Genomic DNA, 57671 nt, shown 5'->3' on the forward strand with positions numbered 1-57671 from the left:
AACATCGCGGCCCACCCGGGCCTCGCCACGCTCAAGCGCCACCCTCTCGGCGGCATCGCGCAACTGTCGTGCGGCGGAAATTCGTGTCAGCACCGGATGCTCGGCGACGATCCGGTCAAGCTCGGCCTGCGCCTCCGGCTCCCAGGGCAGATCGCGGCGCAACTGGCTCGGCGTTGCAGCGGCAGCATCCATCTCATGGGCGGCGGGCAGGATGTGGAACAGCGCGTCAAACAGCCCGTTGCAGATCTCCTGCAACAGATACGTCGCGCCCGCGTATCCCATAAAGGGCGTCCCCGTGGCCCGCCGGATCGCAGCGCCGGGGAAGCCCGCCGGAATGAAAGACGGTCGCGGCCCATGCCCCCCCGCCATCTCGGCGAGATACATTTTTTCGTTGATCGACCCCATGAGGATCAACGGACGACTCTGGTGGATCTGTGCCCTGACAGCCTCATTATCGGTCTTCTTCCCCGCGACCCGCGCCACCGCAAAGGCACAGGGAAAGCCCAGCTCATCCTCCAGATAATGCCGGATCCCACGCGCATAGGTCTCAGTGGACACGATCCCAAAGCTCGCGGTGGCGAAGAAATCCTGAGTGACCGAGCGCCACAGATCCCAGACGGGCTTCAGCGTCGAATGCTTCTCCCGCTCGATGAACGGTTCGGGGTCGAGACCCAGCAACTCGCCCAGCGCCCGCAGGAACTTCGTCGTCGATTCCACACCGATGGGCGCCTGCAAATAGGGCTTGCCCAGCACCTCGCACAGCCCGCGTCCGAATTCGCGATACATGCAGATGTTCACATCCGCATTCACGAGCCCTCGCATCTCGGCCAGATGCGCGCCCAGCGGCATCACCATGTTCACCTCGGCGCCAATCCCCTCGACCAGCCGCCGGATCTCGGCCAGATCGCTGGCCATATTGAACACCCCATACATGGGCCCGAGGATATTCACCCGCGGAGCCGCCCCCTCGGGTCGCTTTGCCTCGGGCGGCATCCGCCCCTTCGTCTGACCCCATTCGGTGAACAGCCAGGTCATCGCCCGGTCCGCCGCCTGCCACTGGTCCTCATCGATGGTGCGCGGCAAAAACCGCTGGATCGAGGTCCCCTGCGGGGTCACCCCGCCGCCGATCATCTCGGCAATCGACCCTGTCACCACCACCGCCGGCAGCGCCGGATCCAAAACCTCCCAGGCGCGCTTCATCGCCTCTTCGGTGCCCGCGCCCATCTCCTCTTCGCCCAGCCCCGTCACTACAATCGGCAACTCATGGGGCGGCAAGCCGTCCGTGTAATGAAGCACAGAGGTCACCGGCAGATTCTCGCAGCCCACAGGCCCGTCGATCACCACCTGCAAGCCTTTCACCGCCGTAAAGGCATAGACAGCGCCCCAATAGCCACCGGCCCGGTCATGATCGAGGATCAGCATGACACCCTCCCCGACCCGGCCTTCATCTTTCCGGAAATACCCCGGGGGGAGGCGCCGCAGGCGACGGGGGGCAGCGCCCCCACAGCATATGTCCGCAACAGGCTCACGACAGATCCCCCATCGCCGCCCGACGCTTCGCCAGCTTCTTCGCGTTTTGCGCCCGGAACTCGGGCCGCTCATTGGGCAGGCCGGACCAAATTCCGGCCCGATCCCCGCTCCCGACCCCTTCATAAAAGGCCCGCATCCTCGCCATGCGGTCCCGGTTCGCCATCGCCCCGTTAATTACCTGCGCGAGCGAACCTGCTCCCGCCGGTCCCATCAGAGGCCGCGCCGAAATCAGGTTGGTGAAATAGAGCGCTGGCACACCCATCTCCTTGGCCTTCTGCACCACCGGCGTGGTGCCAATGGCCAGATCGGGCCGGATCGCTTCGACCGCCGCCAGATCGTCCTCAAGCGAGGCGCGCCATTTCAACGTCACCCCCCGCGCCTCCAGCCACGCCGCATCCACCGCCGCCGCCTCTGTCCGGGGGCAAGCCGTGCCCACATAAGGCACCTCCGCCCCGCTCTCGATCAACAGCCGCGCGACCAACAACTCCGAGCCCTCATAGCCCGACAGCGTGATCACCCCGTCAATCGGGGCCGCCGCCAACGCGCCCCGGATCGCAGGCAGAAACGCATTCTTCGCAGCACCCACCGCTGCCTCGGCCACGCCAAAGGCTTCGCCGACAGTGCTCAGCCAGGCATCTGTTCCCTCGACTCCCACCGGCGCAGAACCAAACGAAGGCCGTCCCGCCCGCGCGAATTCCCTCAGGCTCGCCGTGTAGAACGGATGGATCGCCGCCACCGCCCCACAATCCAGCGCGGCATAGAGCTCGCGCCATTCCCGCGCAGGCACCACCGGTCCCGCCGCGATCCCCATGGGCGCCAGCATCGCACCGATTTGCACAGGATCCGCCGGGAACATCTCCCCCAGCAGCGTCAGGCTGGGCCGGTCCTCGACACCAGCCACGGGCCGCGCCACGGGACCCGCCTCGGCCTCTTCCCTTGCATAGGCCAGCATTGCACCCGCCAGGACGTCCTTCGCCTCCGCATGGGTCGGCACGCCAAAGCCCGGCACATCAATGCCGATGATCCGTACCCCGTTGATCTCTTTCGGAAGCAGCTTCAGCGGCACGCCGGACGCCGTCGGCACGCAAAGGTTCGTCACCACAATGGCGTCATAGCGCTCCGGATCGGCCATGGCGTGGACGCTCTCGCGGATGTCCTCGAACAGCTTTCCGGTGACAAGCGTCTCGGAGTCGAACGGTACATACCCCACCGACCGCCGCGCACCGTAGAAATGGCTGACGAAACTCAGCCCGTAGACGCAGCAGGCCGACCCCGAGAGTACCGTCCCCACCCGGCGCATCCTCAGACCCGTCCGCAGGGAGCCAAAGGCCGGACACATGCTCTGGGGCTTGTCATGCGGCCCCTTGGGATAGTCCTTCGCATAGCGCGCGAGGATCTCCGCTGACCCGGCCAACTCCGCCGCGCGCGCGAGTTCCGCGGCCCCGCCATGGCATCCCGAGCCCTCCGCCGACACCGGAGAGGGCACCTGCCCTTCCAGCACCTCGACCGAGGCGGTGTCGTCATATGAGATCTCTTTGGCCATCCTGCCGCTTCACCTTTCTCAAAATATCCCGGGGGCCGCGCAGCGGCGGGGCAGAGCCCCTCCCCGGTTCATGTCACACGTCGTCGTAAATCACCTCGAGAGACGGCTTCGGTGCCGATTTCGTCCCCCGCATATCCGCGTCCGTCGCAGGCTCCAGCACCACGCCCGCACCCGTCTCACCGGGCGCGAACAGCCCCAGGAGCCCATCCTGATCCAGCGCCACGGGATGAGTGGGCGGGGAGTCGGCTACCGCCTCGGCCAGCCCGGCAAAGAGCGGACCCCAGGGACCGGCTCCGGTGCCGACAATCTGGTAATTCGCGGATTTGCGTCGCAAATCCTCATCCGCCGGAATCGCGGCCAACACTGGAATATTCACCGCCTCCGCAAAGGCTTGCGCCTCACCGGTGCCGTCATCCTTGTTGATGACCAGCCCGGCCACGCCCACATTGCCGCCGAGCTTGCGGAAATATTCCACTGCCGAGCAGACATTGTTGGCCACGTAGAGCGATTGCAGGTCGTTCGAGCCGACAAGGATCACCTTCTGCGCCATGTCGCGGGCGATGGGCAGGCCGAACCCGCCGCAAACCACGTCGCCCAGAAAGTCGAGCAGCACATAGTCGAAATCCCACTCGTGGAAGCCGAGCTTTTCCAGCAGCTCAAACCCGTGGATGATGCCGCGCCCACCACAGCCGCGCCCGACCTCCGGACCGCCAAGTTCCATGGCAAAGACGCCGCCGCGCTTGAAGCACACATCCCCGATCCGCACCTCCTCGCCCGCCTGTTTTTTGGCGGCTGAGGTCTCAATGATCGTCGGACAGGCTTTGCCGCCGAACAGCAGTGAGGTCGTGTCGGATTTCGGGTCGCAGCCGATCAGCAGCACTCGCTTGCCCATCTCCGCCATCATGTGGCTGAGATTGGCGAGGGTGAAGGACTTGCCGATGCCGCCTTTGCCGTAGATCGCGATGATCTGGCATTTTGAGGTCGGCTCCGCCTGCGGCACTTCCAGCGTCGGCTCGGCGGCTTCGGCGCGCAGGGTTCGGTCGTAATCTTTCAGATTGGGCGCCTGTGGCGTGTCGAGGCTCATGCCACGTCCCTCCAGTCCAGTACGAGTTTCAGGCAGGTCGGATCGTCAAAGGCCGTCGCATAGGCCGAGGCTGCATCGGCGGCGGGCCGGGTCACGCTGATCAGCCCTGTCAGGGACAAGGCGCCGGATTCGACGAGCGCCCGCGTCACCTGCATGTCCGCCGGTGCCCATTCGGCCGAAACCCGCAGCCGGGCTTCCTTCATGAAAGCGGGCGGGAAGGCAAAAGAGATCGGGTCCTCATAGAACCCTGCCAGAACGATCTCGCCGCCCTTGGTGATGCGCGAGATCAGTTCGGGCAGCAAATCCGCCCGTCCGCTGGCATCAAAGATCGTCTCATAGGCCCGATGGCTGTCCTTTTCCGGGTGGATCACCTCGTAGCCCTCGGCACCGCCCATGCGGTCGGGCGAGACTTCCCAGACCACCGGAGTGCCCCCAGCCGCCACGGTGAGGCGCGCCAGCAAGCGACCGAGAACCCCATGCCCGACAATCAGCTCGGGCAGTTCCGTCCGAAGACCGGCAATCGCGTGGCGCGCCGTTGCCGCCAGTGCCAGCAGCGCGCCCTCATCACCCAGACCGCGATCCACACGCGTCACACGGGATCCCGGCGTCACGACGCGCCGCGCAGAGCCGCCAAAAAGACCCCGGACATTGCCGTAGCAATCAGCACCGGGAACAAAGACATGATCGCCGACCTTCAGGCCGGACTGAGGCCCCGCCTCGACCACGTCACCGACGCTCTCATAGCCGGGCACCAGTGGATAGCCCATCCCGGGAAAGGGCGGCATCCGCCCGGTCCAGAACAGTTTTTCAGTTCCGGTGGAGATCCCCGACGCCGTGATCTCGACGACCACATCTTCGACACCGGGCTCCTGCAAAACCAGCTCGGACAGAGCAACCTGTCCCGGTTCTTCCAGAACGATGGCGGTGGTTGTCAGCACGGCACCCCCCCTTGGGTTGCCACCCCGAGTCACGCGATTATGCAAGGGGCGGTTGCACTGTCAGTCTACGTGTACATTTTGTTGTGTCAATTAATTTAGACATCTTCTGTTAACGTATTCCGACAACGACGGAGGTCACGAAGGCCCGGCGCGGCTTCAGGCATTCGGTTTTGACAAAGCCTGCTTGCCTCATCAGGGCTGCGATCTGCTCCGGTGACCGCGCCCGGCCGGTGCCCATGGCGGCGCAATAAAGCGCGAAATAGACATCACCGGGACGGGTCGGACGGTCTCCGCCGGTCATCGGCTCGGATACGATGAGCCGCCCGCCCTCAGGCAAAGCGGCCCGGATTCGTTGCATCAGATCGAGCACCGTCTCATCCGCGTGGTCGTAACACACCCGAATCAGCGTGATCGCATCATGCCCCTCCGGCAGAGGTCCGTTGCGAAAGCTGCGCCCAACCAGATCGAGGGCCTCTCTCAGCGGGTCAGTCACGCCGGCGAGAACTTCCGGCAGATCCATCAATGTGAGCTGCAGGTTCGGGTATCGCGTATGGACATGCGACAGAAACCGGCCTGTGCCGCCCCCCACATCCAGCAGCCGCTCTACCCCTGACAGGTCGAGCTGATCCAGCGTCTCGGCGGCGACCATATCCTGGCTCTCTGCCATCAGGCGGGAATAGCGCGCGGCCTCCTCGGCCCCAGCCCCACCCCCAAATACATAGGGCCAGAACCGCGCGAGCTCCGGATCGGTCTCGTCCCGCAGAAATGCCACCGGATCGCTCAGATCCCGGTACAGCACCTCGTGATGGCGGATCATGTCCGGCAGCCCGGGCACGCCGGCCAGAGCCGCTCCGCGCAGGGTTGTGCGGTAGCCCCGGCGACCCAGCGACAACAGCCCCATGGCCACCCCAGCCCTAAAGACGAGTTCCGCGCGATCGGGCGTCAGTGACACATCCGGGGCAAGCTCCGTCGCAGTGCGGGGTGCATCTATAAGATAGTTGAGGACATCCAGCTCGATCAGAGCGCGGAGCATCTGAGTCTGCACGAAGCCCGAAACAAGGTCGAACATCGCCTCGCCTTCCCGGCGCACCCGGCCCCGGGTCAGGGGGAAGCGCGCCGCCCATGTCTGGAACGCGGGCGACGCCGCGCGCCGCAAAAGCCGCGCGCGCAGGCGAGGCATCATGAATTGGGTCGGTCGGTCTTGACCCTCGGGGCAAGCTTCGCCGCCGTGCGGTTTACCATCTCGGCCAACATCGCTTCGCCGGGGCAGGACGGGATTGAGGCAATCGCTCCCGCCAGAATCGCGTCGAGACGCGCCGACGCGCCCTCTACCCCCAGCTCGCTCACCGCACTGGGGCGCCCGAGCCGATCATCCTGACCAGTTGGCTTACCCAATTCCTCTTCATCGAGCAGTACGTCCCGCAGGTCATCAGCGACCTGAAACGCCTCGCCAATCCGGGCGCCGAGCTCTTCCCAGGGCTCAGGGTCCTGCCCCGCCGCCGCCGCCCCCATCTGGGTCGCGGCGATGAACAGAGCGCCAGTCTTGGCCCGGTGATAGGCAGAGAGGTCGATCTTTTCCTCGCTCTCCCAGCCCTGCCCGGCGCAGATGCCGTTGGGCATGCCACTCCGCTCCGACAGAATGGCCATGAGCTGGATCGCCCGGACGGGATCAATCTCAGCGGCGCGGATCAGCCCCTCAAAAGCCGCGATGATGAGCGAATCGCCTGCCAAGACAGCAAGCGGTTCGGAAAAGGCGCGGTGGACGCTGGCTTTGCCCCGTCGCAGATCGGCGTCATCAAAGGCGGGCAGATCATCATGGACGAGACTGGCGCAATGCATGATTTCCAGCGACGCAGCCGCCGCGTCGGTCAGACGGGGCTGATCGTCGCCACAGGCCAGCGCCACGCTGGTCAGAATAGTCGGGCGAATCCGGGCGCCGCCGGGGGTGCAGGCGTAGTAGAGCGCAGCGCCCAACCGGGGCGGGGCGGATTTCCCCTGATGACGGCGCAGGGCCGCGGTAATCGCCGTTTCGATCCGCTCAGAAATGGACATGGGCGCCTCCGCCTTCAATCAGTCTAGACAGCAAAGTGTCAATTTATGTGGACACACCTCGCGACACCTGTCAACGTCTAACCATGTCACAGGTCCTCGTCATCGGTGCAGGTCTGGGCGGATTGTCCGCCGCGATGCGCCTGGCCCATGCAGGGCTGAAAGTCGAGGTCTTCGAGGCGGCGCCCTATCCCGGCGGCAAGCTGCGCGCCCTGCCCTCCCCGGCCGGCCCGGTGGATGCGGGGCCTACGGTGCTGACCATGGGCTGGGTCTTTGAGACGTTGTTCCACGATTGTGGCCTGAGCCTGGCTGACTATGTGACGCTGACGCCTGAGCCCCTCCTCGCCCGTCATTTCTGGCCCGACGGCACCCGGCTGGACCTCTACAGCGACCACGGCGCCTCCATCGAGGCCGTGCACGCAAGCCTCGGGGCGACAGCAGCGCGGGAGTTCCAGCAGTTCGATGCGGACACGGCGGCACTCTTTGACGCGTTCCTCGACCCGGTCATGCTGGCACCGCACCCGAGCCTGTCAATGCTCACCGGCATCGTGCTCCGGAACCCCGGCCTCTGGCGCAAGATGGCGTCGGGCGCGACACTGACCCGTCATCTGAACCGGCGATTTTCCGAGCCAAAGTTGGCGCAGCTTTTCGGGCGCTATGCCACCTATGTGGGCGGACTGCCCCATCAGGTGCCCGCGCTCTTGTCGCTGGTCTGGCAAGCCGAAGCGGGCGGAATCTCCCGAGTCGAAGGGGGGATGCATCAAATGGCTCTCGGCATGGCCCAAGCCCTTCGCGATCTCGGCGGCGAAATCCACTGCGACAGCCCGGTTCGGCGGATCCTGCACGGCCCCGAAGTCGAGTTAGCCGACGGATCCCGCCGCACCTCCGATCACGTGGTCTTCAACGGAGATCCCAAAGCCCTCTGGCGCGGCGATCTGGGGGCAGATCCGAAACACGCGATCCGGCGGAGCGCGGTGTTGCCCCGGTCTCTCTCGGCGGAGGTCTGGACCTTTGCCGCCAGCCCGCGGGGCGCCGATCTTCACCACCACAATGTCTTTTTCGGCACTGATCCGACGACGGAATTCGAGCCTATTGGCCGCAGCAAAGCGCCCGAGGACCCCGCCATCTATGTCTGCGCACAGGATCGTGGAACCGGGCGCACGCCGCCTGCCGTCGAACGGTTTCAGACCATCGTTAACGCCGCTCCCCTGTCGAACCGCGAGGAGGTCCGCCCATGTTACGAGACGACATTACACGCGCTGGCCCAGCGGGGGCTGAGCTTTGCGAGCCAAACGGACAAGGCACACCGGACGACGCCCAAGGACTTTGCAGCGCTGTTTCCCGGCAGTCTCGGGTCGCTCTACGGGCGATCCCCCAAGGGGATGCTGGCGACCTTCCAGCGCCCTTGCGCGCAGTCCCGGATGAAGGGGCTCTACCTCGCGGGCGGCGGAACCCATCCTGGAGCGGGGATGCCGATGGCGACGCTTTCCGGGAAGCACGCGGCAGAGGCGATTTTGAGCGACCGAACTTCGACCTCGACGTCCCGCCAGACGGCTACGCGTGGTGGTATCTAGACGCCCTCTCCGAAGACGGACGACGGGGTGTCTCCGTCATCGGCTTCATAGGGTCTGTTTTTTCACCGTGGTATCGCTGGTCCGGACGTCGCAATCCGGCAAACCATGTGTGCCTGAACGTGGCGACCTACGGGCCCGGCGGGCGGTTCACCATGACGGACAGGGGCGAGACGACCCTGCACCAGAGCCGGTCAGAGTTAAGCATCGGCCCCTCCGCCATGCGGTGGGAGGGCGACCGGCTGATCGTCGAAGTCAACGAAGTCTCGTCCCCGCCGCTGATTTCGCGGGTGCGGGGGCATATCACCGTGACGCCCTCCGCCGTGACGGACCGGGAGCTGTGCCTGACACCCGATGGCGCCCATATCTGGCGTCCCTTCGCGCCTACGGCCCATGTGGAGGTCGATCTGGGCAAGCGCGCACAATGGCAGGGCGAGGGTTATTTCGACGCCAATTTCGGCACCCGCGCGCTGGAGGCGGATTTCTCCTACTGGACGTGGGGACGGTATCCCCTGGCCGATGGGACCGCGTGCTTCTACGACGCGGTGCGCCGCGACGGGACGCATCTGGCCAGCGGATTCCGCTTTCACGCGGATGGACGGTCAGAGAGGTTGGAGACGCTGCCCCCGCTCCAGCGGCTGCCCCGATCGCTCTGGGCTGTGATGCGGGAGACCCGGGGCGATGCAGGCAGTCGGCCCAAAACCGCGCTATCGATGCTCGACGCACCCTTTTATTGCCGCTCGGCGGTGACGACACGGATCGACGGCTACGAGACCACTGGCGTGCATGAAGCGCTCGACCTCGACCGTTTTCGGGGGCCGTGGCTAATGCCGATGCTGGCCGTCCGGGTCCCACGCCGGGCGCGGTGGAATCAATCGCGGCCCGCTCGCTCGTAACGGATCAGGATCACCATTCCCCCGACTACCATTGCGCAAAGGGCGAACCACGTCAGCGCGTAGGACAGATGGGTGTTGCGAAAGGTGACCACCGTCAGCCCGCCGACCGGCCAGGGATCAGACGGTCCGGCATCGACGAAGATCGGCAGGACCTCCGGCACACCAACGGCGTCGGCCATCGCGGCGACGTCGCGGGAATACCACCACCCGCCCTCCGGATCGTTGTCCCGCAGAAACGCCCCGCCCGGCTCGGTCAGCCTTGCGAGACCCGTGACGGTCACCTCACCGGTAGGGCTGGGATCATCGCGTGTGGCCGGGTCACGCTGGTCCGGGGGCACAAAGCCCCGGTTGACGAAGACGGCAGGCGCACCGTCTCGGATCAGAGGCGTCAGAACCCAGTATCCGCCCCCCAGCTCAGTCACGGCCTTGACCAGCAATTCCCGGTCGTGGGCAAATCGGCCTGTGACCGTCGCCGGCTGGTATTCGACGAGGGGATCAGGCTGGCCGATGAGGCTGTCCACCGGAACCGGATCGCTGGCAAGGCGCGCCTCAACCCGCGCGATGAGGTCCTTCTTCCAGCCGAGACGCTGGAATTGCCAGACCCCGAGACCGGCCAGCGTCACCGCCAGCACAGTCCCGAGGGTGAGGATCAGACCCAGCAGCCAGACCGGCCGCCGCCGGTCAGCCATCTGAGAGGCGACCGCCGTCCATCCCGGGCATCATGTAGCTGTCCATGTTCAGCATCACCCAGATCGTGCCCACGACAGCGATGACCAGAACGATAATGGTGAACGCCATGGCGGAGAGCACCCAGCCCTGTTGCGCTTTGGGCGACATATGCAGGAAGTAGATGATGTGGACCACCATCTGCACCACGGCACAGGCCAGCACCAGAATGCCGGTCATCTGCGCCGAGGCAAAGCCGCCGGCCATCACGACGCCAAAGGGGATCACCGTGAGAATCACCGACAGGACAAAGCCGGTGACATAGGACTTTTTCGACCCGTGGGGCATCTGCGCGCCCAGCTCATGGCCATGATCGTGGGAAAGGTCAGAAGCGCTCATCAGATCATCCCGAACAGATAGACAAAGGTGAAGACGCCGATCCAGATCACGTCGAGGAAGTGCCAGAACATGGACAGACACTCGACCCGGCGCTCATTGGCGGGGGACAGGCCGTGCTTGCGAAGCTGCACCACCAGCGTGAACAGCCAGATCAGACCAAAGGTCACGTGCAACCCATGGGTGCCGACCAACGCAAAGAAAGACGACAGGAAGGCCGACCGCTGCGGGCCGGCGCCCTCATGGATCAGGTGATAGAACTCGTAAAGTTCGATGCACAGGAACGCAGCGCCGAAACAGGCCGTGATCAGCAGCCAGCGGATCACACCGCTCAGATCCTTGTCCTGCATCGACAGCATCGCAAAGCCGTAGGTGATCGACGACAGCAGCAGCATGGCCGTGTTCACCGCGACCAATGGCAGCTCAAAGATCTCCTTGGGCGTCGGGCCTCCGGCATAATTGCCCCCCAGAACCGCAAAGGTCGCAAACAGGGTCGCAAAGATGAGGCAGTCGCTCATCAGGTAGATCCAGAAGCCCAGCGCGGTCGAGGTGCCCTCGGGATGCTCGGGCTCCTGCTCCAGATGGAAGACGCGCTCGTCAGTCGGGGCGGTCAGAACTTCGGTGCTCATGGTGTCAAACAGCCTCGGTCGTTGCGTGATCCACCGCATGCTCGGTCTCGCGGACCTCGGATGCCGGGATGTTGTAGGAACGGTCGTAGTTAAATGTGTGGTGGATCGCCGCCGCGATCATGCCCACGAAGGTCACCAATGCGAGCCACCAGATGTGCCAGACCAGCGCAAAGGCGAGCACGGTAGAAATCCCCGCGATGATCACACCCGCGCCGCTGTTTTTCGGCATGTGGATGGGCTCGAACCCTTCGCGCGGCGGGACATAGCCGTGCTCCTTCATGTCGTGCCAGGCGTCGAGGTCATAGACCACCGGCGTGCGGGCAAAGTTGTAATGCGGCGGCGGGCAGGTCGTCGCCCATTCCAGCGTCCGGCCATCCTGCCAAGGATCGTTGGAATAGACCCGGTTGTTCTTGCGCTGGAGGATCGAGAAAAACACCTGCAGGGCGAGGGCCCCGATACCTGCGAGGATCAGCACCGCGCCGATGGCAGCCACAATGAAGAACGGCTGGAGCGTCGGGTCCTCAAACACGCGCATCCGCCGTGTCACACCCATCAGGCCCATCACGTAGAGCGGAGTGAAAGCGACCCAGAAGCCGCCGACCCAGCACCAGAAGCTCACATGCCCCCAGAACTGGTTCATCCTGTAGCCAAAGGCTTTGGGCCACCAATAGTTGATACCTGCGAACACCCCGAACACCACGCCTCCAATGATCACGTTGTGGAAGTGGGCGATCAGGAACAGGGAGTTGTGCAGCACGAAATCCGCCGGCGGCACGGCCAGCATGACGCCCGTCATGCCCCCGATGGTGAAGGTCAGAAGGAAGGCGATCGTCCACATCATCGGCAGCTCGAACCGGACCCGGCCTTTGTACATGGTGAACAGCCAGTTGAAGACCTTGGCGCCGGTGGGGATCGAGATGATCATCGTCGCGATGCCGAAGAAGGAGTTCACGGTCGCCCCGGAGCCCATGGTAAAGAAGTGGTGTAGCCAGACGAGGTAGGACAGGATGGTGATACAGACCGTGGCGTAAACCATTGAGTTGTAGCCAAAGAGCCGCTTACCCGAGAAGGTCGCTGCCACTTCGGAGAAGATCCCGAAGATCGGCAGGATGAGGATGTAAACCTCCGGGTGGCCCCAGATCCAGATCAGGTTGACGTAGAGCATCGGGTTCCCACCAAGGTCATTGGTGAAAAAGTTCATGCCCAGATAGCGGTCCAGCGCCAGCAGGGTGATGGTCGCCGTCAGGACCGGGAAGGTCGCCACGATCAGGATGTTGGTGCAGAGCGCCGTCCAGGTGAAGATCGGCATCCGCATCAGGGTCATGCCGGGCGCGCGCATCTTCAGGATGGTCACCAGCAGGTTGATCCCTGACAGCGTTGTCCCGACGCCAGCCACCTGCAAACCCCAGATCCAGTAATCGACACCCACATAGGGCTGAGCCTCGGAGCCGGAGAGCGGCGGGAAGGCCAGCCAGCCGGTCTGGCCAAATTCACCGATGAACAGCGAAACCATCATCATCACCGCGCCGCCAACGGTCATCCAGAAGCTGAAATTGTTCAGGAAAGGGAAGGACACGTCACGGGCACCGATCTGGAGCGGAACCACATAGTTCATGAAGCCGGTCACGAAGGGCATCGCCGCAAAGAAGATCATGATCGTCCCGTGGGCGGTAAAGATCTGATCGTAATGGTGCGCGTTCAGATAGCCTTCGTTGCCGTCGAAGGCCATCGCTTGCTGGGCCCGCATCATGATCGCATCGGCAAAGCCGCGCAGGAACATGATCAGACCAAGGATCATATACATGATCCCGATTTTCTTATGGTCCACGCTGGTGAACCAGTCATGCCAGAGCGTTCCCCAAAGCCGGAAATAGGTAATCGCGGCCATCGCGCAAACGCCGATGATCACGACCCCGACAAAGGTCCCCCAGACGATGGGCTCCTGAGGGATGGCATCCCAATTCAGGCGACCCAGAAGAAAGGTTGTTTCGATTTCACCACTACCAGCAGCCATGAGCGGACCTATCAGTTCTGTTCGTTTGCGGCGACGTCGAGCGTGCCGTGTGAGACGGAAGAGTGGCTCTCGGAGGCGTCGCCATGCGCCCCGTCGCCATCGTGACCTTCGTTGGTCATGGAGCCCCCACCCGTGCCGTGATCCATCTCATCGATGCAGGTCTGGCCCTCTTCGACGCAGCGGTTGAGGATATCGTGGTAAAGATCCGGGTCTGAGACGGTGTAATAGCGGACTTTCTCGCGCGACGTGGGCTCGGCCAGCTTGAGATACGCCTCGCGGGTCAGCTCGGTGCCCTCAGCGCGCACCTTTTCGACCCATGCGTCAAATTCCTCGTTCGACATCCCGTGGAACGTGAACCGCATCCCCGAAAAACCGGCTCCACTGTAATGGGACGAGCGACCCTTGTAGGCGCCGGGCTCGTTCACGACCGCGTTCAGCTCAGTCTCCATGCCGGGCATTGTGTAGATCATCCCCGCAAGCGCCGGGATATAGAACGCGTTCATCACATCCGACGCGGTCAGGCCAAACTCGATCGGCACATCGACGGGCGCAGCAGACTCGTTGACCACCGCAATGCCCTGCTCGGGATAGAAAAACAGCCATTTCCAGTCGAGCGCCACGACCTTGACCACCAACTCTTCTTCACCGTCCTCCACACCCGTGGCGGCGCTGTCGAGAGCACGATAGGGATCAAGCTTATGCGTCGTGACCCAGGTAATCGCGCCCAGCCACATAATGATCACCAGCGGCGCGGCCCAGATCAGCAGCTCCAGCTTGTTGGAGTGCGCGTAGGCCGGATCGTATCCCTGCGGTGCATCCTGACCGGCGCGGTGATGGTACTTCTTTGCAATCACCACGATGGCCACCATGACCGGCGCTACGATGAGCAGGATCAGGATGGTCGTAATCAGGAGAACATCGCGGAGCTGTTCCGCAACCCAACCTGAGGGAGAGAGGACGTCTGACTGGCATCCCGCAAGGAATAGCGTCAGCCCGAGTATGAGGAGGCGTCTGGTCATGAGCTCTTCGGCAATTGATTCACTGAGTGCTGGGGCTGCCAAATAGCGGGACAAACCGGGAGGTCCACCGCTTCACGCGGATTGGGGCATATTTTTTTGGGCGGTAACATTTCTAGGCCGCCGCCCCTTGCCTCCACCGGCAAAAACACCACCATTGTCCAGAACTGCGGCGGCTCTCATGCTGTCCGCTGCGCGACTGTAAGACACATAAACCATGCGTTGGGGCAAATATGAACGCTACCACCCAAGATTCGCAGAACGGCCACGAGCACGAAGTCGGCCTGACAGACATCACCATCGGCGTGATCATAGGGCGGACAACGGAATTCTTCGATTTCTTTGTTTTCGCCATCGCAGCCGTGCTTGTCTTTCCCTACCATGTTTTCCCATTCGTCCCGCTGCCCCTCGGGATGCTCTACTCGTTTGCCATTCTGGCGCTCGGCTTCATCGCCCGGCCCATTGGGACGGTGATCTTTACCGAGATCGACCGCCGCTATGGCCGTGGCACGAAGATGACCGCAGCGCTCTTTTTGCTCGGCACCTGCACGGTGCTGATCTCATTTCTGCCCAGCTATGAAAAAGAGGGCTGGCTGACCGTTGCCAGCCTCATCGTATTTCGCATCGGGCACGGTATCGCCGTCGGCGGGTCATGGGACGGGATGTCGTCCCTACTGGCGAAACGCGCGCCTCAGGACCGCAAGGGCCGCGAGGCGATGGTGCCGCAGCTTGGCGCTCCGATCGGCCTGATCCTCGCCGCCAGCCTGTTCCTGTTCCTGACCACCAGCCTTACCGAGGAAGAATTCCTGCAATTCGGCTGGCGCTACCCGCTCTTCGTGGTGTTCGCTACAAACGTGGTCGCCCTGTTCGCCCGGCTGCGGATGTCCGTCAGCCCTGAGATGACCGAACTCATGTATGGCGAGGACCTGAAGCCTCAGTCGCCGGCGAAAGGCCTGCGCGAAGAATGGCGCCCCATCATCCTGGGCGCGTTCGCGCCGCTCGCCGCTTCGGCGCTGTTCCACATGGTGACAGTGTTCCCGCTGGCGGTGACCTTCATCGACGATCGCTCTCTGGTGGACACGTTCCTGATCATCGAGCTGTTCGGAGCCTTCTTTGGCATCGGGGCGATCATGCTGTCCGGCCTCATCGCCGATGCGATTGGCCGACTGACCCTGCTGCGCTACACGGCCATCGGCATTGGTATCTTCGCCCTCATCTTCCCACTGGTCCTCAACCTGGGGGTCTTGGGTGCAGCGATCTACGTGGTCGTGGGCTTCGTGCTGCTGGGATTGGCGTTTGGACAGTCGTCGGGCGTGGTCGCCTCCGGCTTCCGCCCGGAAAACCGCTACTTTGCCTCGAACATCACGGCGGATCTCGCATGGATGTTCGGTGCGGGATTTGCACCTTTCGTGGCGCTGTTTCTGACCCTTAGCTTCGGCCTCTGGTCCGCGGGTCTTTATCTGCTGTCAGGCGCGGTCTGCACCTATGTCGTGCTGACCTATTTCCGGAAGGCTCAGATCCACCAGAACCGGTCCACTCAGAACGCCTGAGTGACACCACATCTGTCATCTTCTCAAAAGCCGGGCCCGCAAGGCGCCCGGCTTCTTTGTGTGCAATCGACACCCCATTAGCTCCGGCGTCACCCGCATCCGCACCTCATTCAGCCCTGAAGCAAGCCCCTCGGAGTTCTCATGGGAAAGGTTCAACTTGCGAGTTGACATCTGACTTCCTGTTATCAACGCTGGAGTGAAACCATTTTTCAGTGTGCGCGGGCGTCATGGAACTTATGACAATCTGACTTCTCGGTGTTGGCTTGTTGGCCGCGATCATCAGCGGATTTGATGACGATGATCATGACTCCAATGACAATCGGGATGATGAGCAATCCGACGATGACCAACCTCAAACGGACGACACTGACGGTGACTCGGAGTCAATTCTCGAAGACAGCGAGCCGTTTCAGGGCACTGAAGGCGACGATACTATAGTTGTCGAGGCGGGTGATACTGTACCGGCCACGATCGATTTGCGGGGTGGCGACTATGTGGCCGAGATTGATTACGATGGCGACTTGAAGATCATCGGAGGTGACGGCAATGACTCGATCACAGTCAAAGGCACCTCGAACGTTGCAGATGGTTGGCTCGGGAATGACACCCTGATCGGTGGGAACAGCAATATTCTGGCAGGACATGACGGCGACGATGTGATCGACTTCGAGATCAACTTTGACGAGTTTGCAGTTGACTCGAACATGAGGGGTGCAGCCCATGGCGAGGCCGGTGATGACGTCATTACCGCTCGTGCGCCGGTGTTCGTCACCGAGAGCGATTACGCTGCTTTGGGTCAGGTGTTCCTCTCCGGCGACGATGGCTCTGACGAGTACAACGTGATCTATGAACTGGATGAAAACCCGGGGATACCCGTCGACGCTCCTCTCGAGTCTGAGCCGGAGCTTTTCAGAATTTTGAATTTCGATCCGAATGAAGATCAGCTGCGTGTAGTGCTGGATCGGTCCGAAGTAACCGCAGGCCAGTTGGTTTCGGTTGAGCTGAGAACGGTCACCGTTGGCATGTCAAAACTAATCCTGAGCATCGACGCTACTGAGGAGTTGCCTGGCGCTACCACTGTCCTGCTCATTCAGCACGACACCGAAATTTCGCTCGATGATATTCAGATCGTCGGTGCTTAAGGCACAAACATGACGGACGCACGACGTACGACAACATTAGGCCGGACTCAGTGGGGCCCGGCCTAATTTATGCAAAAACAATATCTTACTCGTAGGTGGCGGCGATCGCCTGGGCAAGTTTCGGGACCGTCTCCTCGTTCAGGCCCGCCACGTTGATCCGGCTGTCGCCCACGATGTAGACGGCAAAGTCCTTGCGGATGGCCTCGACCTGCTCGGGGCTCAGACCCAGACGCGAGAACATACCACGGTGACGCGCGATGAAGTCGAAGCGATCCGAGTTCGTCAGGCGGCGCAGCTCGGCGGCCAGTTGTTCGCGCAGGGCCAGCATGCCGGTCCGCATCTCCTCCAACTCGGCCTTCCAGTCGGCGGTCAACTCGGCGTCGTTGAGGATCGTGGTCACGATCCGCGCCCCGTGATCCGGCGGGAACGAGAAGTTCTGCCGGTTCAGGTGGTTCATGTTACCCTGCACGGTCTTCACATGGGCCGGATCACAGAGCCCCATCAGGAGGCCCGTTCGCTCGCGGTAGATCCCAAAATTCTTCGAGCAGGAGGCGCCGATCAGCATCTCAGGCAGCTTGCGCGCCAGAATGCGGGTGCCGGTGGCGTCTTCTTCGAGCCCGTCGCCAAAGCCCTGATAGGCAAGGTCGACAAACGCAATCGCTCCGCGCTCGCCGATCAGGTCGGCCACGGCCTCCCACTGGGCCTCGGTCAGGTTGGCGCCGGTGGGATTATGGCAGCAGCCATGGACCAGCACCACGTCGCCCGACGCGACCTTGCCCAGATCCTCCATCATGCCGTCGAAATCGACCTCGCCGGTGGCGTTGTCGAAATAGCGGTACTCGACGAAGGGCTGGCCCACTGTCTTCAGGATCGACAAGTGGTTCGGCCAGGTCGGCGCGGAGACGTGGAAGGTGGCGTCGGGGTTCGCCATGCGCACCAGATCCACGCCCTGACGGAAGGCACCGGTGCCGCCCGGCGTTGCTACGGCAGCCATGCGATCCGCCGCAAGCGCGTCGCCGAGGATCAGTTCGCTCAGCGCCTTGGCATAGGCCGGATCTCCCGCGAGCGCCACGTAGCTCTTGGTCGTCTCGCTCTTCAGGAGGCGCGCCTCGGCTTCCTTCACCGCGCGCATGATTGGGGTGTTGCCCTGCGCGTCCTTGTAGACGCCGACGCCGAGGTCGATTTTCTCCGCGCGCGGATCCTCGCGGTAGCTCGCCATGAGAGCGAGGATCTTGTCCGCCGGTTGGTCCTTCAGATTACCAAGCATGTTATGCGTCTCCGTTTGCAACTGGCAGGTCGCCATAGGCGCCCCATTCCGTCCATGATCCATCGTAGAGAGACCAGCTCTCATGGCCGATCCGCGCAAGGCCCAGCGCGAGAATCGCCGCTGTCACGCCGGAGCCGCAGCTGGTGATCACAGGCTGGCTGAGATCAACACCCACTGCCTCAAACGCGGCCCGCAGGTCGTCGGGGGATTTCATCGTCTGATCGGGGTTCAGGAGCTGGCCAAAGGGCAGGTTCTTCGATCCCGGAATATGTCCCGCCCGCAGGCCGGGACGCGGCTCGGGCAGGTCACCGCGGTAGCGTTCAGCAGCCCGGGCGTCGAGGATCTGAGCGCTGCCCAGCTTCGAGGCCTCGGCCACCTGCGTGACATCGCGCAGCAAGTGGTTCTGGCGCGATACGGTCATGTGGCGGTCGCGGATCACGGGGGGCAGATCCTCCATTTCCCGTCCCTCGGCCTGCCATTTCGGCAAGCCGCCATCCAGCACGGCCACATCGTCCTTGCCCATCAGCTTGAAGAGCCACCAGACGCGAGCGGCGGAAAACAGCCCGGCAGAGTCGTAGACCACCACCTGATGACCATCGCCCACACCCATGGCGCGCATCCGGGAGATGAACTTTTCCGTCGGCGGCGCCATATGAGGCAGCTCTGACCGGGCGTCGGAGATCTCTTCGATATCGAAGAACCGCGCACCCGGAATATGGCCTGCGTCATACTCGGACCGCGCATCGCGACCGGCATCGGGCATGTGCCAGGAGGCGTCGAGAACCCGCAGATCCGGGTCATCCAGATGGCGTGCCAGCCACTCCGTCGAGACAAGTGTTTTCGGATCGTCCTGCATGGGAACTCCCTATCTCCCGTTTTCCCAAAAGGGTTACGCGGGGTCGTTGGGCAGGGCAAGACGAGCGGGATACGAAAGAAACAACCGTTCACAGGAAACCCGCCGTACGCATGAAAACTGCGGAAAACGGGTCTGGGGGTCAGTTGTGTTCCTTCAACAGGCGCTGCTTTTGACGATCCCAGTCGCGCTTGGCAGACGTTTCGCGTTTGTCGGCGACTTTTTTACCCTTGGCGATGCCGATCTTCAGCTTGGCGATTCCCTTGTGGTTGAAATAGAGCACCAGCGGCACAAGCGTCATCCCCTTGCGCTGGGTGTCATTCCAGAGCCGCGCCAGCTCGCGCTGTTTGACCAGCAGTTTGCGGCGGCGGCGCTCTTCATGGCCGAACATGGCACGGTCATAGGGGGCGATATAGCTGTTCACCAGCCACAGCTCCCCCTCTTCGACGGCCGCATAGCTCTCGGCGATGTTGGCCTGAGCCACGCGCAGGGATTTCACCTCCGAGCCATAGAGCTGGACGCCACATTCGATGTCATCCTCGATGGCGTAATCGTAGCGGGCCCGCCGGTTCTCGGCGATCACCTTGTAATTCGGGTTGTCTTTTGCCTTGGCCATAGGCGTCACATAGGCGCGGCAGGGACGGCTGTCTACCGTCCGCCGCGATGCTATATGGGGACAAAAGGGGGCAGTATGGACGACGCAGAACAGATCACGGTCACCAGCCATCACGGTCTCGCCAGCATCGACGCGGCGGACTGGGACGCCTGCGCCTGCCCCGAAGCGGCAGACGGGCGGCCCCTCGACCCGTTCACCACCCATCGGTTTCTGTCCGCGCTGGAGCGCTCGGGGTCGGTCGGTCCGGGCACGGGATGGGAGCCGCATCACCTGACGATCCAACAGCGCGGGGAAACAATCGCTTGCACGCCGCTTTATGCAAAGGGACACAGTCAGGGCGAGTATATCTTCGACCATTCCTGGGCCCATGCCTATGAACGGGCGGGCGGGCAATATTATCCGAAACTACAAATCGCCGTGCCATTCACGCCAGCCACCGGACGACGGTTGCTGGTCCGACCCGGGTATGAGCAGATTGGCCGGGCGGCACTGGTCGAGGGCGCGGTGCATGTCGCCGCTGAAAACGATGTCTCCTCCCTGCACCTGACCTTCTGCACCGGAGACGAGGCCGCAGCGCTGGGGGACATGGGTCTCCTGCACAGGCTGGGGCAGCAATATCACTGGGAAGATGCGGGCTATGGCAATTTCGACGGCTTCCTCGCCGCGCTGTCGTCGCGCAAGCGCAAGACCATCCGCAAGGAACGCCGCAGCGCCGACGAAGCCGATCTGAAGATCGTCAACCTGACCGGCGACGACCTGAAACCCCATCATTGGGACCATTTCTGGGCCTTCTACCAGGACACCGGCGCCCGCAAATGGGGTCAGCCTTATCTGACGCGCGCGTTCTTTGAGGAAGCGCAGGCGACGCTGCGAGACGACATGCTGTTGATGCTGGCGCTGGACGGGGACACACCAGTGGCGGGGGCGCTGAATTTCATCGGGAGGGAGACGCTATACGGCCGCTATTGGGGCTGCTTGCGCGAGGTACCGTTCCTGCATTTTGAGCTCTGCTATTACCGCGCCATCGACTGGGCACTCGCCAACGGACTCCACCGCGTCGAAGCGGGCGCTCAGGGCGAGCACAAGCTGGCGCGCGGATACCTGCCCACCCCCGTGCATTCGGTGCACTGGATCGCCGATCCGGGCTTGCGCCGGGCAGTGGAACAGTACCTGATGGCTGAGAGGGACGCCGTTGGTGAGGAAATTGAAATTCTCACCGATTACGGTCCATTTCGAAAGACCACGAACGAGTGACACATGTTAAAGGAGCACCCGATGGACGATGCGGCAATGAAAGACACCCTCGAAAAGCTGGAAAAGCGCGGCTGGACCGTCTCCAGTGACCCCGAGGCGATCAGCAAAACCTTTGAATTCAAAGACTTCACCCGAGCGTTTGGCTGGATGACCATGGTTGCCACACGTGCTGAAAAGATCGGGCATCACCCCGACTGGTCAAACAGCTACAACAAGGTTGATGTGTCTCTGACCACCCATGATTCCGGCGGACTGACAGATAAAGATCTGCGGCTGGCCAAGATGATGGATCAACTCGCGTGACAAGGGAGCTGATCGGCGGGGCATCGAGCCCCGCCGATCAGCGCTTCTCTTTCAGAGAAGCTTTTTCAGGTAGGCGCCATAGTCGGTCTTTTTGAAGGTCTCCGCATGGCGGGCAAGGGTATCGCGATCGATCCAGCCTTGCTCAAAGGCGATCTCTTCAGGGCAGCCGGATTGAATGCCCTGCCGTTTTTGCAAGGTCCGCACGAAATTGGCAGCGTCCAGAAGCGAGTCATGGGTCCCGGTATCAAGCCACGCATAACCGCGCCCCAGACGACCGACGTTCAGGCTGCCTTCCTCAAGATACATCTGGAGGAGCGACACGATCTCCAACTCGCCCCGCTCGGATTTCTCGACCGCCTTCGCCCGTTCAGACGCACGCCCATCAAGGAAGTAAAGCCCGGTAACGGCGTAATTCGACGGCGGGACCTCGGGTTTTTCGATGATTGCCGTCACTTTTCCGTCGGCGTCCATATCGACAACGCCATAGCGCTCTGGATCGTTCACGCGGCTGCCGAACACGGTCCCGCCTTCCTTGCGGGCGTCGGCTGCGCGCAGCTCGTCGGTCAGGCCGTGACCGAAAAAGATATTGTCTCCCAGAACCATGGCAGACGGCGCGCCGTCGAGGAACTCTTCGGCCAGCAGATAGGCCTGCGCCAGGCCGTCCGGGCTCGGCTGCTCGATGAAGGTCAGGCTGATGCCCCATTGGGAGCCGTCCCCCAGCACCTTTTTGAACCGGGACTGGTCTTCGGGCGTGGTGATCACCGCAATCTCCCGAATACCCGTCAGCATGAGCACCGAGAGCGGGTAGTAGATCATCGGCTTATCATACAGCGGCATGAGCTGCTTTGAGACACCGATTGTCAGCGGATACAGGCGGGTGCCTGAGCCCCCGGCGAGGATAATACCTTTACGGTCGGTCATGACGTCTCCGTAATACTCTTGATCATGTGAGGAAGGGTGGCCTGCCAGTCAGGCCGCGCGATACCGAAGGCTGTCTCGGTCGCCGAGCAATCCATCCGGGAATTCCCGGGGCGCTGCGCAGGCGTCGGATAGGCGGAACTGGGGATATCCTCGACCGTCACCGGACGGCCAGCGGCGGCAAAGATGGCGCGGGCGAAGTCAGCCCAGCCCACATCCGGCGCACCGGAGAAGTGGTAGGTCCCGGAGAGCGACGGGTCCGTGACCAGCGCCTCGGCAATGATCATCACCGCGTCCGCAATGGCCGGGGCCGGAGTTGGTCCGCCGATCTGATCCGCAACAACCGTCAGGTGATCCCGGGTCTCGGAAAGCCGCAGCATGGTCTTGAGGAAATTCGCGCCGTGATCCGAATAGACCCACGAGGTCCGAAGGATAGCGTGCACCCCCCCGGCCGCCCGCACAGCTTCTTCGCCAGCGAGCTTTGTCCGGCCATAGGCTCCGAGCGGACCCGTGCGATCGTTGACCTGATGCGGCGCGGTGCCACTGCCGGGAAAGACATAATCCGTGGAGATATGGACGAAGGGAATACCCAACTCCGCAGCGACCCGGGCCATTGCACCGGGGGCCGCGCCATTGATCGCGGCGGCGAGGTTTTCTTCGCTTTCTGCTTTGTCCACGGCGGTGTAGGCGGCGGCGTTGATCACCGCACGCGGGCGGTGCGCCCTGATCGCGGCGGCACAGGCCTCGGGGTCGGTCAGATCGGCCTCGGCGCGGCCTAGGGACAAGACCCCGTCCCGCCCCGCCAGCGAGGCGCCGACCTGTCCCGAAGAGCCGAAGACAAGGATCATTTCGCCGTGCCCAGACGTTCGCCCACACCCTGACGGTCCTGAAGCGCCCGCCACCACGGCTCGTTGTCGAGGAACCAGGCGATGGTCTTTTCCAGCCCCTGCTCCAGCGTGACCGACGGGCGCCAGCCGAGCTCAGTGCGGATGCGGGTGGGATCGATGGCGTAGCGCAGATCGTGGCCCGGACGGTCGGTCACAAAGGTGATCTGATCCGCATAAGAGCCGCTCTCGCGCGGGCGCAGCGTATCGAGATGGGTGCAGATGGTGCGCACGATGTCGATATTCTTCGCCTCGTTCTCGCCGCCGATATTATAGGTCCGACCGATCTCACCCTTTTGCAGGACGGTGAGCAGCGCGTCGGCGTGATCCTCTACATACAGCCAGTCCCGCACGTTTTCGCCCTTGCCGTAAACCGGGATCGAGTCGCCGGCCAATGCCCGCAGGATCACCACCGGGATGAGCTTTTCGGGGAAGTGGAAGGGGCCGTAATTGTTGGAGCAATTCGTGACCACCACTGGCAGTCCATAGGTCTCGTGCCAGGCGCGGACCAGATGGTCGCTGGCGGCCTTGGACGCGGAATAGGGGGAGTTGGGCGCGTAGGGCGTGTCTTCGGTGAACTGCCCGGTTTCGCCCAGCGTGCCATAAACCTCGTCGGTCGAGATATGGTGGAACCGGAAACCCTCGGGTCGCCCCGACTCGTTCCAATAGGCCAGCGCCGCATCGAGCAGGGTCTGGGTGCCGTTCACATTGGTGCGGATGAACGCGCCCGGCCCGTCGATAGACCGGTCCACATGGCTCTCGGCGGCGAGGTGCATCACAGCATCCGGCTTATGCTCCGCAAAGATCCGCACCATTGCATCACCATCGCAGATATCCGCGTGCTCGAACCGATAGTCCGGATGGTCCGCCACCGACGCCACGTTGTCGAGGCAGGCCGCGTAGGTCAGCGCGTCCACGTTCACCACTTCGAACCCGTCGCGGATCGCTTGCCGGACAACGGCCGAGCCGATGAAGCCCGCGCCACCTGTTACCAAAATCTTCATTACTCAGCCTCGTAGGTGAAAGGGTTTTCGAACTCCGACAGGGTGGGCGCTTCACGATCCTTGTTGGAAAGAAGGCTCAGATCGACCTCATCGCCCCAATCCACGCCAAATGCCGGGTCATCAAAGCGAATCGAGACGTCACACTCCGCCGAATAGGGTGCGGAGCATTTATACAGGAGTTCGGCGTCGGGGGTCAGCGTGATGAACCCGTGCAGAAAGCCTGTCGGGATATAAAGTTGATTGCCGTTCTCAGCCGACAGCTCGTAGCCACGCCATTGACCAAACGTCGGCGACCCATGTCGAATGTCCACGGCGATATCCCATACGGCACCGCCGCCGCAGCGCACCAGCTTGGCCTGCGCGTAGGGCGGGCGCTGACAATGCAGGCCGCGCAAGGTCCCGCGAACCCGGCTCAATGAATGATTGTCCTGCACAAAAACGGTCTCGAGACCGGTCGCGGCTTGCAGCGTTGCCTGATTGTACACCTCGCTGAACCACCCGCGAGAATCGCCAAAGCGCTTCGGCGTCAGAAGCAGCAGCCCGGGAATACCGGTCTCATCGACTTGCATATCACTCGATCCCACGTTTCTCGAGACGTCTGTTATCGCCTCGCGGCCAGGTTCTCCAGTGGGTTGCAGCGGCAGGATGCCGATAAGCAACCCTGCGCCGATATAAAACCGACCTGATTTCTCTTAGAGGACGACCAAATCATCTGCCAGCTGCGCCGTGGTGGCCCCCAGAATGACCAGACTGTCTCCATCGGCAAATGCCAGCAGGACGCCGGAGCTCACATCCTGCGCATAAGCCTCCAGAACCGCCCGTGGCGCCGTCAGCCCGTCGGTGAGGTCCTTGGTCAATAAGATGGTGTCGATATTATCCTCGAAATCGGTGACCCGATCGACGCCCCAGCGGTCCCGGAACACGAATTGATCTGCACCCGCTCCGCCAGTGAGCTGGTCTGTGCCATATCCTCCCTCAATCTTATCGTCGCCCGCGTCGCCCGACAGGGTATCCGCCCCCCAGCCGCCTTCCAGACGATCATCGCCTGCGTCGCCCCACAGCATGTCCCGCCCGGTACCGCCGTCGAGATGATCGTTTCCCTCCCCGCCGCGCACCTTGTCGGACCCCGCCCCGCCGCTGAGACGATCCGCTCCGGCCTCGCCAAAGACCAGATCGTTCCCGTCATCGCCCTGAAGATCGTCGTTGCCGGCACCGCCCTCCAGCCGGTCTTCGTGGACGCCCCCCCTGAGCGTATCATTTCCGTCCCCACCGAGCAGACGGTCGGCCCCTTGCCCTCCGGCCAGATAATCATCGCCCTCATCGCCTGACAGGCTGTCGGGCATATCGCCCCCGAACAGCAGATCATCGTCGTCACCGCCGGAAAGCGTGTTTTCCCCGGTCAGATGGTGCGCGAGCGGCGGCTCAGCCGGGGGTTCGATTCTCTCCGTCAACGGAGACCCCCAATGGGCTGCGTCGAAATCGGTGCCTGCCAGAATATCCCGGCCACTCCCGCCCAACAATTCATCCGCACCGGTTCCCGCGATCAGGACGTCATCGCCGCCCTCACCGGCCAGGCGGTCTCCATCCCGACCGCCGAACAGGTGATCCGAGCCCCCTCCCCCCCACAGACGGTCATACCCCGGCCCGCCGGAAAGACGGTCGTTCTGGTCGGCACCGCGCAGGTGATCATCGCCCGCGCCTCCGGAAAGCCGGTCTGCACCGGCACCACCGTCCAGTTCATCATTGCCCGCGCCACCGTCCAGCACATCTTCTCCAAGCCCGCCATAGATCGAGTCGTTGTCACCTCCGCCGAGCAGATGGTCGTCCCCATCCCGACCCACCAACACATCATGGCCGAGCCCGCCCTCCAGCCGGTTATGCGTGTCGTCGCCATACAGCACATCTTCAAACGGCGTCCCGATGATATCCTCGATCCCCGTGTAGATCTGGAGAAAGGATGCGCCGTCATTGCGCAGATCATTTGTCAAATTCACCGTCGCGCCCTTTATCGCCACCGACAGATCCAGCTGATCCCGCCCCGCGCCGCCATCAATCCGATCCGCACCGTAGGACCACACCACAGTGTCATTCCCCTCCAGCGCCGAAATGTCATCTGCCCGCTCCGTGCCGTGCAGTCTGTCGGCCGACGCCGTGCCAACAATCATCGTGTCAGGTGGAATGACGACGCGAGCCTCCACGTGATCCGCATTGAAGAGCATGGCATCAGAGAAATCCGCGTCCGTTAAGGTGGTCTGGCTGGGTGAGACCACGATCAGCGTTTCGCCATTGATATGGATCAGGACACCCTTGCCAACCGGCTCGTAGCGCCGCTCGGCGCTACGCCCAAAGGCAGACAAGTCCAACCGGTCGGTGGTCGGATCGAAATTCCAGATCCAGTCCTTCTGCCCATCAGGTGAGATCACGAAAAGATCAGACCCGTCACCCCCGATGAGGGTGTCTGCGCCCGCACCGTCAAAGAAAATGTCGGCGCCCCCGCCGCCCTGGATCTCTCCGCCCGAGAGCGCCCCGTAGAGCAGATCGTCCCCCGCGCCTCCCGGTTCTCCCGTGGCGATCACGCCCGGCGTGAATTCGAGATCGAATCGAATGAGAGCGTTATCAGAGCCGGACAGCACCACCAGCCGCAGCGCCCCATCCGCCTCGACAAGCTCAATGTCCACGTCGCTCCAAAGGCCGGTCTCGGCCGTGGCCTCAAAGCTAGTGAGATGGATCAGACGCCCGTCCGGCAAAAGCTCCAGCACCGACAGGCCGCCATCCCTTCCGGCGACCGCTCCGATCTGCCGCCCCTGGTAATCGATCCAGTCCATGGCGCCGAGACCCTGGAACCGTGTGCCCAGCGTATCGACAATCTGATCGACAAACCCGACCTGTCCGTCAGGCGTCGCCCGCAGCACGGTGACCGAACTGGTCACGGCGGAGCCCACGACCATAAACAGCGCGTCCCCGCTCTGGACAAACTCCACATCCACGGGCGTGTCGATGGGAATGCCATCCCGCGCATCGGCGGACCACAGAGACGTAAGTTGCCCGCCAGCCGAGACGCGGAACAGGCCGATGGCATCTTCGGTGCCAGAGACCGTTGCCAGAAGCTGGCCGTGGCTGACCGTGTCAGCCACCGCAATGCCCTGCACATCCCCCAGACCTTCAGTATCCGTGCCCGACAGGGTCGACAGCACCTGCAACGCGCCACTGGCATCCCGCTCAAGAACAGTCAGGCTGTCTCCGGCGCGATGGGCCACCGCCAGCCGATCATCCCAGCCCACAACCTCCAGGCCCCGGGACTGCAACGGCACCCCGCCATCATACAGCGTTTCGCCCGACATCAGCGGAGCGGTGCCAGCCGCCATCGCATCCAGCGCCTTACCGTCCAGAAGAACCGTTTTCCCGATGAGAGGAACGCTGACATTGTCTCCACCGGTGCCGACCGTCACAGCGCTGCCGGGCAAGGCCCCCGTGGTTCCATGAACGCCTTCGATCTCGCTCCAGAATACCAGCTTCCCGGTGGCGTCCTCCATCAGCCGCGCCGTCGCACCGGTCGGGCGCGTCGCCTCCAGCGCCTGTGTCTCTCGCCAAGTCAACCGGATCTGCATCACCACCCCGAACCATCCCCTGCGACCGCCTTCAGGTTTGGGGGCACGAGCCCCAGCAGCGGTCTTTCGTCAGGCAGAATGGCACTGAACCGTGAGAACTTTCTTAAGCGGTCTCCCGGTTAACGGTTCATGGCATCGCGGTGATGGTGCAGCAGCAGGAAACAGCCCACCACCGCCAGCCCGAGCGCGATCCCGAACACATAAACAGGGTCCACCAGCTGCGCCTCATAGGTCCCATACCAGCCCCGCCGCATCTCGGAGGTAATATGCGCAAGCGGGTTGTACATCAGATATCCCCGCAAACCCGACGGAAGGTCTTCGGGGATAAAAAGGACGGCTGAAATGATCAGCAGCGGACGGCTGACCACGGACCAAAGCCGCCCCCAGAGTTCAAACCGGGTCGCCATGTAGCAATTGAACACGCCGACCCCGAAGGCCAGCGATACGGTCATCAGCGCCGCCAGAAGAACCGATTCCCAGCGGATAATGGGGTTCAGATCGTTCAGCTCTATGATCGCAAGAATGACGATAACGCCGACCAATGTCGTCGTCATCACGTTCAGGATGAACCGCGCCAGCACCGCGTCCATAAAGGTCACAGCCGGGTATTCCAGCAATTGTCGCGCAAATTTCAGTGCATTCATCGTGGCCGACGAGATCGTCTGATAGGCCACGAACGGCAAAAAGCCGGTGGCATAAAACATGGCAAAGTCCGAGCCGAGCGATGGCGCGCGCAGGACCAGGGAAAATATGACGGTCATCAACAGGACGCCTGCCACCGGCTCGGCCACCGCCCAGACATAGCCGCCGGGTGAGCGCCCGTAGACCGATTCCATCTCTCGCAGGATCAGGGCGGAAATCGACCGCATGGCGGAGACGGATCTCTGTCGCGGGGGCAGCGCGCCGGGCAGGGCAGCATCGTCGGACATAAATTCTCTGCTCCGATGGCGACACGGGTGCAGTCATCGTATACCCCTATCCACAGCAGCAAACAACCGACGGGGCTTGGCCGGTCATGACACAGGACACACGATCGCAGGAAGCCGGTACACCGCCCCGCCGCCCCGGCCCGGCAGCCCGGTCAACCGGGACGGGAAACCCGCAGGCCGTCAAGACGACCACTCCCGCGCGGTCACGGCGCGAGATCAAAATCGTCGAGGTCGCCCCCATCGCCCCGAAGGCCCGGATGCGGCGGCGACACTGGATCGCGGCGCTGACTTTTGGTCTGGTCTGTGTCCTTCCGACCGTGCTGGTTGGCTGGTATCTCTACACACGGGCCGCAGATCAGTACGCCTCGACGGTCGGCTTTACCGTCAGAGCCGAAGATGGCGCGCAGCAGGTGGACACGCTGATGGGTGTCGCGGGCGGCCGAGCCAACGGCTCCGATGCCGATATGCTCTATGAGTTCATCCAGAGCCAGGGGGCGGTCGAGCTGGTGGACGAGAGGCTCGACCTCAGAACGCTCTTTGGCAAGCCTGAGAATGACCCCTATTTCACTCTGTCCGCTGACACGAATATCGAAGAGCTGCTCGACTACTGGCGGCGGATGGTGCGCGTTCTCTACGATCCGGGGACCGGTCTCATTGAGATCGAAGCCCGTGCCTTCGCGCCCCAGGACGCCCTCAACATCACCCGGACCATTCACGAGATTTCCGCCCAGAGGATCAACGATCTCTCGGCCGTGGCACAGGCCGACGTGCTCGACTACGCGTTGCGGGATCTGGAAGACGCGCGCGAGCGTGTCCGGGAGGCGCGGCTGGCGCTGACCGAGTTCCGCAACACCGAGCAGATCGTCGATCCAACCGCGGATCTCGAAGGCCAAATGGGCCTTCTGAACACGCTTGAGGCGCAACTGGCCGAAGCGATCATCGAATACGACCTGACCTCGGGGCAATCGGGACGCACCAGCTCCCGGGCGTCAGCCATCGAGGCGCGCATTGCGGTGATCGAGAACCGGATCGCCCAGGAACGTCAGAAACTCGGGCTGGGGGCGACTGGCAATATCGGCGGCTATGCCGATCTCGTGGGACAGTTCGAGAGCCTGACCGTGGACCGGGAATTCGCCGAACAAGCCTACGTCTCGGCGCTGGCCGCCTATGATGCCGCAAAGGCGGATGCGCGCCGAAAGAGCCGCTACCTCGCCGCCTATATCGACCCGACCCTGCCCCAGAGCCCGCTCTACCCGGCCCGCGCGACGCTCCTGTTTGTGACGCTTCTCGGAACCTTCGGCCTGTTCTGCCTCGTCACCCTGATCGGCTACAGCCTCAACGACCGCCGCTAAAGCATGATCGAACTGCGAAATCTCTGGAAGAGCTTTGGCACCGGCAAGAGCCGGACAACGGTGGCCCGTGGCATCTCTCTGCGCTTCCCCGAGCGTGAATGCGTGGCCCTCCTCGGTCGCAATGGCGCGGGGAAATCCAGCCTGATGCGCATGATCGCCGGAACGCTCTCCCCGGATGAGGGCGAAATTCGCCTCAGCGGCACAGTCTCCTGGCCCGTCGGGTTTTCCGGCAGCTTTCACCGCGACATGACGGGACTGCAAAATGTGCGCTTCGTCGCCAGACTGTATGGCGTGGACAGCGCAGCGCTGATCGCGTTCACAAAGAGCTTTGCCGAGCTCGGCGGCCACTTCTACAAACCGATCCGCACCTACTCCGCCGGAATGCGGTCACGTCTGGCCTTTGGGGTCTCGATGGGCATCCATTTCGACACCTACCTGATCGACGAGGTCACCTCGGTCGGGGATGCGAACTTTCGCGAAAAAAGCACCGCCGTCCTGCGACACCGTCTGACCCAATCCGGAGCCATTCTCGTCAGCCATTCGACTGGCATCATCCGCGACCTTTGCACCAGCGGCGCCGTGCTGGAAAATGGGCGGCTAACCTATTATCAGGACATCGAAGACGCACTGGCCGCCCACGCCCGCAACATGCAATGACCGGGCAACCGGTTCGCTCCCCTGAACCGGATCCCCAATGACCCAGCCCGCCCCCCTTTCCCGTCGCCCCATGCCAGGCAAGACCGAATTTGTTGCGATGATGGCCCTGCTGATGGCCCTGAACGCGGCTGCCATCGACATTTACATCCCCGCGCTGACAGATATCGGGCAGGCTCTCGCGGCGGGCGGGGAGAATCGCCAGCAATTCATTATCACCGTATATGTTCTGGCCTTCGGGGTGTCTCAGATCGTCTATGGCCCGCTCGCGGACCGCTTCGGACGACGCAAGACGCTCTTTGCCGGACTGTTGATCTTTATCCTCGCCAGTGTCGGAGCCTCCTTTGCAGGGACCTTCCAGCAGCTCCTGCTGTGGCGCATTCTGCAAGGCATCGGCGCGGCCTCCACACGGGTGATCGTGACCGCTGTCGTGCGCGACCGCTTCGCCGGAGCGGATATGGCCTCGGTCATGTCGCTGGTGATGATGGTATTCATGATCATGCCCGTGATCGCGCCGAACCTCGGCTCACTCATTCTGATCTTCGGCAACTGGCGCCTGCTCTCGGTTTTTGTCTGTGTCTCCGGCCTGACCGCCCTGATCTGGACCGCGCTGCGCCTGCCCGAGACCCTGCCCCCCGACCAGCGCCGCCCGATCCGGGGACGGCGGCTGGCGGAATCGTTCCGCATCGTGTTCACCAACCGCCTCGCCTTTGGCTACACGATGGCGCTCGGCACATTCTTCGGCGCGCTCTTCTCTCTGATCGTGCTGGCCGAGCAACTCTACACTGAGACCTACGAAAAAGGCCCCGCCTTTACGCTGTATTTCGCGCTGGTCGCGTCATTGATGGCCTTGGCAAGCTTTGTAAACTCCCGGCTTGTGCAGATGTTTGGCGCCAGACGGCTGGCGCATGGGGCACTGGTCATCTTTATCGTCCTGCACGTCCTCTATCTGATCCTGACGGTCACCTTTCACGGCATCCCGCCGTTCGGAATCTTCATCGGGCTGATGATCCTGACCATGGCCTGTTTCGGCTTTGTCGGCGCCAATCTGAACTCCATCGCCATGGAACCGATGGGGCACGTGGCGGGCGTCGCGTCATCGGTGATCGGGGCGTTCCAGATGGGCGGCGGCATGCTGATCGGCGGGCTGGTCGGTGCGTTCTACGACGGGACGCTCTACTCTTTTGTCATCGGAAACCTGCTCTCGGCCTCCGTCGCGCTGGGACTCGTCGCATTTGCCGAACGCGGGCGGCTGTTCTACCAGCAACCCTCCGGAGTGTCCGACTGATTTAGTCGGGAACCTCTTGCAACGGACCCTGCAATCGGTCAAACAACAATTACCTGACAAAATCATTCGGCTACTCGAGGCCCCCATGACCGATCTCTTCACCCGCTCCGCCATCGCCGCCCTGTCTCTGGTGACGGCTGGCAGCGCCATGGCGCAGGACAACGTCGTCAACATCTACTCCTCCCGCCACTACGACACGGACGAACAGCTCTACACCGAGTTCACCGAAGCCACCGGTATCGAGGTTCAGCGCATCGAAGCGGATGCGGACGAACTGATCGCCCGGCTTCAGGCCGAGGGTCGCAACTCGCCCGCCGATGTGTTCATCACCGTGGACACCTCCCGGCTCAAGCGCGCAAAGGATGCGGGCATCCTCCAGAGCATCGACAGCGACGTTCTCAAAGACCGCCTGCCCGCCAGTGTGCAGGACGCGGACGGGCAGTGGTTCGGATTTGCCCAGCGCAGCCGGATCATCTTCTTCGACAAGGACGACGTGGCAAACCCGCCGCAGACCTATGCCGACCTCGCCGACCCGGCCTATCAGGGCAAGGTCTGCATCCGCTCCTCGTCCAACACCTACAACCAGACCCTGCTGGCCGCGATCATTGAGCATGAGGGTGAAGAGGCCGCCCGCGACTGGGCCAAGGGCGTCGTGGCAAACTTCGCCCGCGATCCCCAGGGCGGCGATACCGACCAGCTGCGCGGGATCGTGTCGGGTGAATGCGAGATCGCGGTGGCGAACACCTATTACTTCGCCCGCGCCCTCGCCAGCGACGTGGAAGGGCTCAGCGCCGAGATCGACCGGATCCGCTGGGTCTGGCCGGATCAGGAGGGCAATGGCGCGCATATGAACCTGTCAGGCGCTGGCGTGACCGCCCATGCACCGCACCGGGACAACGCCGTCGCCTTCCTCGAATATCTGGCCTCCGACAGCGCGCAGAAGTACTTCGCGGGCGGCAACAACGAATTCCCCGCCGTCGAAGGCGTCGAGACCACCGCGGCCGTGGATCAACTTGGCGACTTCAAGGCGGACGAGGTCTCCCTCTCTGCCGTGGCCGAGAACCTGCCTCTGGCGCAGCAGATCTTCAACGAGGCAGGCTGGGAGTAATCCCTCCTGCCTGTGCCGTTCGCCCGTCACCCCCCGGGGTGGCGGGTTTTTTCATGTCAGACGTGTCGCCCGAGGCGTCGGATCAACAGAATCACCGGCAGCACCCCCACCGCCACGATCAGCAGCGACGGCACCGCCGCGCCATCCAGCCGCTCATCCGCCGCCAGCCGGTGCGCCTGTACGGCCAGCGTGTCGAAATTGAACGGGCGCATGATCATCGTGGCGGGCAGTTCCTTCATCACGTCCACAAAGACGATCAGCACGGCACTCAGCAGGCTCGGGGTCATCAGCGGCAAATGGGTCCGGCGCAGCGCGTCCATCTGCCCGCGCCCCAGCAGCCGAGACGCACCGTCGATGCTGTCGGTGACGATGGCTTCGCCCCCTTCATAGGCCCCGACCGCCGCCGCCATAAAGCGGATCAGATAGGCCGCGACCAGCAGCCAGATGGAGCCGGTGAACAGGAGCCCGGTGGAGATGCCGAAACTCTCCCGCATGAAGCTGTCGAGACCGTTATCGATCGCCGCAAACGGCACCAGCAATCCCACCGCGATCACCCCGCCCGGCACCGCATAGCCCAGCCGGGAGATCTGCATGACCGCGCCCGACAGCCGTGTGGCCGCGCGGCGGCGGTAATACCCCAGCGCAATGGCGCCCAGCACCGTCAGCGCCGCCGCGATTCCCGCCAGCGTCACCGAATTGGAGATGAAGCCCAGATAGCGATCAGAGAACACGTCCTGCTCTGAGCCCTGGGCCATGATGAGCAGGCGTATTGCTGGCAGCAACGCCCCCAGCAGCACCGGCAGCACGCAGGCCAGCGTCGCCAGCCCGGCCCGCCAGCCGCGCAGGTGGATATGGGCGCCCGGCGCTGCCACCCGCCCCGTGCCGAACCGTCCGCCACGCCGCGTCCGCCGTTCCAGCAGCGCCAGCAGCAGCGACATGGACAAAAGTCCCAGCGCCAGCTGCGCCGCCGCCGCACGGTCGGCCATGGAGAACCAGCTCTGGTAAATGCCGGTCGCAAAGGTCTGCACTCCGAAATGGGACACGGTGCCGAAATCCGCGAGCGTCTCCATGCAGGTCAGGAGCACGCCCGCCGCGATGGCCGGGCGGGCCATGGGCAGCGACACGGTCAGAAATGCGCTCAGCGGACTGCGCCCCAGCACCCGTGCGGCCTGAAACGGCGTGGCGCTCTGGGTCATGAAGGCCGCCCGCGCCAGCAGGTAAACATAGGGGTAGAGCACGAGGATCAGCATCAGCGCCGCCCCGCCAGTGGATCGGATCTCCGGGAACCAATAGTCCCGCGGTCCCCAGCCGGTCACGGAGCGCAGCGCCGTCTGCACCGGCCCGGGATGGTCCAGCAGATCCGTATAGGCATAGGCCAGCACGTAGGCCGGGAAGGCCAGTGGAAGGACGAGGGCGACCTCCAGCCAGCGACGGCCCGGAAAGACGAAGGACGTGACCAGCCACGCGGTGGACGTGCCGATCAGGAACGTCCCGCAGCTGACCACCACCAGCAATTGCGCCGTGGTCCCGAGATAGCGGGGCAGCACCGTGGTGGCCAGATGGCGCAGGGTATCCAGCTCACCGACCAGAGCGGCGATCAGCACCGCCACCAGCGGCAGCATCACCAGCGTGGCGATCCCCACGGCCAGAACGCCCAGGCCCGAGCCGCTCTGGGCGCGGCGGGGTCGCCGGATACGGGCAGTGCTGTCAGCCATGGCTCACCTTTTGCAACCGCCCCTCAGTGGCTCGTTTCTTCGACGTCATCGACGGTGAAAAAGAAATTGTCCGGCAGGTCCTTTTCCAGAACCCAGTCCGGCACCGCTTGTGGACCGGCAAGAAAGATGTTGCGTCCAAAGTGCTTCAGCAGCCGCGACAGCTTGCGCATCCTTGGGCTACGGATCTGTTCGTAGAACTCGGCATAGTCGGGCCGCGCTTTCAGTTCGGCGATCTTCGCCCGGTGAGCGGCAACGCAGCCCTCATGGGCGGCCTTGATCTCCGGGTCCGAAATGAGGCGCGCCCATTCTTCTTCGAGGGCGGGGATCATCCGCTGGATCGAGCGGTCCTCGGTCGAATTGTGGTTCATCCGGAACCAATAGGCGAGGCCCTGATCCCGGTCGGTGTGATTCACCCGGCCCCGGTCGCGCTTGACCAAAAAGCTCTCCACGGACCGGATCGCGTAATGATTCAGCGTCACGAGATCGTAACCGAATGTGCTCGCGTTGGACCGCCACGCATTGCGATATTCCGATTGCGGCATGGGTTTGCCGGAGCCATTCACCCACCGGATCGCAGGAAGGAGCTCCGCCTTCAGACCCTTGGGGCGGTGAACACCCATTTTCTTGAAGATATCGATGTTCCGATAGAGCGTTTTGAATCCCCAAGCCTGATGGGGCTTGTTGCAGAATTTATGGGCGCACTGGGTAAACTGACGGATGATGAAGTCATCCTCGTACTCTTCGATGTCCGAATTGCCGAACAGCCGCCAGGTCAGGGAGATGAAATTCGCCTCTCCCACAGCAGCGAAAAGCGACTTCAACGTCCCATCGCCCACATGAACGGCGATATACTCGTCCACATCCGACGCCATCAGCCAGTGGGCACCCTTGACCACATCCTCCCGCTGGGCCGCGTCGAGCGCGGCATGCTGGGGCTTGACCCCCGGCTGGCTCTTGAACGGGTTCTCGCGGTGCTGGAGGATGCCTTTGTCCTGCAACAGCTGCAGGAACGTATCCGTCCCGTCGGTACAGTCATTGGTATAAACGATGAAATCCGTCACCCCGATCACCCGATGATAGGCGATCCATTCCAGCAGGAAGGGGCCTTCGTTCTTCATCGCGGTGACCAGCGTCACATTGACCGGACCCTCCACGTCCGGCGCGGTCCGCAAGGCGGCAATGGTCTCGGAATCCACCTGAGGCGCCCGGCCCGGCTCATACCCGAGGACCTCGGTGACAAACGTCACCAGTGAAGGAACCTCGCGGAGGCTGGTTTTCGGCGCGATCTCGCTGGGCTTCAGATGCGGGTGCTTCATCGCCATACAGCGCAGGATCTGATGTGGGGCGGCGACCTCAGCCTCTGCACCGATCACACGGTGTGGGCGCCAGACCATCTCGGGACCGTCCACCGCATGCGGAACGGCGCACCAGCGACTGAACACCGCCTTGATGTCAAACGGCGCGCAGATGTGATCCCCGAGCACCGGCGCGCCGTCCTGCTGGACCTGCCACGGATAGACCCGCCGTCCCTGCACCGGAACATAGTGGTGCGGCGCGGATCGGGCGAAATCGAACACAGAACCGTCCCCGGCCTGCGCGAAGAGGTAATCCGAGAGATCCAGAAACAGGATCCCCGTCGCCTCCGGCAGAAAGCGGCTGCGCGCGTGCTCCAGCAAAACCTCGTCCCGGAGCGGCCCGCGCCAGGGATCAGGGTCAGGGATCTCCATCCGGTCCTTGCCCGGGGCGTCCGGGGCATTCAGAGGGTGGTCTGCGGGCGGCAGGTGAGCGTGGCCGATGGGTGCAGGGACGTCCACCACCACGATGCACAACGCAAGCCCGGCAAGCTCCGCGCGCAACCGGTCAGCCAGATCGGCCCCCTCGCCTGCGGGACCCAGCCGGTTGTAGAGCAGCCCGCCGGTCACGCCGTGATGCTCCGCATGCCAGCGCACCCAGTTGGCAACGATCGCAGTCTCTTCGCCGTTCACAAACGAGATCAGGCAGTCCCGTCCGGCCAGAAGGTCCACCTGTCGGTCGGTCAAGGTCAGGGGTACCGCAGCATCGCCCACCACCAGAGCCGGATTGGCGTCACCACTCAGCGTTGCCTCGACGATGCCCCCGGCATTGCCCCGGACGGCCCGCCTCGTCAGATCGGTCAGCCCCGGCCCGCTATCGGCAATCCCGGCCAATGGACCATCGGCGCTCAGAAAGATGCGGCACCGGTTCTCATGGTGACCGTCCAGAGGCGGCAGGCGCAGCGCCTCCAGGACATATCCCCCTTCGGGACATGCCACGCTTGCGAGGGTTATCTGATGCAAATCGGGCTGCTTTTGGGACATGCCGTCGCTCGCCGTCCTGTTCCACTTGTCAAACCGACCTTGGCGGTCGGGGCCGCTTATCCGTTGTTTCGCACGGGATTGAAACCCCGTCCCTCCGAGGCAAGCGGATCTGGCCCCACCCCGTTGCGCCGCAAAAATGCGGCCATCAGATCGTAATAGGTCTGACCCGGAGCCACTGTCCGCTGCAACAGATATCGCGTGATCTGGATATGGGGCGCGTCCGGCGGCATCTGCACTTCGACCGGGGCGCCTGCCTCGGGCGCTCTGGCGGCGATTCGAGCGCTGTCACCGACCGGCAGAATGCGGTCCCGCTGACCATGGAGAACCCAGACCGGCGGTGCGTCGCGGCGCAGTGCGAAGGGGTGCACCACCGGCGCGGCGAGTGACACCATCGCGTCGGGCTGCTCGAACCGGCCCTGCCACGGCACCGGGGGATGACACAGCGTATTGCCTGCGAGGCCGCCCGCCGAGACCCCGATCATCGCCAGTCGTGGCCCCGTCAATCCGAGCGCACCCCAATTGAGGCGACAATATCGCAACGCGTCCGAGATGTCCTCCGAGGCGAGAAACAACCGGTGTCCCATCAGCTTGCGCGCCAGTCCGACCCCCTCGCTGCGGGCCTGCCGGGCGGCTTGCCGGACCTGCCGCAAGAGCGGCTGGGCCAACGCCTCGGGGGGCGCACCGCGGCGGTAGTCGGGCACGACCACGGCCCACCCATCGTGCAAAAGTCTGGCAATCAGCGCGCTCTGCCGCTCGTTCTCGCGCGCGCCTTTCACAAATCCCCCACCATAGGCATAAAGGACCCCCGGTCGTGCCGGGCCGCCGGTATGATAGATGTCCATCTTCAGGGTCTCAGCGCCCCGCTCGGCAAACCCGATCGTGTCTGGCGTCCCTCGTAACGGCATCCCGGTGGTTTCGGCAAAATTTGGAGTATTCACAGCCGATCTATCCCTGTTGTTCGTTACTGCATTTGTATAGGTTGCAGGATTAAATCATAAGGGTGATGTGAAGGATGGCAGAGTACCGGGGGTTTAATGGCGAAGTCTGAGGCAAAAAAACGCGAACAACGCGAAGCCTGGCGACAGACTCTGGCTGAAAAAGCAGATCAGGACGGGTTTTTCCGCGAGGTAGGCCCCCTGCACAAGGCGATTTTCATCCCGCAGGACGGGGCCATGGGCAAGACGCTCGTGGTCGCATTCGACAACCTGGACGACGTGCGGCAGGATCCCAACCGCCTTCCGTGGGCGGTCGATTTCATCAGCGCGCAGGGCTGGTCCTCGCTGGGCTTCATGGCCCACGGCCCGACCTGGTACCGGGATGAGGCGGTGTTCGACTTCTTCGAAGAGCTGAAGGCCGACGGGTTCTTTGACCAGTTCGACCGGGTCGCGTTTTACGGCACCTCCATGGGCGGCTATGCGGCTTGTGCGTTTTCGGCTGTCTGTCCGGGTGCCACAGTGCTGGCGGTCAATCCCCAGGCCTGCATGGACCGCGACCGCGCGGGATGGGACCACCGCTACCGCCGCTCCTGGCGCCACGATTACTACTCGCGTTACGGCTACGCGCCCGACATGGTGAAAGACGCCGAAAAGGCGTGGATTTTCTATGACAGCCGGATGCCGCAGGATGCGATGCACGCCGCCCTGTTCCAGTCGCCCAATGTGATCCGCGTGGGCTGCCCGTTCATGGGGCACGGTATGCTTAATGTCTGGCGCGACATGGGGATCCTGAAACAGCTCGTCTCGGGCTGCATCAACGGTACGCTGAGTCGCGTGGACGTGTACCGGATGCTCCGCGCCCGCCACGACTCGAAGATCTATCAGAAGAACGTTCTGCGATATCTGATGGACGAAAAGGACAGTCCGCGGCTTTTGATCCGGTTTTGCCGCGCGATCGTCAAGAAACGGCCCGCCCCGCACTTTCGCAACGCGATGAACGAGGCGCTGACGCGCATTGGCGAGCCCACAGAATAATCCGCGCCCCGGCGCCGCTCAGACGACAGGCTGGTGAATTCCATGACACAACTTCCTGAAATCGCGTCTCTCTGGATTGGCGGGCGTCTGTCCTGGCTGGAACAGCTCTGTCTCAAGAGCTTTGCCGATCAGGGGCACCACGTGACGCTCTACAGCTATAGTCCGATCGACAACATCCCCCCCGGCGTCCATGCGGGCGATGCCGAGGAGATCTTCCCTTCGGAGCCGATGCTGCGTCACGCGCGCACGGGCAGCCCGGCCATTCACGCCGACATGTGGCGCCTGCATCTGCTGAAGAAGACGGACAAGATCTGGGTCGATGCGGATATGTACTGCTACCGGCCTTTCAATTTCGACAGCCCGTTCGTTTATGGCTGGGAAAAGCCCGGCCTGATCTGCAACGCTGTTCTGGGCCTGCCGTCGGAATCGCTGACGCTGAATGCGCTGCTGGAGTTTTTTCAGGACGAATATGCTATCGCGCCGTGGCTGAAGGACTGGCAGCAGGAGGAATTGCGCATTGAGAAGGAGGCCGGAAATCCCGTCCACATGACCGCGCAGAACTGGGGATTCACCGGACCGGCATCCGTGACTCACTTCCTCATCGAGACCGGCGAGGTCGATCACGCGCATCCCGAGGATGTCTTTTACCCGATCTCGTTCCCCGACCGGAACCAGATGATCCTGTCGCGCTTCAATGACGCCGTAGACGAGAAGCTGACCGAAAAGACCCGCGGCGTTCATTTCTGGGCCCGACGGATGAAGCCGCGTCTTGAAGAAAAGGAAAACAACACTCCCCGTCGGGGCAGCTTCATGGCCAAGCTCATCAAGCTCCACGACATCGACCCGGACGCCGCTCCGATCCCACCGAAGACGAAAGTCAGCAAGGCGCCGGTCGACGACCCGGAATTCTGCGCACAGATCGGGCTGGAAGCGCTCCGGGGCGAGAAATCCATCGACCAGATCAGCCGCGATCATCTGGTGGAAAAGCAGTTCATCAAGGATTGCCGCAACCGGATCGCCGACAACGCGGCATCGCTGTTCACCGAAGACAAATAGGCCGCTCATGAAAAAGTCCGTCAAGCAAAAGCTGTGGCATGAGACCCTCGAGGAACTGGGCGAAGAGCGGGGGTTCTATCGCCCCCTCGGGGACAAGCATAACGCCCTCTTCGTCGAGGGCGACGGCACGCTCGTGGTCACGTTCGACAACCTCGACGACGCCCGTCAGGATCCCGCCGACCGCATGCCGTGGGGCAGCGAGTTCATATCGTCACGCGGTTGGTCCTCCCTCGGCCTCGGTGCCCATGGCTGGACGTGGTACCGTGATGACGCCGTGCTGGACTTTTTTGACGAGCTCGACCGGACCGGCTTTTTCAACCGGTTCGACAAGGTGGTGTTTTACGGCACCTCCATGGCCGGTTATGCGGCATCGGTGTTTTCTGCGGCATCTCCCGGAGCCCGGGTGATTGCCATGAACCCGCAGGCCACCCTCGACCGCAATATCACCGCAGGGTGGGAGCCGCGCTATTTCCGCTCCTGGGGACAGGACTTCTCGGGGCGGTATAGCTATGGACCGGCTGAGAGCGCTGCGGCGGAAAAGGTCTACCTGTTCTATGACCCGATGGTGGCTGAGGACGCCATGCACGCGGCGCTGTTCCAGAACGACAATGTGGAAAAGATCCGCTGCACCCATTTCGGCCATGGTTTGACCAGTTCTTTCCTGAATATGGGCATCCTCAAGGATCTCGTGCAGATGTGCATCGCCCGGACGCCGTCATCAGCCGAAATCTACGCACTCATGCGCGCGCGGCGGCTGAACCCGAAATATCAGAAGACGGTTCTGAACCACCTGAAAGAGACCAACCGTCCGTGGATGGTCCATACCTATACGCAGGCCGTCCTTGCCCGTTCCGGCGGCAAGGGACGCCCGCATTTCCGTAACGCCATGGAAGAAGCCGCCGCGAATCTGCGGCGCTGACAGGGCAGAGAGTTCACCGTGATGCGCCTTCCATCCTGGTACGATCATGTCCCCGCCGCCCAGCAACACGCGTTGCCGGTGGATGAGCGGTCGGGCCACCAGTTCCTGCTCACCAACCGTGGTCGCAAGCGGCTCATCGTGAGTTTCGGAGTCGCGGCAGAGACCGACCACCCCGAGCTGGACTGGCCTGCGGCAGCCGAAGCGCTGGCGCAGAAAAACGGCTGGAGCCATCTCGCCATCATCACCGACGACAACACGTGGTTCAGCAGCCCGGAGTTGATCGCAGATCTGGAAAAACTGTCCGACGCCGGCGTCTTCGCCTCTTATGAGCGCACGCTGCTGCTCGGCTGTTCACACCGTGGCGGGGGATATGGCGCATTGAGCCTCGCGCCGTTTTTCGACCGCCCGGTGGTCCTCTCCTTCAGCCCGCAATCGACGCTGGATCCGGAGATCGCTGACTGGGATGGCCGGTTTCAGGACGTGCTGGCGTCCGGAACGGTCACCCGCGACGCGGCAACCACGCTCGACAGGGCCGAAGCAATCTATGTCTTCTACGACGGGTTTCTGTCCGAAGACCTCCGCCACGCGAAGCGGCTGCAAGGCCCGAACGTGCATCAATTCGCGGCGTTTGGCCTGATGGACGACGTGGCGGTTGGGATGCGACGGCTTGGGATGCTCGACTCGCTGATCGAGACGGCCATGGAGGGCGGGCTGGATCGGATTGAGGTCTACCGCGGTCTGCGGGCCCGCAAGGATCTCTATATCTATCGCCGTAATATGGAGACCCATCTCGGCGACCGGGGCAAACTCACCCTGTTGAAAGCCTTCGTCCAGAGCTTCAAACGCCGCAAGCGGCGGTTACGGGCCGAGGAGGCCCAGCGCGAGGCGGAGGCAAAGGAGCGCGCCGAGAACGCGGGCAAGCCATTGCCTCCTCCCGACTGGCGTGATCGCGGCCGCCGCTGGCCCCGTACTATGGGCAATGTCTGGTCGCTGCGGCAGGACGGTGATCGGTTCACCTATCTCTCAGATCAGTACGAGGGGCGGGTGATCGGGTACGAAGAACGCAATGGCGTCACCCTCGCCGAGACGCCGCCCGTGGCGCTCGCGGTGCTCGATGTGGGGCACGGGGTCAGCCTGCAACGACCGCTGCCCGAGAGCTTTGGCTGGCATGTGGTGAATGAGGCCCTGTCAGGTCGGATCGCGTCAGACGGTGCCCGGGCCAAGGCCGTGGCCAGCCAGTTGCTTCTCGGCCAACAGCGTCATGCCTGGCCCACGATGATTGCACTCGCCGCAGCACAGTCCGGGATAACCGCCGCAGATGCCAAACCTGATGGCACGCTCTACACCGGGCTGCTGAGCCGTCTTGAAATGGCGCGGGACGCACTGGCCGTCTGGGACAAGGACCTCTTTGTCGATCGCATCAGCCTGTCCTTGCTGGCCGGCGCGCCAAACACGCCGCTGGACCAGGCCCTTCAGCATTACGCGGACCTGACAGCGACGCTGAAACAAGACACCGCCCGCGTGACCGGACAGACCAGCTATCCCCGCATCATCGTGTCGCAGAGCGCGGGCAGCGCAACGGACGGGCGCTCGGAGGTAATTCTCGCCGAAGGTCAGCTCGACGTGGCCCAACCTGCGCTCGACATCATTGTGGCCACGCCGCGCTATCCGTTCCGGCTCATGGAGGGGATGCCCGCCACGCACGACCCGACCGAGCAGATGCTCATCGACGAGATCGAAGCCCTCGCGGCGGCAGAACGGGCGGAAAACCGGCGCTGGTATTGCCCGTCCATGCGTCAGGCCTGGGCCTACGGGCGTACCGAGATCGCTGTGGATTTCGCGGCACTCGGAGACCTGACCCTCGAAGACGGCCCCCATGGCTTTGCCCTCGAAGGCTGCGAGAACGATGTCGGGATCAGCGATGTTCATGTGTCCGGGCACACGGCCTTTCTGCGCCTGACCCAACCGCCCAAAGGCGACGCAATCTATGTGACCTACGCCTGGGGCGCCCGGCGCGACACCAGTGACGGACAGTCCGCCAATCGCGGCAGCCTCCGTGAAATCTGGTCCCGCCCCAGCCTCATGGTCCCGGGTCGCGTGCTGCGCCGCTATGCACTCTCGGGCCGGATCCGGCTGATGCCCAGCGACCTGCCCCCGCCCTCCCATTAGAGGCCTAGACGTGACCCAAGCCAAGAACATCCTGCTGATCAGTCTTGATGATGCGTTTGCGTATTGGAAATACCGCTCTGCCTTCGGCCAGGAGCTGAAGACGCCCAATCTCGACCGCATCTGCGCCGAGTCCACCGCGTTCCATTCCGCCTATTGTCAGGTGCCGGTTTGCGGTCCCTCGCGCTCCAGCTTCATGTCGGGGCTGTCGCCGCATCAACTGGGAATCTTCGACAACTATACCAGCGTGTTTGACGTGGTTCGCCCCGAGCAGATGTGGCCGTATCGCCTGAAACAGCAGGGGTATTATTGCGTCGCCGGCGGCAAGGTCCATCACGGCTACCGCCCCCTGCCCCGCCACTATCACGATGTCCTGTATTCCCGCCCGCCCGAGACGTTCAATATCGGGCCGGGTCGCAACGCGGAGTTCAAGAAATTCGGTGGGCTCATGCGCGGCGAAGGGACGATCGACGAAAAATATGACGACCGTTATTACGACGCGCAATCGTCCAGATCGGCGGCGCGCTTTCTGGAGAGCTACGACCGCCCCGAGCCCTTCTATCGCGAGGTCGGGTTCTACCATCCCCACTCCCCCTACCGCACCCCGGTCCGGTTCAAAGAGATGTATGACCCCGAAGCCTTCCGACAGCCCGAAGACTGGGCCGGGGGCTACGATCACAACGCCTTCGCCGACGGATTCATGCGCGAGAACCTCGACAACTCCAGCGTCGCGCTCTGGCAAAAGAGCGTGCGCAACTATTTCTCGGCTTTCAGCCACGTTGACGAGCATCTGGGCCGGGTCTGGGACGCGCTAAAGGCGTCGCGCCACGCCGACAACACCATCGTCATCCTGCTCGCGGATCACGGCTATCATCCCGGCGACAAGAACAGGTTCCGCAAATACACGCTTTGGGAAGAGGCCGCGGGGGTTCCGGTCATCGTCCACGATCCCAGCCAGACCGGCGGACGCGTGGTCGAGGACCCTGTGGCGCTCCTCGATATCGGGCCGACAGTGCTGGATTACGCCGGATGTCCGTCCCTCGATCATACGGCTGGCCGTTCGATTCGCCCGCTGGTCGAGGGCGATCGCGACACAGACCGCGCCGTGCCCACCTTCTTTTACGGCAGTGCCGGGATTCGCTGGGGCAAGTATCGCTACATCCGCTATCAGGACGGCTCCTGTCAGCTCTACGATCTGGAGACTGATCTGTGGCAGCTCAGGGACCTCTCCGCCGACACGGAGCTGCGCCAGAAGTGCCACGCCAAGCTCATCGAAACATGCCGGGAGTATGGCATGGAGATCTGTGAAGAGGGCACCGGACCAACGGGGCCAAATGCGTTCATCTCCGGCGCAACAGGCGCGGATGTGGGCCATCGCTCCGGCGATATGGGCGCGATCTCCGACGGCGCGCTGCCGGACACGCCTCCGACACCTCGCTTTCGCCGACATTTCGCCACCCAGAGCAACGATGGCTTCATGCCACTCCCGGAGAGTATGCGGGGCGTCCAGCTCGCGGCGGATTTCAAGCTGCCAGTCGAGCGTTTCAGCATCGCCGGGAATGACCGGGGCAATCTCTTCGATTTTGTTGGCGGGCATGATCGCTTTCTGCTCGATATTGATTGCGGCACCGGGAACGACACGATCCACGGTCATCTGGATCGCCTGCACACGCGTCTCCATGATGGGGACAACACGGTCATCACCGGCCACACCGGGGCCGAGATCCACGGCGGGGCGGGGCGGGATCACATCACCACCGCCGACGGGGACAATACGATCCACGGGGGTGCGGGGGACATGGTTGTGCAAACCGGAGCGGGAACGGACATCGTCACCGCCGCAGCTGGCAAAACGCATATTCACTGCGGGACGGGCAACACCACAGTGATCCTGTCCCGGGGTCAAAGCCACGTGGACATCACCGGCGGAAAGGTCGCCCTGACCCTCCGCCGGACCGGCTTGCCCCAGACGATCACCGGCTACCGCTCCGGCACGCTCGATGTGAGCGATCTGGCAGTGGGCGGGGATCTCCGGCTCGACCGGCAGGCAGACGACACGGTGGTGCTGACGACCGCGACAGAGTGCATAACCTTCGTCCGCAGTGACGCCGATGCGATTGAACGTGCAGTGTCGGGAAATCTCGCAGCCTGATTGGTTCCTGTCTCGCAAGGTCGCAGTCATGGCGATATGCTCTTCTCCAGCCGCCCTGGGGAGGAGCAAAACATGAATGTCACCGTGCCAAACAACCTTGATGCCTTCTGGATGCCGTTCACGGCAAACCGCCAGTTCAAGGCCAATCCGCGGCTCTTTGTCGGCGCCCGCGACATGCATTACCGCACCCATGACGGGCGCGATGTGCTGGACGGAACGTCGGGACTGTGGTGCTGCAATGCGGGCCATTGCCGTCCGAAGATTACCGAGGCCGTGCAGCGTCAGGTCGCGACACTCGACTTCGCGCCCACCTTCCAGATGGGTCATCCGTTGGCCTTCGAACTGGCCAGCCGCGTCGCGGATCTGACGCCGGACGGGCTCGACCATATCTTCTTTACCAACTCCGGCTCCGAGAGCGTCGAGACCGCGCTGAAGATCGCGCTCGCCTATCATCAGGCGCGGGGCGAGGGCCGGCGGACACGTCTGATCGGGCGCGAGCGCGGCTATCACGGGGTAAATTTCGGCGGCATCTCGGTGGGAGGCATCGTCAACAACCGTCGGCACTTCGGCGCGCTGCTAACGGGGGTCGATCACTTGCCCCACACCCATCTGCCGGAAAATCGTATGTCCCGCAGCCAACCCGAGCACGGGGCGCATCTGGCCGAGGATCTGGAACGGTTGATCGCGCTCCACGGGGCCGAGACCATTGCCGCCGTCATCGTCGAACCTCTTGCAGGCTCCACCGGCGTTCTTATCCCGCCCAAGGGCTACCTGCAACGGCTGCGCGAGATCACGGCGAAGCACGGCATCCTGCTGATCTTCGACGAAGTCATCACCGGGTTCGGTCGCCTCGGCACCGCCTTTGCCGCCGAGCGCTACGGCGTGACGCCCGACATGATCACCATGGCCAAGGGCCTCACGAACGGCGTGATCCCCATGGGGGCCGTCGCCGCCTCGGGCGCCATCCATGACGCCTTCATGACCGGCCCCGAGCATATGATCGAGCTGTTCCATGGCTACACTTATTCCGGCACGCCCATCGCCGCTGCCGCCGGGATCGCGACGCTCGACACCTATCGCGAAGAGGGTCTGTTTGATCGCGCCGCAGAGCTGGCCCCCTATTGGGAAGACGCGCTGCATTCCCTGAGCGACGCGCGCCACGTCATCGACATTCGCAACGAAGGTCTCGTGGGCGGGATCGAGCTGGAGCCGATCGACGGTCAGCCGACCAAGCGCGCCTTCGACGCCTTCCTCGCTGCCTATGAAAAGGGGGTGTTGATCCGGACCACGGGCGACATCATCGCCATGTCACCGCCGCTGATCGTGTCACGGGAACAGATCGACGAGCTGGTCGGAACCGTCCGCGACGTGCTCGCGACGCTGGACTGATAAACCTGGCTCGACCTGCACAGGAGGCAGGCCGGGCCGCACCGCTTAACACGCAGACGGCGTCGCCGTCAGGTTTTGCTTGAGGTAGCGCCCGCCGAAAATGCCCACCAGCATGGAGCCGAGGAACACATAGGTTCCAGGCGCGCCGAAGGTCACTGCCGTCCAGGCCGGGCCGGGACAGAAGCCGCCAATCCCCCAGCCGATCCCGAACAGGGCCGAGCCGATCAGCAACGGCCGGTCAATGACGCGGGAGTTCGGTACCTGAAAGGCGGTGTCGAGCACGGGGGCTGGCCGCTTCCAGACCAGCCGGTAGCCGATGAACGTCACCACGCTCGCCCCGCCCATCACGAAAATCAGGCTCGGATCCCACGTCCCGAACAGGTCGAGGAAGTTCAACACTTTTGCCGGATTGGCCATGCCGGACAACAGAAGGCCGACGCCGAAGAGCACACCGCTCAGAAATCCCCAGATCAGTCTCATGAAACGGCCCTCTCAGAACACGTGACGCAGAAGGAACACGGTGACAAAGCCCGCGACCATGAAGGTCAGAACGGCGGCCAGTGATCGCGGCGACAGGCGTGCCAGCCCGCAAATGCCGTGCCCCGAGGTGCAGCCCGACCCCATGATCGTCCCAGCCCCGACCAGCAGACCGGCAACGACCATCGCGGGTAGGTTGCCAGACACGGTCTGTTCCGGCCAGCCCACAACGGCGCTGTAGCCCAGAGGCGCCAGCACCATCCCGGCGACAAAGGCCCAGCGCCAATCCTGATCGGAGGCACGGTTCATGGCGCCGCTGGTGATCCCGATGATCCCCGCGATCCGCCCGAACAGCGCCATCACCATGACGGAACTAATGCCCAGCAACACCCCTCCGAAGAGGGAGGCCCAGGGGGTGAAGGCCGTTTCAACTCCGAGATCCATGCGTACCCATCCCTTGCTTCTCTTGGTTTCATCCATATATTAGGCACAGCTAATTTAGCAAGGCCTCATATGCAGCAATTTGAAATCGAACGCATGGTCGGGAAGGCCGAGACCGTCGCCGAACGCCTGACATTGCTCGGGAATTCGCGACGGCTGATGATTCTGTGCCGGCTGGCCACCGAAGAACTGAGCGTCAGCGCGCTTCAGGCCCAGCTCGATCTGTCCCAGTCTGCGCTGAGCCAGCACCTCGGAAAATTGCGCGAGGCCGGGCTTGTGGACACACGACGTGAGGGCCAGACGATCTATTACCGTCTGGCCGAGGGCGATGGGGCCGAACTGATGCGGGCCCTCTACGGGATCTATTGCGCGACCGACGAGACGGACTGACCGCGCTCAGGTGTCCTTGCGCGCCGAGGTGTGAGAGTCCCCGATCGCCTGAAACACCGCGAGCTGGGCCTGACGGAGACGGAGAACCTGTTCTTCGGCGGGGACACCGGCGCTGGCCAGATCACCCTCAAGATCAGAGCAGTCGAACAACTGATCCAGATCCGGACGATAAGTTGCGCGAATATACTCGTTATCCTCGACATAATGATCGACGATTTCCCGCTGTTCAGCCGGGGAGTAGCTGTCACCCGAATAGAACGCCCCCTCGGACTCGTTGCGGATGATCACCCGGATCAGTTCAGCGATATCGATATCCGTATGATTGGCAATCACACCGAGCAGTTCCGACACTTCGCGTGAGAGCGTGATGTTCGAGAATTTCTCCGGCAGGTCGGCCGGGTCGATCTCTCCCAGTTCCAGATAGGGCGCGACGTGGAACAGGACGTTCTTGTTCGGGAAACTCTTCGGCTCGTAGGGCAAGACAACGACATTTTCCCGGCCAAAGCCGTTCGCATAAGCGTCAAAGGTCGCACTGTAGTTCAGCGCGTTCTGGCGCTTGCGCCGGTAATCCGCAGGGGTGCCCCGGAAGCGCCCGGTTTTCGACACCTGCTTGTACATCGCCTCCAGGAATTTGTCCTGACGGCGGATATATCCGACAATCCGGGTCTCTTCCCGCAGGTCCGCAGGCAGAAACTCAGTCAAACTGGACGCCATGCGCGGGCTGAACAGCATCTCAGCGGAGATGATATGGGTCTGATCCGGCGCGCCCTGCACCTCCCGAACAAGTCGCCGCATCAGCCGGGGAAAATTGTCCGTATCCCGCTTATAGGCGAGTTTATTATGCGCGGCGGGGCCACGGGCTGCCGAAACGTAATTGATGCCCTTGGCAGCCAGCTTGTCCTCGACCTGCGTCAGGAAAGTCTGAATCGAGGTCGAGCCGGTCTTTTGCGATCCGATGTGAATAATCAGTCTGGGCATCTGTCTCGTCCCCTGGGTCCACTTCAGGGCGTTGCCTAACGGGTCTGGATCTCTTTCGCTACCCCCGCCTGCACTCTCAACGCAGGAAAGAGGCGGAATTACCAATCAACCGGCGCGATAAGCCGCAGAGCCGCCGACCCAAGTGCCCAGCACACGCCCCTCCATCCGCATCCCGTCAAAAGGCGTGTTCTTCGATTTCGAGGCCAGGGCAAAGCGGTCGAGCACGAACGGGGCATCGGGATCGAACAGCACCAGATCCCCCGGCGCGCCTTCCGACAGCCGCCCCCCCGCGAGACCCAGCCGCCGGGCCGGGTTCAGGGACAGGGCCCGCCAGAGCTGCGACAGGCTCAGATGGCCTGCATGGACGAGGCGCATGGCCGCTGGCAGGAGGGTTTCCAAGCCCACCGCCCCGGAGGCGGCCTCTTCGAACGGCAAGCGCTTCGATTCTTCGTCCTGCGGCGTATGCATGGACGAAATGACGTCGATCAGACCACTACCCACCGCCTCGATCACCGCGATGCGATCTTCCTCGGAGCGGAGCGGCGGCTTCACCTTAAAGAAGGTGCGATAGCCCGCCACGTCGAATTCGTTCAACGTCAGGTGGTGAATGCCCACCCCGGCGGTGATGTCGAGCCCGTTCTTCCGCGCCCGCTCCAGCGAGGGCAGCGCGCGGGCCGTGGTGATCTGGTCCACATGGTAGCGGGCGCCGGTCATCTCCAGCAGCGACACGTCCCGGTCCAGCCCCATCCGCTCGGCCATGGGCGAAACCGACGGCAAGCCAGCCAGCGACGCGAACTTGCCCGACGTCGCACAGGCCCCGCGCGACAGGATCGGCTCCTGCACATGGCCCACCACCAGCGCGCCAAGCCCCGCCGCATAGGTCAGCGCGCGGGACAGGAGCCGGGTGTCAGCCACCACCCGGTCGCAATCGGTGAACGCAGCAGCCCCGGCATCCTGCAAGAAGCCCAGCTCGACCATTTCCTCGCCCCGGCGGCCCTTGGTGAGCGCGGCCATGGGGACGACTCGGACCACCGAATCGGCCTGCGCGCGGCGGGAGACGAATTCGAGGACTTCGGGCGTGTCGATGGCGGGATCGGTGTCAGGCCGGGTGACCATGGTCGTCACCCCGCCCCGCGCCGCCGCCAGCCCCGCCGAGCGAAAGCTCTCCTTATGCCGTTCCCCGGGTTCTGAAACCTTCACCCCCAGATCGACGATCCCCGGCGCGAGACATTTGCCGCCGCAATCTATGGTCTCATCCGGCGCACCAGACAGGGCGGAGACGATCACACCGTCCTCGACCGCGAGTTCGCCAAGACGCTCTTCCCCGGCTTCGGGGTCGATGAGGCGGGCGTTCTGGAACAAGAGTTTCATCGGATCTCCAAACCAAGAGCCGTCACGCGGCCACCAGCCACATGACAAAGGCGACGAACAGCGCCACAGCCAGCGCCGCCATGGCGACAATACCGGACGCGCGCTTGTCCCGCTTTTTCGGGTCAACAGCCGCAGATGCGGCGGCAGAGCCATGGGCGGAGGCCGCACTGACAGGTTCGCCCGCAGGCTTCCCGGTCACCACAGGGTAGGAACCCAGAAGGCGCAGCGGCGGTTGCGGGGCCACCGCCGCCTGCACAGCCCGCGGGCGCAGGATCATCACCGCGCCCCGTTCCGCGTTGAGGCGCTCGGCATCTCCCCGGACCGCATCGCGCACGGCCCCCTCGCCCTCGGTCACGTAAGTGACCAGCCCCAGATCCCCCATGGATTTGGCCTCTATCACATCGACCCGCGACGGATCGACCTGCGCGACAGAGAGCGCCGCAGCCAGCCGCCCCGCATCAGCAGCCAATCCGGTCGCCTCAGCCATGGGCAGGTCCACAGCGATCACATGCAGCATTTCGGATGGGTCGGGTGTCATGGCTCTCTCCGTTGACTGTCAGGCGGCGCGCCGGTCGCGCAGGTTGCGGGCCAGCAAATCCATGGCGGCCATGCGCACGGCCACACCCATCTCCACCTGCTCCTGAATCACCGAACGGTTGATGTCGTCGGCGATGGTGCCATCAATTTCCACCCCGCGATTCATCGGCCCGGGATGCATGACGATGGCGTCAGGCTTGGCACGCGCCAGCTTTGCCGCGTCGAGGCCGTAACGGTAGTAATACTCGCGCTCGGACGGGATGAAGCCGCCGGACATGCGCTCTTTCTGGAGCCGGAGCATCATGACAACATCCGCGTCGGCAAGCCCGGTCTCCATGTCGTGGCACACCTCGACGCCCCAGTCCCGCGCACCCGAGGGGATCAGCGTCGGCGGCCCCACGAGGCGGATGCGGCTCTCCATCTTGCCCAGCAGCCAGATATTGCTGCGTGCGACCCGGCTATGGGCAATGTCCCCGCAGATCGCCACGGTCAGCCGGTGCAGGCGGCCTTTCTTGCGGCGGATGGTCAGCGCATCGAGCAAGCCTTGCGTCGGATGCTCATGCCGTCCGTCCCCCGCATTGATCACGGCGCAATTCACCTTTTCAGCCAGCAGGTTCACCGCGCCCGAATGGGGGTGACGGACGACCAGCAGATCGGGATGCATGGCGTTCAGGGTCAGGGCGGTGTCGATCAGCGATTCGCCCTTTTTGATCGACGAGGCCTGCATGGCCATGTTCATCACATCCGCCCCGAGACGCTGCCCAGCCAGCTCGAAACTGGCCTGCGTGCGGGTGGAGTTCTCGAAGAACATATTGACCTGCGTCAGCCCCTCCAGCACCGCCGCGTGCTTTTCCGGGCCCCGGTTCAGCTCGACATAGGTGTCAGCCAGATCGAGGAGCGTGGTGATTTCCACCGGGTGCAACGGCTCGATCCCCAAGAGATGCGTCTGGCGAAAAGTCATGGGCAGGCCTCCGTCCGCGTCGCGCCCGGTATAGGTTTCACCGCCCGGCTCTACAAGGCTGGTGACTGCCCTTCGCAACGGCTAATCTCGCCCTGTGGAACCGGATCTCTCATATGAAGACGCGCTGGCGGCGCTGGACTGGCAGGTCGAGCTGGGCGTGCTCGATGCGCTCAGCGAAACCCCCATCGACCGGTTCGAACTGGTGGCCGAGGCCCGCGCCAAGGCGCAGGTCGCAACGCCGGAGCCCGGCACAGCAGAAGTCACCGGCCCCGACCCCGCCGCGCTGGCCCGCGAGATCGCTGAGGCCGCTCCGGATCTCGATGCCCTGCGCGCCGCCATGGGGGCCTTCGAGCAGTGCGAGCTAAAGCGCGGCGCCCGCAATCTGGTGTTTTCCGACGGCCAGCCCGGCGCGCCGGTGATGATCGTCGGCGAGGCGCCGGGACGCGACGAGGATTTGCAGGGTAAGCCCTTCGTGGGACGCGCCGGGCAACTCCTCGACCGGATGTTCGCCGCCATCGGCCTGTCCCGGACCGAGGGCGGTCTCTACATCACCAACGTCCTGCCATGGCGCCCGCCCTCGAATCGCGAGCCGACTCCCGAGGAAATCGCCATGATGCGACCCTTCCTGATGCGCCATATCGCGCTGGCGCAGCCGCAGGTACTCGTCATCATGGGCAACGTCTCGGCCTCGGCCCTTCTGGGCAAGCGCGGCATCCTGAAACTGCGCGGCCACTGGACGGGTGCGGCGGGCCTGCCCGCCCTGCCCATGACCCACCCGGCCTATTTGCTGCGCAATCCGGTGGCCAAGCGCGAGGCCTGGGCCGATCTCCTGTCGATCCGCGACCGCCTCGGCTAAGGCCCTTGGATCTCGGGAGGAAACCCCTATCTGGGGGCGAAGATCACCTCTGAAAGGACCCGCAGATGAGCAGCTACACCCCACCCAAAGTCTGGACATGGGACAGCGAATCGGGCGGCACATGGGCCAAGCTGAACCGCCCAATCGCCGGCGCCACCCACGACGCCGAGTTGCCGCGCGGCAAGCATCCCTACCAGCTTCACTCTCTGGCGACCCCCAACGGGCAAAAGGTGACGATCCTCTTTGAAGAGCTGATCGAAGCCGGTCACGACGTCCAATACGATGCGTGGTTCATCGACATTTCCGAAGGCGATCAATTCGGCTCGGGCTTCGTCGGGATCAACCCCAACTCGAAAATCCCCGCCCTTCTGGACCTGACCGGGCCGGAGCCGGTGCGGGTGTTCGAATCCGGCGCGATTCTCATGCATCTGGCCGAACGCTATCAGGCGTTCCTCGGCGACAACCGTACGGAAATGCTGTCCTGGCTGTTCTGGCTGCACGGCTCCGCGCCCTTCCTCGGCGGAGGCTTCGGCCATTTCTACGCCTACGCGCCCGAGCCCATGGAGTACCCGATCAACCGCTACGCCATGGAGGTCAAACGCCAGATGGACGTGCTCGACCGTCATCTGGCCGAGAACCGATATCTGGCGGGCGAGGACTATACGATCGCCGACATGGCGACCTTCCCCTGGTACGGTCGGACCGCGTTCGGCGAAAGCTACGAAGCAGGCGAATTCCTGTCGGTCCACGAATACGAGAACGTCCTGCGCTGGGCCAAAGACATCGACGCCCGCCCCGCCGTGCAGCGCGGCAAGCTGGTGAACAACACCAAAGGGCTGCGCGAGCGTCACGCGCCGGAGGACTTTGCGGCCCTCGACGGCTGATCCCTTGCCAACCGGCGCGCAGTGGCGTCAATCTGAGCGGGCCGTCAAAGGGCGGCCCGTTGACCTGAGAGGACCCCTATGAGCCGTATCGACGACAGCCGCGACTTCCTGCCCTGCCGGATCGCCGTTCTGACGGTCAGCGACAGCCGCAGTCTGGACGAGGACCGTTCCGGCGACACGCTGGTGGATCGGCTCACCGATGCCGGTCACCATCTGGCGGCGCGCGAGATTGTCACCGACGAACGGGCCGAAATCGCGGATCAGCTCCGCCGCTGGTGCGCCGACCCGGAGGTGGACGTGATCCTGACCACGGGAGGCACCGGGCTGACGGGCCGCGATGTCACAGTCGAGGCCCACAGGGATGTCTATGAGAAGGAAATCGAGGCCTTCGGCACGGTCTTCACCCACGTCTCGCTGGCCAAGATCGGCACCTCCGCCGTCCAGAGCCGGACCTGTGGCGGGGTGGCGCAGGGCACCTATCTCTTTGCCCTGCCCGGCTCGCCCTCGGCCTGCCGCGATGCGTGGGACGAGATCCTGCGCTGGCAGCTCGATTACCGTCACCGCCCGTGCAATTTCGTCGAGATCATGCCCCGGCTCGACGAACACCTGCGGCGCAAGTAACCCCGCCCCGCGACCGATGGTCCGCTCACGCAGGCGTGGATTGTTGCGGCGCCGAACCGGGTTATATCTGACGCAGACAAGGAGGCCCCGCCGCCCATGCGTTTCCTGACCCGTGCCCTGATCGGCCTGTTCCTCGCGTCGCTCACGCTGGGGCTGCTGGCCACGGGCGGCATCGTGCTGAAATCGGCACTGGATGAGCGCGCCGCGCGGGAGCCCGGCGGCCGTCCGCCCTCGGAACAGGTCTATGCCGCAGCCGTCCTCACACTCACGCCCGAGACGATCACCCCGGTGCTGGAGACCTTTGGCGAAGTCATCGCCCGCCGTGAACTGGAACTCCGCGCCACCCGGGCCGGACGGCTCATCGGCATCGGCGAAGGGGTCGGCGAAGGGGCGCAGGTCACGGCGGGGCAGCTTCTGTTCGAACTGGACCCGGCGGATGCGGAAACGGATCTGGCGCTGGCGCGGACGGATCTGCGCGACGCGGAAGCCGAGCTGGAGGACGCCGAACGCGCGGTGACGCTGGCCGGCGATGACCTCGCCGCAGCGGAGGCGCAGGCCGAGTTGCGGGGTCGCGCGCTGGAACGGCAGAAGGACCTGCAACAGCGCGGCGTCGGCACCTCGGCAGCGACCGAGGAGGCAGAGCTGCTGGCCGCCTCCGCCCGCCAGCAGGTCCTCTCCCGGCGGCAGTCCGAAGCCCTCGCGCTGGCGCGGTTCAACCAGGCCAAAACCGGGCTGGAGCGCCGCCGGATCGCGCTCCGTGAGGCGGAACGCACCCTCGACGACACCCGCATCACAGCCGCGTTTGACGGTGTGATCTCCGACATGACCGCTACGGAGGGCGGGCTGGTGGCGCAGAACGAGAGGCTGGCCACCCTGCTCGATCCCGACGCGCTGGAACTGGAATTCCGCGTCGCCACCTCCGATTACGTGCGCCTCATCGACGATCTGGGCGCCATCGCCGCCGAAACCGCCCTCGTCAGCCTTGAGGTGGGGGGCTACACGCTCAGCTCCCCCGCCACCATCACCCGCCTCGCCGCCGCCGTGACCGCGGGCGAGAGCGGGCGGCGGCTCTATGCGCGGATCGAGACACCCGAGGGCTTTCTGCCCGGTGATTTCGCCCGGCTCAGCGTCAACGAACCACCCCTCGAAAACGTCGTCCGCGTGCCCGCCACCGCCGTGGACAGCGCCGGAACGGTGCTGGTTCTGGGCGAGGAGGACCGGCTGGAGCGCGCGACCGTCGCGGTGCTGCGGTCGCAGGGCGATGACCTCCTGATCCGCGCACCGGAACTGACCGGGCGCAGCATCGTGGCCGAGCGGGTCCCGCGTCTCGGGCCGGGGATCAAGATCCGTCCCCTGCGCCAGAGCGCGGCAGGCGACCCCGTGGCCGAGGCGCCCGAGATGCTCGACCTCAGCCCCGAGCGCCGCGCCGAACTGATCGCCATCGTTGAGGGCAATGCGCGGATGCCCGAGGCGGCCAAGGAGCGGGTCCTCGCACGCCTGAAAAGCGGCGATCAGGTCCCCGCCGGCATGGTGGCGCGCATCGAAGGCGGACGGGGCGGATGAGACCGCTGTCGCCCATCGGCGGGATCCTGTCCTACTTCACCCGCCACGCGACCGCCGCCAATCTCCTGCTGGCAATCATGCTGACGCTGGGCCTCGTGGCGCTGCCGAAGATGCGGGCGCAGTTTTTCCCCGACATCATCTCCGACGACATCGACATCTCCGTGGGCTGGGACGGCGCCGGGGCCGAAGCGGTGGACGAAGCGATCCTGTCCGTCCTCGGCCCCGCGCTCCTGACCGTCGAGGGTGTCACCGGATCGTCGTCGCGGGCCAGCGAAGGGCGCGCCAGCATCGAGCTGGAATTCGAGCCGGACTGGGACATGGCGCGGGCGTTTTCCGATGTGGAAACCGTGCTGCAAGGCCTCTCCGACCTGCCCGACGCCGCAGAGGACCCGGAGGTCTCGCGCAGCAACTGGCGCGACCGGGTGACCGATGTGGTCATCACAGCTCCGCTCGACGTGGCGCAGCTGGGGCGGGTTGCCGACGAATTCGTGCAGGCCCTGTTTCAGGCCGGGGTGACGCGGACCACCATTCAGGGCATCGCCGCGCCGGAAACGCTGGTCGAAGTGCCCGCGCTGGCGCTCCTGCAATATGGCGTCACCATGGCCGAGATCGCCGCCGCCATCGCCGCCGAAGCGGACGCGGCCCCGTCCGGCGATCTGGGCAGCACCGCCCGCATCCGTTCCGGCACCGAGCGGCGCAGCCCCGACGAGCTGGCCGGGATCGTTCTGCGCGCCGATGGCGGTGGAGCCCCCCTGACCATCGGGGATGTGGCGGACATCCGGGTGCTCGGCCCCGACCGGGTGCGCGCCTATTTCGTCGGCGACAACCCGGCTGTGTCGATCCGCGTGGACCGCTCCGATCAGGGTGACGCCATCGCCCTGCAACGCACCGTGGAGGACGTCGCCGCGCGGCTGGAGCCTTCCCTGCCCGCCGGGACCAGCATCGACCTGATCCGGGGCCGCGCCGAGTATATCTCGGGCCGTCTGGAGATCCTGATCGACAACGGCCTCCTGGGTCTCGGTCTGGTGGTGACGCTGCTGTACCTGTTTCTGAACGCCCGCATCGCCTTCTGGGTGGCCGCAGGGATCCCCGTGGCCATGACCGCCGCCATCGCGCTCATGTATGCCTTCGGAATCACGCTGAACATGATCTCGCTGTTCGCGCTGATCATTACGCTCGGCATCGTGGTCGATGACGCCATCGTGGTAGGCGAACACGCCGATTTCCGTGCCCGGCGGCTGGGCGAAGATCCCACCACCGCCGCCGAAACCGCCGCCCGCCGCATGTTCGCGCCGGTGTTTTCGGCCACCATCACCACCGTCATCGCCTTCTTCGGACTGACCGCCATCGGCGGGGTGTTCGGCACGCTGATCGCGGATATCCCGTTCACTGTGATCGTGGTGCTGCTGGCGAGCCTCGTGGAGTGCTTCCTGATCCTGCCCAACCACATGCGCCACGCGCTGGTGCACACGGCCAGGGAACACTGGTACGACGCGCCCTCCCGCGCCGTGAACCGGGGCTTCCGGTGGCTGCGCGAGCGCGCCTTCCGCCCCCTGATGCGCGTCGTCTGTGTGGCGCGCTATCCTGTGCTCGCGGGCGTGGTCGTTCTCCTCCTGTCGCAGATCGCGCTGTTTCTGTCGGGGGACGTGCAGTGGCGGTTCTTCAACGCGCCGGAGCGCAGCTCCGTCACCGGCAATTTCGCCATGCGCAGCGGTGCCACCCGCGACGACACCATGGAGCAGCTCCGCCTGATCCAGACCGCCCTCACCGAGATCGGCGCGGAATATGCCGAAGAACACGGCGCCAACCCCATCGCCTATGCGCTGG

General features: G+C 63.7%; 51 protein-coding genes (2 of these 51 only partly in view). 22 read left to right on the forward strand and 29 right to left on the reverse strand.

Annotated elements, in window-relative coordinates:
• The 6 genes from bchZ to FEV53_RS04895 all read right to left on the reverse strand — a co-directional run.
• Window positions 1–1422: the 5' portion of a chlorophyllide a reductase subunit Z gene (gene bchZ, locus FEV53_RS04870; RefSeq protein WP_142833695.1), read on the reverse strand. Its footprint begins 57 nt before the window's first position; only the first 1422 of its 1479 coding nucleotides appear in the window; it begins with the start codon at window positions 1420–1422; the stop codon falls past the left edge of the window.
• A gap of 103 nt (window positions 1423–1525) precedes the next feature.
• A complete protein-coding gene (gene bchY, locus FEV53_RS04875; RefSeq protein WP_142833696.1) occupies window positions 1526–3073 on the reverse strand; it encodes a chlorophyllide a reductase subunit Y in 1548 nt (515 codons plus the stop codon).
• 73 nt (window positions 3074–3146) lie between these two features.
• Entirely contained in the window at window positions 3147–4157 is a 1011-nt protein-coding gene (locus FEV53_RS04880) for a chlorophyllide a reductase iron protein subunit X (protein ID WP_142833697.1), read from the reverse strand.
• On the reverse strand, window positions 4154–5092 hold the full coding sequence (bchC, locus tag FEV53_RS04885) for a chlorophyll synthesis pathway protein BchC (protein WP_142833786.1): 939 nt from the start codon (window positions 5090–5092) through the stop codon (window positions 4154–4156). Before bchC ends, FEV53_RS04880 begins: the two co-directional genes overlap by 4 nt.
• A gap of 112 nt (window positions 5093–5204) precedes the next feature.
• Window positions 5205–6278, reverse strand: a complete 1074-nt coding sequence (locus FEV53_RS04890) for a methyltransferase (RefSeq protein ID WP_142833698.1) — start codon at window positions 6276–6278, stop codon at window positions 5205–5207.
• Window positions 6275–7147 (reverse strand): polyprenyl synthetase family protein, encoded by an 873-nt coding sequence (locus FEV53_RS04895; protein ID WP_142833699.1) that lies wholly within the window; start codon window positions 7145–7147, stop codon window positions 6275–6277. The genes FEV53_RS04890 and FEV53_RS04895 overlap by 4 nt, the downstream gene beginning before the upstream one ends.
• A gap of 83 nt (window positions 7148–7230) precedes the next feature.
• Between FEV53_RS04895 and crtD the strand changes: the two genes are divergently transcribed.
• Both crtD and crtC read left to right on the forward strand, forming a co-directional pair.
• The gene (gene crtD / locus FEV53_RS04900) at window positions 7231–8718 is read left to right on the forward strand and encodes a 1-hydroxycarotenoid 3,4-desaturase CrtD (protein WP_142833700.1); all 1488 of its coding nucleotides are present in this window, start codon (window positions 7231–7233) and stop codon (window positions 8716–8718) included.
• A gap of 38 nt (window positions 8719–8756) precedes the next feature.
• Window positions 8757–9611 (forward strand): carotenoid 1,2-hydratase, encoded by an 855-nt coding sequence (gene crtC / locus FEV53_RS04905; RefSeq protein ID WP_142833787.1) that lies wholly within the window; start codon window positions 8757–8759, stop codon window positions 9609–9611.
• Here the strand turns inward: crtC and FEV53_RS04910 are convergent.
• Genes FEV53_RS04910 through cyoA form a run of 5 tightly spaced genes read right to left on the reverse strand, consistent with a single transcriptional unit; the run spans window position 9587 to window position 14335 of the window.
• Window positions 9587–10300, reverse strand: a complete 714-nt coding sequence (locus FEV53_RS04910; RefSeq protein WP_142833701.1) for an SURF1 family protein — start codon at window positions 10298–10300, stop codon at window positions 9587–9589. The genes crtC and FEV53_RS04910 overlap by 25 nt on opposite strands.
• A complete protein-coding gene (gene cyoD, locus FEV53_RS04915; protein ID WP_142833702.1) occupies window positions 10293–10676 on the reverse strand; it encodes a cytochrome o ubiquinol oxidase subunit IV in 384 nt (127 codons plus the stop codon). The genes FEV53_RS04910 and cyoD overlap by 8 nt, the downstream gene beginning before the upstream one ends.
• Complete coding sequence (gene cyoC, locus FEV53_RS04920; protein ID WP_142833703.1) at window positions 10676–11302, reverse strand: cytochrome o ubiquinol oxidase subunit III; 627 nt, start codon at window positions 11300–11302, stop codon at window positions 10676–10678. The genes cyoD and cyoC overlap by 1 nt, the downstream gene beginning before the upstream one ends.
• Window positions 11303–11306: 4 nt before the next feature.
• On the reverse strand, window positions 11307–13316 hold the full coding sequence (gene cyoB / locus FEV53_RS04925; protein WP_142833704.1) for a cytochrome o ubiquinol oxidase subunit I: 2010 nt from the start codon (window positions 13314–13316) through the stop codon (window positions 11307–11309).
• Window positions 13317–13327: 11 nt separating this feature from the next.
• Window positions 13328–14335 carry a ubiquinol oxidase subunit II gene (gene cyoA / locus FEV53_RS04930; RefSeq protein ID WP_142833705.1) on the reverse strand — a complete coding sequence of 336 codons (1008 nt, stop codon included), beginning with the start codon at window positions 14333–14335 and terminating at the stop codon, window positions 13328–13330.
• Window positions 14336–14565: 230 nt separating this feature from the next.
• Between cyoA and FEV53_RS04935 the strand changes: the two genes are divergently transcribed.
• The gene (locus FEV53_RS04935) at window positions 14566–15882 is read left to right on the forward strand and encodes an MFS transporter (RefSeq protein WP_142833706.1); all 1317 of its coding nucleotides are present in this window, start codon (window positions 14566–14568) and stop codon (window positions 15880–15882) included.
• A 266-nt stretch (window positions 15883–16148) separates the two neighbouring features.
• Window positions 16149–17024: a hypothetical protein gene (locus FEV53_RS04940; protein WP_142833707.1), complete on the forward strand. Its 876-nt coding sequence runs from the start codon at window positions 16149–16151 to the stop codon at window positions 17022–17024.
• A gap of 85 nt (window positions 17025–17109) precedes the next feature.
• Here the strand turns inward: FEV53_RS04940 and FEV53_RS04945 are convergent, their stop codons facing one another.
• The 3 genes from FEV53_RS04945 to smpB all read right to left on the reverse strand — a co-directional run bounded on the left by FEV53_RS04945 (window position 17110) and on the right by smpB (window position 19760).
• Window positions 17110–18291, reverse strand: coding sequence for an amino acid aminotransferase (locus FEV53_RS04945; protein WP_142833708.1), 1182 nt, complete (start codon window positions 18289–18291; stop codon window positions 17110–17112).
• 1 nt (window position 18292) lies between these two features.
• The gene (gene sseA, locus FEV53_RS04950) at window positions 18293–19147 is read right to left on the reverse strand and encodes a 3-mercaptopyruvate sulfurtransferase (RefSeq protein ID WP_142833709.1); all 855 of its coding nucleotides are present in this window, start codon (window positions 19145–19147) and stop codon (window positions 18293–18295) included.
• 139 nt (window positions 19148–19286) lie between these two features.
• Window positions 19287–19760 carry an SsrA-binding protein SmpB gene (gene smpB / locus FEV53_RS04955; protein ID WP_142833710.1) on the reverse strand — a complete coding sequence of 158 codons (474 nt, stop codon included), beginning with the start codon at window positions 19758–19760 and terminating at the stop codon, window positions 19287–19289.
• A gap of 75 nt (window positions 19761–19835) precedes the next feature.
• Here smpB and FEV53_RS04960 point away from each other — a divergent pair, with 75 nt between their 5' ends.
• Window positions 19836–21014, forward strand: coding sequence for a GNAT family N-acetyltransferase (locus FEV53_RS04960; RefSeq protein WP_142833711.1), 1179 nt, complete (start codon window positions 19836–19838; stop codon window positions 21012–21014).
• A 21-nt stretch (window positions 21015–21035) separates the two neighbouring features.
• Window positions 21036–21317: a 4a-hydroxytetrahydrobiopterin dehydratase gene (locus tag FEV53_RS04965; RefSeq protein ID WP_142833712.1), complete on the forward strand. Its 282-nt coding sequence runs from the start codon at window positions 21036–21038 to the stop codon at window positions 21315–21317.
• 51 nt (window positions 21318–21368) lie between these two features.
• On the opposite strand, the gene rfbA is transcribed toward FEV53_RS04965, so the two are convergent.
• The 6 genes from rfbA to FEV53_RS04995 form a co-directional block, all read right to left on the reverse strand.
• Window positions 21369–22238 carry a glucose-1-phosphate thymidylyltransferase RfbA gene (gene rfbA, locus FEV53_RS04970; protein WP_142833713.1) on the reverse strand — a complete coding sequence of 290 codons (870 nt, stop codon included), beginning with the start codon at window positions 22236–22238 and terminating at the stop codon, window positions 21369–21371.
• The gene (rfbD, locus tag FEV53_RS04975; protein ID WP_142833714.1) at window positions 22235–23083 is read right to left on the reverse strand and encodes a dTDP-4-dehydrorhamnose reductase; all 849 of its coding nucleotides are present in this window, start codon (window positions 23081–23083) and stop codon (window positions 22235–22237) included. Before rfbD ends, rfbA begins: the two co-directional genes overlap by 4 nt.
• Entirely contained in the window at window positions 23080–24123 is a 1044-nt protein-coding gene (gene rfbB / locus FEV53_RS04980; protein ID WP_142833715.1) for a dTDP-glucose 4,6-dehydratase, read from the reverse strand. The genes rfbD and rfbB overlap by 4 nt, the downstream gene beginning before the upstream one ends.
• Window positions 24123–24692: a dTDP-4-dehydrorhamnose 3,5-epimerase gene (rfbC, locus tag FEV53_RS04985; RefSeq protein WP_142833716.1), complete on the reverse strand. Its 570-nt coding sequence runs from the start codon at window positions 24690–24692 to the stop codon at window positions 24123–24125. The genes rfbB and rfbC overlap by 1 nt, the downstream gene beginning before the upstream one ends.
• A 123-nt stretch (window positions 24693–24815) precedes the next feature.
• Window positions 24816–27731, reverse strand: coding sequence for a calcium-binding protein (locus FEV53_RS04990; RefSeq protein WP_142833717.1), 2916 nt, complete (start codon window positions 27729–27731; stop codon window positions 24816–24818).
• Between the two features lie 119 nt (window positions 27732–27850).
• The gene (locus FEV53_RS04995) at window positions 27851–28660 is read right to left on the reverse strand and encodes an ABC transporter permease (protein ID WP_142833718.1); all 810 of its coding nucleotides are present in this window, start codon (window positions 28658–28660) and stop codon (window positions 27851–27853) included.
• A gap of 86 nt (window positions 28661–28746) precedes the next feature.
• Between FEV53_RS04995 and FEV53_RS05000 the strand changes: the two genes are divergently transcribed.
• From FEV53_RS05000 to FEV53_RS05015, 4 genes are all read left to right on the forward strand, one after another.
• Window positions 28747–30012, forward strand: coding sequence for a KpsE/RkpR family capsule polysaccharide export protein (locus FEV53_RS05000; protein ID WP_142833719.1), 1266 nt, complete (start codon window positions 28747–28749; stop codon window positions 30010–30012).
• Window positions 30013–30015: 3 nt separating this feature from the next.
• Window positions 30016–30669: an ABC transporter ATP-binding protein gene (locus FEV53_RS05005; protein WP_142833720.1), complete on the forward strand. Its 654-nt coding sequence runs from the start codon at window positions 30016–30018 to the stop codon at window positions 30667–30669.
• A 37-nt stretch (window positions 30670–30706) separates the two neighbouring features.
• Entirely contained in the window at window positions 30707–31954 is a 1248-nt protein-coding gene (locus tag FEV53_RS05010) for a multidrug effflux MFS transporter (protein ID WP_142833721.1), read from the forward strand.
• Window positions 31955–32039: 85 nt separating this feature from the next.
• Window positions 32040–33062, forward strand: coding sequence for a Fe(3+) ABC transporter substrate-binding protein (locus tag FEV53_RS05015; RefSeq protein ID WP_142833722.1), 1023 nt, complete (start codon window positions 32040–32042; stop codon window positions 33060–33062).
• A gap of 56 nt (window positions 33063–33118) precedes the next feature.
• Here the strand turns inward: FEV53_RS05015 and FEV53_RS05020 are convergent, their stop codons facing one another.
• The 3 genes from FEV53_RS05020 to FEV53_RS05030 are packed head-to-tail and all read right to left on the reverse strand — an operon-like array spanning window position 33119 to window position 38051.
• Window positions 33119–34777 carry an ABC transporter permease gene (locus tag FEV53_RS05020; protein ID WP_142833723.1) on the reverse strand — a complete coding sequence of 553 codons (1659 nt, stop codon included), beginning with the start codon at window positions 34775–34777 and terminating at the stop codon, window positions 33119–33121.
• Window positions 34778–34800: 23 nt separating this feature from the next.
• Entirely contained in the window at window positions 34801–37113 is a 2313-nt protein-coding gene (locus tag FEV53_RS05025; protein ID WP_142833724.1) for a glycosyltransferase family 2 protein, read from the reverse strand.
• A gap of 56 nt (window positions 37114–37169) precedes the next feature.
• Window positions 37170–38051 (reverse strand): alpha/beta hydrolase, encoded by an 882-nt coding sequence (locus tag FEV53_RS05030; RefSeq protein WP_142833725.1) that lies wholly within the window; start codon window positions 38049–38051, stop codon window positions 37170–37172.
• 96 nt (window positions 38052–38147) lie between these two features.
• Between FEV53_RS05030 and FEV53_RS05035 the strand changes: the two genes are divergently transcribed.
• From FEV53_RS05035 to aptA, 6 genes are all read left to right on the forward strand, one after another.
• Window positions 38148–39083 (forward strand): alpha/beta hydrolase, encoded by a 936-nt coding sequence (locus tag FEV53_RS05035; protein ID WP_142833726.1) that lies wholly within the window; start codon window positions 38148–38150, stop codon window positions 39081–39083.
• A gap of 42 nt (window positions 39084–39125) precedes the next feature.
• On the forward strand, window positions 39126–40139 hold the full coding sequence (locus FEV53_RS05040; protein ID WP_142833727.1) for a hypothetical protein: 1014 nt from the start codon (window positions 39126–39128) through the stop codon (window positions 40137–40139).
• A 7-nt stretch (window positions 40140–40146) separates the two neighbouring features.
• Window positions 40147–41058: a phosphoadenosine phosphosulfate reductase gene (locus FEV53_RS05045; protein ID WP_142833728.1), complete on the forward strand. Its 912-nt coding sequence runs from the start codon at window positions 40147–40149 to the stop codon at window positions 41056–41058.
• Between the two features lie 21 nt (window positions 41059–41079).
• Window positions 41080–43227 (forward strand): hypothetical protein, encoded by a 2148-nt coding sequence (locus FEV53_RS05050; protein ID WP_142833729.1) that lies wholly within the window; start codon window positions 41080–41082, stop codon window positions 43225–43227.
• A gap of 10 nt (window positions 43228–43237) precedes the next feature.
• Complete coding sequence (locus tag FEV53_RS05055) at window positions 43238–45376, forward strand: sulfatase-like hydrolase/transferase (RefSeq protein ID WP_185962108.1); 2139 nt, start codon at window positions 43238–43240, stop codon at window positions 45374–45376.
• 72 nt (window positions 45377–45448) lie between these two features.
• A complete protein-coding gene (aptA, locus tag FEV53_RS05060) occupies window positions 45449–46765 on the forward strand; it encodes an omega-aminotransferase AptA (protein ID WP_221931581.1) in 1317 nt (438 codons plus the stop codon).
• A 45-nt stretch (window positions 46766–46810) separates the two neighbouring features.
• On the opposite strand, the gene FEV53_RS05065 is transcribed toward aptA, so the two are convergent.
• Window positions 46811–47245, reverse strand: a complete 435-nt coding sequence (locus tag FEV53_RS05065) for a DUF6691 family protein (protein ID WP_142833732.1) — start codon at window positions 47243–47245, stop codon at window positions 46811–46813.
• A 12-nt stretch (window positions 47246–47257) separates the two neighbouring features.
• Entirely contained in the window at window positions 47258–47686 is a 429-nt protein-coding gene (locus tag FEV53_RS05070) for a YeeE/YedE family protein (protein WP_142833733.1), read from the reverse strand.
• Between the two features lie 69 nt (window positions 47687–47755).
• Here FEV53_RS05070 and FEV53_RS05075 point away from each other — a divergent pair, with 69 nt between their 5' ends.
• On the forward strand, window positions 47756–48073 hold the full coding sequence (locus FEV53_RS05075) for an ArsR/SmtB family transcription factor (protein ID WP_246100733.1): 318 nt from the start codon (window positions 47756–47758) through the stop codon (window positions 48071–48073).
• A 6-nt stretch (window positions 48074–48079) separates the two neighbouring features.
• Here FEV53_RS05075 and FEV53_RS05080 read toward each other — a convergent pair whose 3' ends face one another.
• The 4 genes from FEV53_RS05080 to FEV53_RS05095 form a co-directional block, all read right to left on the reverse strand.
• Window positions 48080–49051 (reverse strand): hypothetical protein, encoded by a 972-nt coding sequence (locus FEV53_RS05080; protein ID WP_142833734.1) that lies wholly within the window; start codon window positions 49049–49051, stop codon window positions 48080–48082.
• Window positions 49052–49156: 105 nt separating this feature from the next.
• On the reverse strand, window positions 49157–50422 hold the full coding sequence (gene pyrC, locus FEV53_RS05085) for a dihydroorotase (RefSeq protein ID WP_142833735.1): 1266 nt from the start codon (window positions 50420–50422) through the stop codon (window positions 49157–49159).
• A 22-nt stretch (window positions 50423–50444) separates the two neighbouring features.
• On the reverse strand, window positions 50445–50960 hold the full coding sequence (locus FEV53_RS05090; protein WP_142833736.1) for a hypothetical protein: 516 nt from the start codon (window positions 50958–50960) through the stop codon (window positions 50445–50447).
• 18 nt (window positions 50961–50978) lie between these two features.
• Window positions 50979–51920 (reverse strand): aspartate carbamoyltransferase catalytic subunit, encoded by a 942-nt coding sequence (locus tag FEV53_RS05095; protein WP_142833737.1) that lies wholly within the window; start codon window positions 51918–51920, stop codon window positions 50979–50981.
• 94 nt (window positions 51921–52014) lie between these two features.
• Between FEV53_RS05095 and FEV53_RS05100 the strand changes: the two genes are divergently transcribed.
• The 5 genes from FEV53_RS05100 to FEV53_RS05120 form a co-directional block, all read left to right on the forward strand.
• On the forward strand, window positions 52015–52776 hold the full coding sequence (locus FEV53_RS05100) for a uracil-DNA glycosylase (protein ID WP_142833738.1): 762 nt from the start codon (window positions 52015–52017) through the stop codon (window positions 52774–52776).
• 65 nt (window positions 52777–52841) lie between these two features.
• Entirely contained in the window at window positions 52842–53660 is an 819-nt protein-coding gene (gene yghU, locus FEV53_RS05105) for a glutathione-dependent disulfide-bond oxidoreductase (RefSeq protein ID WP_142833739.1), read from the forward strand.
• A gap of 78 nt (window positions 53661–53738) precedes the next feature.
• Complete coding sequence (gene moaB, locus FEV53_RS05110) at window positions 53739–54281, forward strand: molybdenum cofactor biosynthesis protein B (RefSeq protein ID WP_142833740.1); 543 nt, start codon at window positions 53739–53741, stop codon at window positions 54279–54281.
• A 96-nt stretch (window positions 54282–54377) separates the two neighbouring features.
• On the forward strand, window positions 54378–55844 hold the full coding sequence (locus tag FEV53_RS05115) for an efflux RND transporter periplasmic adaptor subunit (RefSeq protein WP_142833741.1): 1467 nt from the start codon (window positions 54378–54380) through the stop codon (window positions 55842–55844).
• Window positions 55841–57671 carry the 5' portion of an efflux RND transporter permease subunit gene (locus FEV53_RS05120; RefSeq protein WP_142833742.1) on the forward strand. Its footprint extends 1529 nt past the window's final position, so the window shows 1831 of its 3360 coding nt (coding positions 1–1831); it begins with the start codon at window positions 55841–55843; its stop codon lies off the right edge, out of view. Before FEV53_RS05115 ends, FEV53_RS05120 begins: the two co-directional genes overlap by 4 nt.

Source organism: Palleronia caenipelagi (assembly GCF_007004065.1).
Taxonomy (GTDB): Bacteria; Pseudomonadota; Alphaproteobacteria; order Rhodobacterales; family Rhodobacteraceae; genus Palleronia; species Palleronia caenipelagi.

Coding starts and splice junctions, on each gene's coding strand:
- bchY (WP_142833696.1), bottom strand. CDS start 3,073: ATGGCCAAAGAGATCTCATATGACGACACCGCCTCGGTCGAGGTGCTG.
- FEV53_RS04880 (WP_142833697.1), bottom strand. CDS start 4,157: ATGAGCCTCGACACGCCACAGGCGCCCAATCTGAAAGATTACGACCGA.
- FEV53_RS04890 (WP_142833698.1), bottom strand. CDS start 6,278: ATGATGCCTCGCCTGCGCGCGCGGCTTTTGCGGCGCGCGGCGTCGCCC.
- FEV53_RS04895 (WP_142833699.1), bottom strand. CDS start 7,147: ATGTCCATTTCTGAGCGGATCGAAACGGCGATTACCGCGGCCCTGCGC.
- crtD (WP_142833700.1), top strand. CDS start 7,231: ATGTCACAGGTCCTCGTCATCGGTGCAGGTCTGGGCGGATTGTCCGCC.
- FEV53_RS04910 (WP_142833701.1), bottom strand. CDS start 10,300: ATGGCTGACCGGCGGCGGCCGGTCTGGCTGCTGGGTCTGATCCTCACC.
- cyoD (WP_142833702.1), bottom strand. CDS start 10,676: ATGAGCGCTTCTGACCTTTCCCACGATCATGGCCATGAGCTGGGCGCG.
- cyoC (WP_142833703.1), bottom strand. CDS start 11,302: ATGAGCACCGAAGTTCTGACCGCCCCGACTGACGAGCGCGTCTTCCAT.
- cyoB (WP_142833704.1), bottom strand. CDS start 13,316: ATGGCTGCTGGTAGTGGTGAAATCGAAACAACCTTTCTTCTGGGTCGC.
- cyoA (WP_142833705.1), bottom strand. CDS start 14,335: ATGACCAGACGCCTCCTCATACTCGGGCTGACGCTATTCCTTGCGGGA.
- FEV53_RS04935 (WP_142833706.1), top strand. CDS start 14,566: ATGAACGCTACCACCCAAGATTCGCAGAACGGCCACGAGCACGAAGTC.
- FEV53_RS04945 (WP_142833708.1), bottom strand. CDS start 18,291: ATGCTTGGTAATCTGAAGGACCAACCGGCGGACAAGATCCTCGCTCTC.
- sseA (WP_142833709.1), bottom strand. CDS start 19,147: ATGCAGGACGATCCGAAAACACTTGTCTCGACGGAGTGGCTGGCACGC.
- smpB (WP_142833710.1), bottom strand. CDS start 19,760: ATGGCCAAGGCAAAAGACAACCCGAATTACAAGGTGATCGCCGAGAAC.
- FEV53_RS04960 (WP_142833711.1), top strand. CDS start 19,836: ATGGACGACGCAGAACAGATCACGGTCACCAGCCATCACGGTCTCGCC.
- FEV53_RS04965 (WP_142833712.1), top strand. CDS start 21,036: ATGGACGATGCGGCAATGAAAGACACCCTCGAAAAGCTGGAAAAGCGC.
- rfbA (WP_142833713.1), bottom strand. CDS start 22,238: ATGACCGACCGTAAAGGTATTATCCTCGCCGGGGGCTCAGGCACCCGC.
- rfbD (WP_142833714.1), bottom strand. CDS start 23,083: ATGATCCTTGTCTTCGGCTCTTCGGGACAGGTCGGCGCCTCGCTGGCG.
- rfbB (WP_142833715.1), bottom strand. CDS start 24,123: ATGAAGATTTTGGTAACAGGTGGCGCGGGCTTCATCGGCTCGGCCGTT.
- rfbC (WP_142833716.1), bottom strand. CDS start 24,692: ATGCAAGTCGATGAGACCGGTATTCCCGGGCTGCTGCTTCTGACGCCG.
- FEV53_RS04990 (WP_142833717.1), bottom strand. CDS start 27,731: ATGCAGATCCGGTTGACTTGGCGAGAGACACAGGCGCTGGAGGCGACG.
- FEV53_RS04995 (WP_142833718.1), bottom strand. CDS start 28,660: ATGTCCGACGATGCTGCCCTGCCCGGCGCGCTGCCCCCGCGACAGAGA.
- FEV53_RS05000 (WP_142833719.1), top strand. CDS start 28,747: ATGACACAGGACACACGATCGCAGGAAGCCGGTACACCGCCCCGCCGC.
- FEV53_RS05005 (WP_142833720.1), top strand. CDS start 30,016: ATGATCGAACTGCGAAATCTCTGGAAGAGCTTTGGCACCGGCAAGAGC.
- FEV53_RS05010 (WP_142833721.1), top strand. CDS start 30,707: ATGACCCAGCCCGCCCCCCTTTCCCGTCGCCCCATGCCAGGCAAGACC.
- FEV53_RS05015 (WP_142833722.1), top strand. CDS start 32,040: ATGACCGATCTCTTCACCCGCTCCGCCATCGCCGCCCTGTCTCTGGTG.
- FEV53_RS05020 (WP_142833723.1), bottom strand. CDS start 34,777: ATGGCTGACAGCACTGCCCGTATCCGGCGACCCCGCCGCGCCCAGAGC.
- FEV53_RS05025 (WP_142833724.1), bottom strand. CDS start 37,113: ATGTCCCAAAAGCAGCCCGATTTGCATCAGATAACCCTCGCAAGCGTG.
- FEV53_RS05035 (WP_142833726.1), top strand. CDS start 38,148: ATGGCGAAGTCTGAGGCAAAAAAACGCGAACAACGCGAAGCCTGGCGA.
- FEV53_RS05040 (WP_142833727.1), top strand. CDS start 39,126: ATGACACAACTTCCTGAAATCGCGTCTCTCTGGATTGGCGGGCGTCTG.
- FEV53_RS05045 (WP_142833728.1), top strand. CDS start 40,147: ATGAAAAAGTCCGTCAAGCAAAAGCTGTGGCATGAGACCCTCGAGGAA.
- FEV53_RS05050 (WP_142833729.1), top strand. CDS start 41,080: ATGCGCCTTCCATCCTGGTACGATCATGTCCCCGCCGCCCAGCAACAC.
- aptA (WP_221931581.1), top strand. CDS start 45,449: ATGAATGTCACCGTGCCAAACAACCTTGATGCCTTCTGGATGCCGTTC.
- FEV53_RS05065 (WP_142833732.1), bottom strand. CDS start 47,245: ATGAGACTGATCTGGGGATTTCTGAGCGGTGTGCTCTTCGGCGTCGGC.
- FEV53_RS05070 (WP_142833733.1), bottom strand. CDS start 47,686: ATGGATCTCGGAGTTGAAACGGCCTTCACCCCCTGGGCCTCCCTCTTC.
- FEV53_RS05075 (WP_246100733.1), top strand. CDS start 47,756: ATGCAGCAATTTGAAATCGAACGCATGGTCGGGAAGGCCGAGACCGTC.
- FEV53_RS05080 (WP_142833734.1), bottom strand. CDS start 49,051: ATGCCCAGACTGATTATTCACATCGGATCGCAAAAGACCGGCTCGACC.
- pyrC (WP_142833735.1), bottom strand. CDS start 50,422: ATGAAACTCTTGTTCCAGAACGCCCGCCTCATCGACCCCGAAGCCGGG.
- FEV53_RS05090 (WP_142833736.1), bottom strand. CDS start 50,960: ATGACACCCGACCCATCCGAAATGCTGCATGTGATCGCTGTGGACCTG.
- FEV53_RS05095 (WP_142833737.1), bottom strand. CDS start 51,920: ATGACTTTTCGCCAGACGCATCTCTTGGGGATCGAGCCGTTGCACCCG.
- yghU (WP_142833739.1), top strand. CDS start 52,842: ATGAGCAGCTACACCCCACCCAAAGTCTGGACATGGGACAGCGAATCG.
- moaB (WP_142833740.1), top strand. CDS start 53,739: ATGAGCCGTATCGACGACAGCCGCGACTTCCTGCCCTGCCGGATCGCC.
- FEV53_RS05115 (WP_142833741.1), top strand. CDS start 54,378: ATGCGTTTCCTGACCCGTGCCCTGATCGGCCTGTTCCTCGCGTCGCTC.